General features: G+C 36.4%; 46 protein-coding genes, 1 other RNA gene and 2 pseudogenes (2 of these 49 running past the window's edge). 48 read left to right on the top strand and 1 reads right to left on the bottom strand.

The window, feature by feature from the left end:
• The 42 genes and pseudogenes from eno to G7058_RS01610 all read left to right on the top strand — a co-directional run.
• On the top strand, positions 1-249 hold the 3' end of the coding sequence (eno, locus tag G7058_RS01810) for a phosphopyruvate hydratase (protein WP_166061933.1). The gene continues 1,050 nt to the left of window position 1, outside the view; the window shows 249 of its 1,299 coding nt (coding positions 1,051-1,299); its start codon lies beyond the left edge, outside the window; it ends in the stop codon at positions 247-249.
• Positions 250-695: 446 nt separating this feature from the next.
• Positions 696-1,783: pseudogene (gene serC / locus G7058_RS01805) on the top strand (3-phosphoserine/phosphohydroxythreonine transaminase).
• The gene (locus G7058_RS01800) at positions 1,780-2,958 is read left to right on the top strand and encodes a phosphoglycerate dehydrogenase (RefSeq protein ID WP_166061932.1); all 1,179 of its coding nucleotides are present in this window, start codon (positions 1,780-1,782) and stop codon (positions 2,956-2,958) included. The pseudogene serC and the gene G7058_RS01800 overlap by 4 nt, the downstream one beginning before the upstream one ends.
• Positions 2,959-2,960: 2 nt before the next feature.
• Positions 2,961-4,214, top strand: a complete 1,254-nt coding sequence (locus G7058_RS01795) for a DUF1015 domain-containing protein (RefSeq protein WP_166061931.1) — start codon at positions 2,961-2,963, stop codon at positions 4,212-4,214.
• A gap of 50 nt (positions 4,215-4,264) precedes the next feature.
• Positions 4,265-4,498, top strand: coding sequence for a preprotein translocase subunit SecG (gene secG, locus G7058_RS01790; RefSeq protein ID WP_166061930.1), 234 nt, complete (start codon positions 4,265-4,267; stop codon positions 4,496-4,498).
• 114 nt (positions 4,499-4,612) lie between these two features.
• Positions 4,613-5,374: an alpha/beta hydrolase gene (locus G7058_RS01785; protein WP_166061929.1), complete on the top strand. Its 762-nt coding sequence runs from the start codon at positions 4,613-4,615 to the stop codon at positions 5,372-5,374.
• Positions 5,375-5,377: 3 nt separating this feature from the next.
• Positions 5,378-7,717 carry a ribonuclease R gene (gene rnr, locus G7058_RS01780; RefSeq protein WP_166061928.1) on the top strand — a complete coding sequence of 780 codons (2,340 nt, stop codon included), beginning with the start codon at positions 5,378-5,380 and terminating at the stop codon, positions 7,715-7,717.
• Between the two features lie 17 nt (positions 7,718-7,734).
• Positions 7,735-8,193: an SsrA-binding protein SmpB gene (gene smpB, locus G7058_RS01775; protein ID WP_166061927.1), complete on the top strand. Its 459-nt coding sequence runs from the start codon at positions 7,735-7,737 to the stop codon at positions 8,191-8,193.
• Positions 8,194-8,551: 358 nt separating this feature from the next.
• A complete protein-coding gene (locus tag G7058_RS01770; RefSeq protein WP_227004473.1) occupies positions 8,552-10,534 on the top strand; it encodes a fructose-1,6-bisphosphatase in 1,983 nt (660 codons plus the stop codon).
• Positions 10,535-10,553: 19 nt separating this feature from the next.
• Positions 10,554-11,321: a histidine phosphatase family protein gene (locus G7058_RS01765; RefSeq protein WP_166061926.1), complete on the top strand. Its 768-nt coding sequence runs from the start codon at positions 10,554-10,556 to the stop codon at positions 11,319-11,321.
• A 70-nt stretch (positions 11,322-11,391) separates the two neighbouring features.
• Positions 11,392-11,758, top strand: a transfer-messenger RNA (tmRNA) gene (gene ssrA / locus G7058_RS01760).
• A 164-nt stretch (positions 11,759-11,922) separates the two neighbouring features.
• Positions 11,923-12,024: pseudogene (locus G7058_RS01755) on the top strand (serine hydrolase domain-containing protein); the annotation flags it as partial.
• A gap of 118 nt (positions 12,025-12,142) precedes the next feature.
• Entirely contained in the window at positions 12,143-12,379 is a 237-nt protein-coding gene (locus tag G7058_RS01750; protein WP_166061925.1) for a TIGR04540 family protein, read from the top strand.
• A 78-nt stretch (positions 12,380-12,457) separates the two neighbouring features.
• Positions 12,458-14,014, top strand: coding sequence for a competence protein CoiA family protein (locus G7058_RS01745; RefSeq protein WP_166061924.1), 1,557 nt, complete (start codon positions 12,458-12,460; stop codon positions 14,012-14,014).
• A gap of 4 nt (positions 14,015-14,018) precedes the next feature.
• Positions 14,019-16,103, top strand: coding sequence for a coiled-coil domain-containing protein (locus G7058_RS01740; protein ID WP_166061923.1), 2,085 nt, complete (start codon positions 14,019-14,021; stop codon positions 16,101-16,103).
• Between the two features lie 9 nt (positions 16,104-16,112).
• Positions 16,113-17,120 (top strand): hypothetical protein, encoded by a 1,008-nt coding sequence (locus tag G7058_RS01735; RefSeq protein ID WP_166061922.1) that lies wholly within the window; start codon positions 16,113-16,115, stop codon positions 17,118-17,120.
• 1 nt (position 17,121) lies between these two features.
• A complete protein-coding gene (locus tag G7058_RS01730) occupies positions 17,122-22,392 on the top strand; it encodes a DEAD/DEAH box helicase (RefSeq protein ID WP_166061921.1) in 5,271 nt (1,756 codons plus the stop codon).
• A 187-nt stretch (positions 22,393-22,579) separates the two neighbouring features.
• Positions 22,580-24,298: an N-6 DNA methylase gene (locus G7058_RS01725; RefSeq protein WP_166061920.1), complete on the top strand. Its 1,719-nt coding sequence runs from the start codon at positions 22,580-22,582 to the stop codon at positions 24,296-24,298.
• Complete coding sequence (locus G7058_RS01720; RefSeq protein ID WP_166061919.1) at positions 24,298-24,831, top strand: hypothetical protein; 534 nt, start codon at positions 24,298-24,300, stop codon at positions 24,829-24,831. Before G7058_RS01725 ends, G7058_RS01720 begins: the two co-directional genes overlap by 1 nt.
• 281 nt (positions 24,832-25,112) lie before the next feature.
• A complete protein-coding gene (locus tag G7058_RS01715; protein ID WP_166061918.1) occupies positions 25,113-27,686 on the top strand; it encodes a type I restriction-modification system subunit M in 2,574 nt (857 codons plus the stop codon).
• Positions 27,679-28,920, top strand: coding sequence for a restriction endonuclease subunit S (locus tag G7058_RS01710; RefSeq protein ID WP_166061917.1), 1,242 nt, complete (start codon positions 27,679-27,681; stop codon positions 28,918-28,920). Before G7058_RS01715 ends, G7058_RS01710 begins: the two co-directional genes overlap by 8 nt.
• 15 nt (positions 28,921-28,935) lie before the next feature.
• A complete protein-coding gene (locus G7058_RS01705; protein WP_166061916.1) occupies positions 28,936-31,992 on the top strand; it encodes a type I restriction endonuclease subunit R in 3,057 nt (1,018 codons plus the stop codon).
• A 95-nt stretch (positions 31,993-32,087) separates the two neighbouring features.
• On the top strand, positions 32,088-33,014 hold the full coding sequence (locus G7058_RS01700; protein ID WP_227004472.1) for a restriction endonuclease: 927 nt from the start codon (positions 32,088-32,090) through the stop codon (positions 33,012-33,014).
• Positions 33,015-33,062: 48 nt separating this feature from the next.
• Positions 33,063-34,343 carry a hypothetical protein gene (locus tag G7058_RS01695; RefSeq protein ID WP_166061915.1) on the top strand — a complete coding sequence of 427 codons (1,281 nt, stop codon included), beginning with the start codon at positions 33,063-33,065 and terminating at the stop codon, positions 34,341-34,343.
• Between the two features lie 92 nt (positions 34,344-34,435).
• Positions 34,436-36,388, top strand: coding sequence for an ATP-dependent nuclease (locus tag G7058_RS01690; RefSeq protein ID WP_166061914.1), 1,953 nt, complete (start codon positions 34,436-34,438; stop codon positions 36,386-36,388).
• On the top strand, positions 36,370-37,002 hold the full coding sequence (locus G7058_RS11850) for a UvrD-helicase domain-containing protein (protein WP_227004471.1): 633 nt from the start codon (positions 36,370-36,372) through the stop codon (positions 37,000-37,002). The genes G7058_RS01690 and G7058_RS11850 overlap by 19 nt, the downstream gene beginning before the upstream one ends.
• Positions 37,003-37,006: 4 nt before the next feature.
• Positions 37,007-38,314, top strand: a complete 1,308-nt coding sequence (locus G7058_RS01685; RefSeq protein ID WP_227004470.1) for an ATP-binding domain-containing protein — start codon at positions 37,007-37,009, stop codon at positions 38,312-38,314.
• A 299-nt stretch (positions 38,315-38,613) separates the two neighbouring features.
• Positions 38,614-39,270, top strand: coding sequence for an ABC transporter ATP-binding protein (locus G7058_RS01680; protein ID WP_166061913.1), 657 nt, complete (start codon positions 38,614-38,616; stop codon positions 39,268-39,270).
• Positions 39,263-40,027 (top strand): ABC transporter permease, encoded by a 765-nt coding sequence (locus G7058_RS01675; protein WP_166061912.1) that lies wholly within the window; start codon positions 39,263-39,265, stop codon positions 40,025-40,027. The genes G7058_RS01680 and G7058_RS01675 overlap by 8 nt, the downstream gene beginning before the upstream one ends.
• A gap of 443 nt (positions 40,028-40,470) precedes the next feature.
• Complete coding sequence (locus tag G7058_RS01670) at positions 40,471-41,382, top strand: metallophosphoesterase family protein (RefSeq protein ID WP_166061911.1); 912 nt, start codon at positions 40,471-40,473, stop codon at positions 41,380-41,382.
• Positions 41,383-41,432: 50 nt separating this feature from the next.
• The gene (locus G7058_RS01665; protein WP_166061910.1) at positions 41,433-41,879 is read left to right on the top strand and encodes a hypothetical protein; all 447 of its coding nucleotides are present in this window, start codon (positions 41,433-41,435) and stop codon (positions 41,877-41,879) included.
• An 11-nt stretch (positions 41,880-41,890) separates the two neighbouring features.
• A complete protein-coding gene (locus G7058_RS01660) occupies positions 41,891-42,409 on the top strand; it encodes a DUF2179 domain-containing protein (RefSeq protein ID WP_166061909.1) in 519 nt (172 codons plus the stop codon).
• A gap of 680 nt (positions 42,410-43,089) precedes the next feature.
• Complete coding sequence (locus G7058_RS01655; RefSeq protein WP_264372324.1) at positions 43,090-44,070, top strand: branched-chain amino acid aminotransferase; 981 nt, start codon at positions 43,090-43,092, stop codon at positions 44,068-44,070.
• 69 nt (positions 44,071-44,139) lie between these two features.
• The gene (locus tag G7058_RS01650) at positions 44,140-45,141 is read left to right on the top strand and encodes a YihY/virulence factor BrkB family protein (RefSeq protein WP_166061907.1); all 1,002 of its coding nucleotides are present in this window, start codon (positions 44,140-44,142) and stop codon (positions 45,139-45,141) included.
• 149 nt (positions 45,142-45,290) lie between these two features.
• A complete protein-coding gene (locus G7058_RS01645) occupies positions 45,291-46,493 on the top strand; it encodes an FtsW/RodA/SpoVE family cell cycle protein (RefSeq protein ID WP_166061906.1) in 1,203 nt (400 codons plus the stop codon).
• A gap of 95 nt (positions 46,494-46,588) precedes the next feature.
• Positions 46,589-47,335, top strand: a complete 747-nt coding sequence (locus G7058_RS01640) for an SDR family NAD(P)-dependent oxidoreductase (protein ID WP_166061905.1) — start codon at positions 46,589-46,591, stop codon at positions 47,333-47,335.
• A 267-nt stretch (positions 47,336-47,602) separates the two neighbouring features.
• Positions 47,603-49,063 (top strand): gluconokinase, encoded by a 1,461-nt coding sequence (locus tag G7058_RS01635; protein WP_166061904.1) that lies wholly within the window; start codon positions 47,603-47,605, stop codon positions 49,061-49,063.
• A 91-nt stretch (positions 49,064-49,154) separates the two neighbouring features.
• Positions 49,155-49,508: a Spx/MgsR family RNA polymerase-binding regulatory protein gene (locus G7058_RS01630; protein WP_166061903.1), complete on the top strand. Its 354-nt coding sequence runs from the start codon at positions 49,155-49,157 to the stop codon at positions 49,506-49,508.
• Positions 49,509-49,515: 7 nt separating this feature from the next.
• Positions 49,516-49,872: a glycine cleavage system protein H gene (locus G7058_RS01625; protein WP_166061901.1), complete on the top strand. Its 357-nt coding sequence runs from the start codon at positions 49,516-49,518 to the stop codon at positions 49,870-49,872.
• 149 nt (positions 49,873-50,021) lie between these two features.
• Entirely contained in the window at positions 50,022-50,573 is a 552-nt protein-coding gene (locus G7058_RS01620) for a DUF6241 domain-containing protein (RefSeq protein WP_166061900.1), read from the top strand.
• A gap of 112 nt (positions 50,574-50,685) precedes the next feature.
• Positions 50,686-51,360 (top strand): SatD family protein, encoded by a 675-nt coding sequence (locus tag G7058_RS01615; protein ID WP_166061899.1) that lies wholly within the window; start codon positions 50,686-50,688, stop codon positions 51,358-51,360.
• A gap of 14 nt (positions 51,361-51,374) precedes the next feature.
• Positions 51,375-51,989 carry a Maf family protein gene (locus tag G7058_RS01610; RefSeq protein WP_166061898.1) on the top strand — a complete coding sequence of 205 codons (615 nt, stop codon included), beginning with the start codon at positions 51,375-51,377 and terminating at the stop codon, positions 51,987-51,989.
• Between the two features lie 50 nt (positions 51,990-52,039).
• Here the strand turns inward: G7058_RS01610 and G7058_RS01605 are convergent, their stop codons facing one another.
• Complete coding sequence (locus G7058_RS01605) at positions 52,040-52,783, bottom strand: gamma-glutamyl-gamma-aminobutyrate hydrolase family protein (protein ID WP_166061897.1); 744 nt, start codon at positions 52,781-52,783, stop codon at positions 52,040-52,042.
• 344 nt (positions 52,784-53,127) lie between these two features.
• Between G7058_RS01605 and G7058_RS01600 the strand changes: the two genes are divergently transcribed.
• From G7058_RS01600 to sufD, 6 genes are all read left to right on the top strand, one after another.
• Positions 53,128-54,081 (top strand): ABC transporter permease, encoded by a 954-nt coding sequence (locus G7058_RS01600; RefSeq protein ID WP_166061896.1) that lies wholly within the window; start codon positions 53,128-53,130, stop codon positions 54,079-54,081.
• On the top strand, positions 54,078-55,031 hold the full coding sequence (locus tag G7058_RS01595) for an iron chelate uptake ABC transporter family permease subunit (RefSeq protein WP_166061895.1): 954 nt from the start codon (positions 54,078-54,080) through the stop codon (positions 55,029-55,031). The genes G7058_RS01600 and G7058_RS01595 overlap by 4 nt, the downstream gene beginning before the upstream one ends.
• A complete protein-coding gene (locus G7058_RS01590; RefSeq protein WP_166061894.1) occupies positions 55,028-55,786 on the top strand; it encodes an iron ABC transporter ATP-binding protein in 759 nt (252 codons plus the stop codon). Before G7058_RS01595 ends, G7058_RS01590 begins: the two co-directional genes overlap by 4 nt.
• Before the next feature lie 17 nt (positions 55,787-55,803).
• Positions 55,804-56,733: a siderophore ABC transporter substrate-binding protein gene (locus tag G7058_RS01585; RefSeq protein ID WP_166061893.1), complete on the top strand. Its 930-nt coding sequence runs from the start codon at positions 55,804-55,806 to the stop codon at positions 56,731-56,733.
• Positions 56,734-56,796: 63 nt separating this feature from the next.
• Complete coding sequence (gene sufC / locus G7058_RS01580; protein ID WP_166061892.1) at positions 56,797-57,570, top strand: Fe-S cluster assembly ATPase SufC; 774 nt, start codon at positions 56,797-56,799, stop codon at positions 57,568-57,570.
• Between the two features lie 11 nt (positions 57,571-57,581).
• Positions 57,582-57,671, top strand: the beginning of a protein-coding gene (gene sufD, locus G7058_RS01575) for a Fe-S cluster assembly protein SufD (protein ID WP_166061891.1). Its footprint extends 1,185 nt past the window's final position; 90 of the gene's 1,275 nt are visible here — the first part of the coding sequence; its start codon is at positions 57,582-57,584; the stop codon falls past the right edge of the window.

Here is a 57,671-nt window from a genome sequence, read left to right as displayed (position 1 = left end):
TTTGAAGCAATCGAAATGGCTAAAAAAGCTGGTTACACTGCTGTTATCTCTCACCGTTCAGGTGAAACAGAAGACGCAACAATCGCTGATATCGCTGTTGCAACAAACGCTGGACAAATCAAAACAGGTTCATTGAGCCGTACTGACCGTATTGCTAAATACAACCAATTGCTACGTATCGAAGACCAATTGGGTGAATTAGCTGTTTACGAAGGTCTAGAAGCATTCTACAACCTAGAAAACAAATAATTTTAACTGAGAAAAACCTATCCGCGTGCGGATAGGTTTTTTTGTAGTATACATTATATATAACGTTAACGACGACTCAAATGGCTTTTCCGTTCTGAGTCAGCGTTTTACGACCAAAACGACGGCTCAAACGGTTTTTCTGTTTTGAGTCAGCGTTTTACAGCCAAAACGACGGCTCAAACGCCTATTTCAATTTGAGCCAGCGTTTTAGGACCAAAACGACGGCTCAAACGCCTATTTCAATTTGAGTCAGCGTTTTACGACCAAAACGACGGCTCAAACGCCTATTTCAATTTGAGTTAGCGTTTTACGACCAAAACGACGATTCAAACAACTTTTCCGTCTGAGTCAGCAGTGAATTCCAAATAAACCTTTCATATTTGATTCATTTTGTTATAATGACTTAAACATTAAAATAATATGAGAATTAGATTGGAGTGTCACTTATGACTTGTTGGAATTTCTCGGCAGGACCTGCAGTACTGCCTACAGCTGTATTAAAAAAAGTGCAAGACGAGTTGTTATCTTATCAAGGTAGCGGAATGTCTGCGATGGAGCTGAGTCATCGGTCCTCCTTGTTTCAGCATATAATAACTGACGCAGAAAATGCTTTGAGAACGTTAATGAACATACCGGATAACTATCATGTTCTATTCTTGCAAGGCGGCGCCAGCACACAATTCGCTTCTATACCGATGAATCTCTTAAAGGATAAGAAGGCGGGATATGTTATTTCGGGAATGTGGGGGAAAAAGGCGTTTGAAGAAGCTAACAAACTATTCCCTGATCGCGCAGTCGTCATCGCCGATTCAACTCCTAATAATCATACGGAGATTCCGGAAATACACATTGAAAACGAAACGGAATTTGACTACATTCATATCACAACAAATAACACTATTGAAGGAACCGCTTATCACACGATACCGAAATTTAAGCAGACATTGTTGGTAGCCGATATGTCCTCGAATATTTTGTCAGCTGATTATGACATCAGCGATTTTGGCTTAATTTATGCGGGCGCTCAAAAGAATATCGGACCAGCTGGCCTAACAATTGTGATTGTCCGTGAAGATTTAATCGGTAAAAATTCAGAACACATCCCGACCATGTTGGATTATCAGACCTATGTGAAAAGTAAATCACTATACAACACACCGTCAACTTTTCCGATTTATGTTTCAAAATTGGTCTTTGACTGGCTACTTGAATTAGGTGGGGTACCAAAAATGCTTGAAATGAATCAAGAAAAGGCGACCTTACTTTACAGCACGATTTCAGAATCTAACCTTTACACTTCACCCGTCCATCCTGATTTCCGCTCACTGACTAATATTCCTTTTGTAACGGGCGACACAGAATTAGACAAGAAGTTTGTTACTGAAGCTGAAAAAGCAGGATTTGTGAATCTAAAAGGGCACCGTTCTGTTGGGGCATGCGCGCGAGCCTGTATAACGCATTTCCTTTAGAAGGCGTCCAAGCACTGGTTACATTTATGAAAGAATTCGAACAAAGAGAGGGACTGGCAAAATGAAAGACATCCATACATTCAATCGAATCGCACCAGAAGGCTTACAGTTACTGAATAATGAGGAGTTTGTATTAAACGAAGGATACGATCCGGATGCGATTATTCTAAGAAGTAAAGACCTGCACACTATGGCTTTTAACGACTCTTTACTTGCGATTGCCCGTGCGGGGGCAGGGGTCAATAATATTCCAGTCGAAGCCTGTTCAGAAAATGGAATTGTTGTGTTCAATACACCTGGAGCAAATGCAAATGCTGTAAAAGAGCTGGTTCTTGCTGCACTGGTTATGTCTGCGCGTCCAATTTACCAAGGTCTGCGGTGGGTAGAGCATATGGAAGGCGATAACCTCCCAGAAATTGTCGAAGCCAATAAAAAACAATTCGCCGGAACAGAACTTGCAGGAAAACGATTGGCCGTCATCGGTCTGGGTGCCATCGGTTCTTTAGTCGCTAACGATGCTTATCATTTGAATATGGACGTAATTGGCTATGACCCTTATGTTTCAGTAGAGACAGCTTGGAATATGAGCAGCCGCGTTAAAAAAGCGAATTCCTTACAGGAAGTATTACGGGATGCAGATTACGTGACGGTCCATGTGCCAGTCAACAACCATACAGAAGGCTTAGTAAATGCTGATTTTTTACATCAAATGAAGCCCGGAGCAGTGCTGCTTAACTTTTCACGTGATGGCATTATTGTCAGAGATGATATTTTGACAGCTTTAAATAATGGCAGGCTGGATAAATATGTTGCCGATTTTGCGGATGAAGCGTTTGTCCGTCATCCGAAAGCACTGATCTTTCCGCATTTGGGAGCTTCAACAGACGAAGCAGAAGTTAATTGTGCGATAATGGCCGTAAAAACGTTAAAATACTTTTTGGAAACAGGAAATATTTTACGTTCAGTCAATTTCCCGACGATAGATATCCCGCAACAATCACCTTTAAGAATTACAATCGTCAATAGGAATGTACCCAATATGGTGGGGCAAATCTCAGCCATATTAGCCAAGCACTTTGTGAATATTGATAACATTTTGAATCGTAGCCGTGGAAATTATGCCTACACAATTATTGATATTCCGCTTTTAGAAGATTCACTCCTTCAAGAGATACTTGAAGATATGAGCAAAATTGAAGGTGTACTGAAAGCAAGAGTGATAAACAGGAGGGAAATGTAATTATGGTAAGTATTAAACCATTTCGAGCAGTACGACCCAATTCTTATGACGTCGACCAGATTGCGAGTCTACCGTATGATGTGGTGAGTAAGAGCGAAGTGTTAAAGTTAGTAGAAGACAATCCTAAATCATTCTTGAATATAGACCGTACCGATGTCAGATTTGAAACAGAAGATGCGGATGAAGTCTATGAGTTAGCGAAAGATAAATTAGCAGATTTTATGGACAAAGGCTGGCTTATTAAAGAAGAGGAACCTGCATTATATATTTATCGTCTACTGCAAGGCGACCGTCTACAATATGGATTAGTGACAACCATTGCAGTGGCTGATTATGCAGATGGACACATTAAGCGTCATGAGTTCACCCGTCCGGACAAAGAGAAAGACCGCATTCGCCATAATGACTGTTCAGATGCGAATACGAGTCCGATATTCCTGACTATGCGTAAAAATAGCAAACTGAAGCTGCTTTTGAAAAAGGAAAGAGAAGCCCGTTTGCCGCTTTATACGTTTGATAGCTTTAACGATACGAACCATTGCATCTGGAGAATTACAGACCCGGCGACTATCGAAAATATCCAGAGCATTTTTGCGGAAGAAATTACTAATCTTTATATTGCTGATGGGCATCATCGCATGGAGTCTGCGTATAAAGTGTCTAAAATGCGTCAAGAAGCTTATCCGGATGCACCGGAAGAAGCAAGTTTTAATTACTTTCTTGGTGTGATATTTTCAGAAGAAGAATTGACCATTCTTCCTTATAACCGCATCGTAGAAGGGGATCTCACCCCACAAACGGTCAAAATAATTTCCCAAGCATTCGATTTTGAAAAAGTAGAAGCAGAAACATTTACACCCAAAGAAGCGGGGACCATCGGCATGTTCGCTAATGGTGACTGGTACAAGTTGACGATTAAAAAAGACAAGATACCTGCCGATCCTGTTGCGGCCTTGGATGCGTCTTTACTCCAGAATTATGTCCTTTCACCCGTGTTTGGGATTGAAAACCCTCGTACGGATCAACGGATTGAATTTGTTGGGGGCATTCACCCGATAGAAGAATTAATGGCACGTGCGGGTTTTGGGAAAATTGCGTTCTCCATGTATCAAACGACCATGGAGCAACTTTTGAACGTTGCGGACCATGGTGAAGTCATGCCGCCTAAATCAACTTGGTTTGAACCGAAACTTCTGAGCGGTTTGTTCGTACATCCATTTGAATCCGAAAAATACCTGAAGTCGGGTGTAGAATAAATTCCTTGTTTATGCTATAGTTAATCGTAGTATTTAAAGGAGGTCCACCATTGTACGACGTCTTATTAATCGCACTCATCATCGTATCAGTCTTGTTGATTATTGCTGTTTTGATGTTACCATCTAAAACAAACGCAGCAAGTGCCTTGAGCGGTGGAGCAGAAGCATTATTCGGTAAACAAAAAGCAAGAGGGTTTGAAGCAGGGTTAAGAAGAACAACTGCTGGATTAGGAACAATTTTTATTGTTCTTTCAGTAGTACTCGCATACCTATCTTCCAACTAATTATGAGTATAATGAATGAAATTGAAGCTGGGACTCGAGTCTCAGCTCCTTTTTTTGGTTTTTTTCAGGTCTTAAAGTACAATAGAAGTAGCAATAAATGATGAGGTGACGTACATGTCGAAAATTAAATTACCACAACCGTTTTTATTTGAAGCAGGACCAAGGGCTGTCCTTCTTCTTCATGCCTATACAGGAAGCGCGAATGATGTGCGGATGTTAGGAAGACATTTACAGCGTGAAGGCTATACCGTGTATGCGCCGAATTTTTCAGGTCATGCTTCCGAACGCTTTGAAGATATATTAGATTTAGGCGGAACGGATAAGTGGCTAGAAGATGCTAAGGAAGCAACGCAATTTTTACGAAACAAAGGGTACGATCAAATTGCTGTTCTCGGCCTATCATTGGGCGGTATTGTGGCAACACGTGCGCTTGAACGAGGTGATTATATAGGAGGAGGATCGTTTAACTCCCCGATTATGAATATCGGTGAAAGTCGTGTTCCTGCAGCTTTTGTGAATTATTACCGTAACTTCAACAAACGTTTGGGTATGCCGGCCGAAGAAATTGAAGCAGCGATGCCCCGTATTAAAGAAAAAATGACACAACAAATGGAAACAATTACGCAGTTTTCAAAAGAAGTTATTGACGAACTTAATAAAATTAAAGTTCCATATTACATCGCTTCATCCGGAAAAGACGAGCTAATTGACTCGATAAATGGTGCCGTATTACGCGACGCTTTACTACCATTTACGACCGTTGACTATCAAGCATTCCCGGATATGTCACATGTGATAACCGTTGGTGCCAATAGAGATTCTTTCGAAGAGTCCGTAACAACATTCCTGGAAAAATTAAACTGGAAAGAAGGATGATTTATGAGCAACATTGAAAAGATTCGTTCAGAAATCGTAGATTTCTTAAAACAAAAAGAACCAACAAGCTATTCAGTCCGTCAACTCAGCGAAGCGTTGCACTATGAAGAAGCATCAAAATTTAGAGAATTAATTAAAGCCATTGCCTTAGCAGAACGTGAAGAATTAATTGTTTTGAACAAAGAAGGAAAATTCCGTTTGAAACGTGCATCAGGTACGATCATTGGGAAATTCCGTGCCAATGAACGCGGTTTCGGCTTTGTGGATTACGATCCGAACGAAGACGATATTTACGTAGCGAAGGAATATACCGGCAGTGCCATGGAAGGCGACACCGTTGAAGTTAAAATCACGGGCAAACCAGAACCATGGAACAGCAAAGGCCCGGAAGGTCGCGTTGTTCAAGTAATCGAGCGGAACACTAACCGTATTGTAGGCGAATTTTTCCCCTATGATTCAGAACGTAGAGAAGAAACAGGTTTCTTGGGCTATATCGTACCCCAAGATAATAAATTGAACCATATGGTGGTTTATGTGCTGCCAGATGGTTTGCAGGCGGTAGAAGGCAGTATTGTTTTAGCGGAAATTAAAGAGTTCCCGACAGCGGAAAATCCCGTAGGTATGACAGGGTTTATTACAAAAGAAATCGGCCATAAAAATGCACCGGGTGTTGATATTCTTTCAATTTTATACAAACTGGGGATTCCGACAGAGTTCCCGCAAGATGCGTTGAACCAAGCAGAAGCAATCCCCTTTGAAATTCCTCAAGAAGAGTTGGAGAATCGCGTTGATTTACGTCATGAAACAGTCATCACCATCGACGGTGCAGACGCTAAAGACTTGGATGACGCGATTTCATTTAAGAAACTCACTAACGGAAACTTTCAATTAGGTGTGCATATTGCTGATGTTTCGTACTATGTTACTGAAAATTCATCTATTGACCGCGAAGCATACGAACGCGGAACCAGTGTGTATTTAACGGACCGGGTTGTCCCAATGTTACCAACGAAGCTTTCGAACGGTGTCTGTTCGCTATTGCCACACGAAGACCGTTTGGCAATGACCTGTATGATGGAAATGGATGGTACTGGGAAAGTAGTCAATTATGATATCTATCCAAGTATTATCAATTCCAAACAGCGCTTTACGTATACAGCTGTTAATGAAATTTTAGAAGAAGGTAATCCTGAAATACGCCGTGAATATACGGATTATGTCACGATGTTGGAAGGGATGCGTGATTTACACCACATCCTTGAACGCATGCGCCGTAAACGCGGCTCGATTGACTTCGATACAAGCGAATCGAAAATTATCGTTGATGAGGCGGGCCACCCGCTTGATATTCAAGTTGTGGTTCGTGGAGTGGGCGAACGTTTAATTGAATCCTTCATGTTAGCAGCGAATGAAACGATTGCTGCTCACTATAATAAGAAGAAGTTCCCGTTCATCTACCGGATTCACGAACAGCCCGATCCAGCTAAAATGTTGCGCTTCATGGAATTCGTAACAACATTCGGTATCGTGGTTACAGGATCTAACGAAAATATCAAACCAAAACAACTTCAGAACATCTTAATCGAAACAGATGGTGAGCCCTACGATGCGGTTGTCTCCACATTCCTGCTGCGTTCTATGAAGCAAGCGAAGTACGATATGACACCAATGGGCCACTATGGCTTGGCGACACGCGACTACACGCACTTTACTTCACCAATCCGTCGTTACCCGGATTTAATTGTTCACCGTTTAATCCGTGAGTACGAGAGCGGTAATATCTCTGCTAAGAAAGCGAAATGGGAAGGGAAACTGGAAGAAATCGCGACTATGACCTCTGTGGCAGAAAGACGTGCCGTGGATGCAGAACGCGAGACAGATTCCTTGAAGAAAACAGAATTTATGGTCGACAAGGTCGGCATGCAATTCGAAGGTGTCATCAGCTCCGTGACGAAGTTCGGTATCTTTATCGAATTACCGAATACAGTTGAAGGTTTAGTCCATATTTCGAAAATGGATCAGGATTATTTCAACTTTATCGAGAGTCATATGGTATTATTAGGAGAGCGGACCGGCATTGTGTACAGAATCGGTCAAAAAGTAAAAATCGAAGTAACCAAGGCAGACGTGGAAACACGTGAAATTGATTTTGCGCTGATCGAAGATGAAGATTTGAAAGTTTACGATAATGAAATGAATCGTGAACAGAAGAAAAAATCTAAAAAGCGTAACAAAAAATCGTCGGATAAACCCCAAGATTTTAGAAAGAAATCAAAACGCCAAGGACCGAAAAACACAAACCGACCAGGTAAAAAGAAAGCGGTCAAAAAGAAAGATAGATAGAAATTGAGGTTAAGCTTATGCCAAAAGGGACAGGGAAAGTTTTAGCACAGAATCGTCAAGCGCATTTTGAATATACGATTTTGGATACATTTGAGGCGGGTATTGTGTTAAAAGGTACCGAAATTAAATCCATCCGAAATGGTAAACTAAACTTGCGTGATGGTTATGTTTCCATTCACGGGGGAGAAGCCATTCTTCAGAATGTACATATCAGTCCCTTTGAACAAGGGAACATCTTTAACCACGATCCTTTGCGTACACGCAAATTACTCTTGCACAAGAAACAAATAAACTATTTAGCCAATGAATTAAAAACGCAGGGTGTCACTATTATTCCCTTGAAAGTTTATTTGAAAGATGGCTTTGCAAAAGTGTTAATTGGGATTGCCCAAGGTAAGAAAAAATACGATAAACGCGAATCTCTGAAACAAAAAGATATGAAGCGTGAAATCGATCGTGCAATGAAAAATCGCTAAAATGTAAAAGAGGCCCGTCATGCTGACGAGCCTCTTTTTGCTGAGCAGAATAGTTACACAGATGCGACATAGACGCTCGAAAATAAATTTATATGTCGTACTCTGATAAGTCTCAAGTAGAAATCGAAATTATCTATTCTACTTGAGAGTCTGGCTAATTAGATTTCCTATCTGAGTAGAGAGAAAGCATTAAGAGGTGTCAGATTATAAAAGACAGCACGTTCAATTTGCACTATACTTGCTTCTGTTACGACTATATTGTCGGACAATGACAATTTTTTGCTTTGGTCTATTAATTTCTTCATTAAAAAGCTATGATAGAGTCATAAGAACAGAATATGAAAATGGGGTGGGCCTTGTGGTTGTAGATAAGGATAAGTACTTAAAGCTGTTATCAAAGCAATATTCGACTATAGCGGACACAGTAACTGAAATTATCAACCTCGAAGCAATCATGAATTTGCCGAAAGCAACAGAGCATTTCATCAGTGATTTGCATGGGGAATATGATGCTGTTCAGCACGTGTTGCGTAACGGTTCCGGTAACATCAAAGAGAAGATTAGAGAGATTTTCCAGGGTCGTTTGAGTACGCGCGAGATGAATCAATTGGCGACCATTGTCTATTATCCAGAAGAAAAGGTTGATTTAATTGTATCGGAATTGACATCGCGAGAAGAAATAGAAGAATTCTACACACTGACGGTGACACGCATTACCGAACTGTGTGCTTTTGTCGTTTCCAAATATACGCGTTCAAAGGTGAGAAAAGCCTTGCCGCCGGACTATGCGTATATCATTGAAGAACTTCTATTCAAAGACACCATTATGTCCAATAAAGAGCATTATTACGATAAAATTATCAATACCGTTATCTCACTAAATCGTGGGAAACAGCTGATTGCCGCTTTTGCGCATGTAATCCAACGTCTGGTAGTCGATCATATTCACGTTGTAGGCGATATTTACGACCGGGGCCCGTATCCGGATAAAATTATTGATACGCTGATGGATGGCCACGAATTGGATATCCAGTGGGGGAATCATGACGTTTTATGGATGGGTGCTGCCAGTGGATCTGCTGCCTGTATGGCAAACGTGATTCGTATCAGTGCGCGTTACGACAACTTGGAGATTATCGAGGATGCGTACGGTATTTCACTTCGCCCACTGATGACGTTTTCGGAAATGGTATATCCGGAAGACCGCTATGAACCTTTTTTACCGAAAGTAAATCCTGATTCAGATGATGAAATCTATCAAGAAGAAATCCGCCAAATTGCGAAAATGAACCAAGCAATTTCGATTATCCAGTTTAAATTGGAAGGTGCGATTATCAAACGCCATCCTGAATTTGAGATGGAAGCAAGTCTGCTATTAGATAAAATTAATCATGATGAAGGTACCGTTACAATCGACGGAAAAGTTTATCCGCTTCGTTGTGATTATTTCCCGACTATCGATCCAAATGACCCGTACGCTCTGACGGAAGAAGAGAAATTGGTTGTGAACCGTCTGATGGAAGGCTTCTTAAATAGTGAGCGTCTCCATAAACATGTGCAATTCCTTTACAGTAAAGGCTCCTTGTATTTGAAATATAATGACAATCTCCTTTTCCATGGTTGTGTGCCGATAAACGATGATTTAACATTCATGGAAATGACCATTCATAATAAGAAGTACAAAGGTAAAGCGCTGCTGGACGAATACGAAGATATTCTCCGGAAAGGGTATTTGAATCGTGAGGCGGGCTCTGACAACAACCGCTACCTCGATTACGTTTGGTATCAGTGGGAAGGAAAAGCCTCCTCATTATTTGGCAAGGATAAGATGACCACGTTCGAACGTCTGTACGTCGAGGATAAAGCGACGCATTTTGAACACAAAAATGCTTATTACAAACAACGTCATAATATTGAATTATGTAATATGATTCTGACCGAATTTGGATTAGACTCCTGTAAAGGCCATATCATTAACGGCCATACACCGGTAAAAGAAAATCGAGGCGAAAACCCGCTGAAAGCAAACGGGAAGTTGATTGTAATCGATGGCGGATTCTCAAAAGCTTATCAGGCAACAACCGGTCTAGCTGGCTACACGTTGCTTTATAATTCATTTGGCATGCAGTTAGTTTCGCACCAACCGTTTACTTCGGTTAAAGATGCCTTAGTAAACGAAAGCGACATCGTTTCGACCCGTCGGATTGTTGACAAAGAGCTCGAGCGTAAGACTGTACGCGAAACAGATGTGGGTCAACGATTAACTGAACAGGTAAATGACCTTCAAGCCTTGCTTGCAGCTTATTATGATGGTAGATTAGTAGAGAAAGTTAGTAAATAAATAAGCTACGAGGTGGACTATGTCAAAAGGTGTTACATTTTATTTTATGCGCCACGGTGAGACCTACTTAAATAAGTATCATCGTATGCAAGGGTGGTCCGATACACCACTTACCAACCGCGGGAAAAGAGACGTTGCGCGTAGTGGTGCTGGGTTAGCAGATGTAAAATTCGATGCTGTTTACTGCAGTGACTTAAGAAGAACATTTGAAACGGCTCAAATAATAGTAAACGAGAATCAACATAAAGAAGAGATGCCTCCAGTAGTAGCCATGCCTGAATTCAGAGAAATATTCTTTGGTTCATTTGAAGGGATGGATGCAACGGAGACATGGGAAAATCTATGGAAGTTCCTTGGTTATGAAGAGGGCATGGATTATCGCAACGATAAATCTGTTATTGAAGAATTAAACGGTATGAAAGCCATGGATCCGTATCACGAAGCAGAAGATTACCTGACATTCTGGACACGCGTGGAAAGAGGATTAATCAAATTAATCAACGAACACCGCGAAACAGGCCGCAATATTTTGGTGGTGTGTCATGGTATGACTATTCGCAATATGATTCATGCGTTAATACCGGAGTTCCAAATTGATCGTCATCTGGACAATGCCAGCATTTCGGTTGTCAGCTATTATGATGGTTTTTATCATTTGGAAAAATTCAATAGCGTAGAGCACTTCGCACCTGATAATATCAATAACAACGAACAAGAGCCTGAAGTTCACAAGATTCTGCCAACAGACGTGGATAAGGATGACGAACTGCCGTTACAAGAGCAGTAAACTTGAAAATAACATAGAAACGTGTATAATAAAGGGTACTCAGTAAGAGTACCCTTTATTATTTTATAGAGGGGATGTTACGGATTCGACAGGCATAGGTCGAGCTTTTGACGCGCTCCGTAGGTTACGGCTACGCAAAAACGTTCCAGTTAAATATAACTGACAAAACAAACAATAACACTTTAGCTTTCGCTGCTTAATAACAGCTAGCTAAGATCCTCTTGGCATCGTCCATGTGCTCAAGCAAGGGTCCCATAATCAGTGGACTACACCGTGACTTTCCACCTGGAGGAATCGGGAGAGATTAATCAGGTTAGCGTTTTGTAACGCCTGCCAGACGGCTAACAAAATGCGAATCCTAAATAGTATGGCTATGAGCGTAGACTTGGAAGTGCCGATATGTTTGGACGCGGGTTCGACTCCCGCCATCTCCATAAGAGATAAACGAAAAGAAGCTTAGAAACGTTGATTTGACAGTAGTCAGATTAATAATCTAAGCTTCTTTTTTTAATTATTCTATTATCAAATCCTAAAAATAAAAAAGATATTGCATTCAATTTTTAATGCCTTCATTCTTAGGAGAGAATGCGAGGGGAAATCTATGAATAAACAAGAATTGCATGCTTACATTAGTTCAGAGCAACTCAATATTTGTCAAATCGTTGCTTATAAGGATGGACAGGAAGTGTATGCGGATGAGTATAAAGAAATGAGATGAAAGTTAATAAAGGACTAGAGTATTTCTTATTAAAGAGTGATGGCTAAAGATATATATCTAAAGTATAATAAAAGTAAGAATCTAATAAAACAGGGGTGATTCTGTGGAAGTGAAAAAGTTTTATCGCACTCAACGCGAAGTTGCAGCTGTAATTAATGAAATAGTTGATGAATATTGGGTAGATAATCTCACTGATGAAGAATTAGAAGAGAATATAATGATAATATATAAAAATAATCAAGATAAAATTATTAAGAACAATGAATATACAACGATAATAAGACAACAATGCGGTAAAAATCGTTTAGCAGTTGTTTCAAAAATAACAAAACGCAACTAAAAAAGAGATAGTAAGACTCCTAGAAATGAGAGCGTTTTATTTACGGGTGGTAGTTTTTAGAGTTGGAGGTGAAAGATAGTGGATACAGCAATTTCTTTAGAAATAGCTGGCAAACAAAAAGAGGTAGTGGCTGAAGAGTTAACGAAACGGAAAAAATATAAGAGAGGCACATTTATTTGTCCTGAATGTGGTGAAGATGTTTTTTTAAGGTTTAGTGATAAGCAGAAGAGTTACTTTGCACATTATATGAGAAGCGAAATCTATAAAGATTGTGATTTAAGAGTAGATGGAAATTCGAACTTAACTATTTATGAACGTTTAGGGGTGCCGTTATATCTGACCAAATCTAAAATAAATGGCTACGAGTTAAATATTGGATTAAAAGCTATAAGTAATGAAAGTTTGATGATCGCTGAGAGCCAGAAGGCATATCTAGAGGTAATTTACGGTAAAAGCAGTAAGCGAATAAATATTGATCGCTTTAATTTTCCAATAGGAGAATTAAGTTTATTTAAGATTGATCAGTATCCAGCATTTAAAAAACCTTTTCTTATTCAATATAAAAACGTCCCTTCATCAATTAATAAATGGGCAAATTTTATTGATCCGGTCTTAGAAGCAGGGGTTTTATTTTCTGTAAATTCAAATGTAGGTAAAAGTATCCGACATGGCGATACTATATATTCAGATGAAGAGTATCTTTGGTTATCACCTAGAAAATTATGTAAAAATAATCTTTTAGAAAAGAATATAGAGTTGGAAGGAGAAATTCTCTTAAAAAATAAACCTCATTATATTTATAAAGTGGTCTTTATAAAAGATGAGAAGGATTATTCTAACTTTAAACGGTTATCTCAAGTCTTACATGAGAAATTAAAAGTTATATTACTAGAAAGTAAGAATAAAATAAACTTTCTTTGGCCACCGAGTATTAAAACAGAGGAAGGGTATTTTATATCTGCTAAAGGTAGGGTGCATAATGTTGTTCACTCAGTAAATAGTACTCCCAATATTTATATGTATCAAGATGATGGATATAAGCATCCGCAACAATTGAAGACAACGTATTATAAAGGTATAAACTATTTAAATTATAATCTTTCTGAAAGTGAAACACAATTGAATATGGATCGAAAGATTACTTCAACTGGTATAAATATAAAGCTTAAACATCATGAATATAAAGGAAAAGATATTCAACTAAACAATAAAAAAACTATGAATGAATTGAAACAAGTGGGATATAGTGAGGATTTAAATCTTGAATTAGTAACCAATGTAAAACTAACTAGTCTTATCATAGATTCAAATAAAAGGATAGATACTAGAAAATTCAAAATGAACCTCATTAAATGGAGAGAACTCAGCTATGGGGATATGATTTACCTTTTAAATAATGATAATTTGATATCAACAATAAACATTGAAAAGTTAAAAAGCAACTTTGGTTTTTCGGTAAGTGAGCTTAACTTATTGTCACAGATTCCTCAAAAAAAAGTGGTTCTTACAGCGAGTAATCGAGAAAAAATCTATCATATTATAAATGAAAATCAAATTTTTTTTCATGCATTTAAAAATATATTACATTCTAATACTATTCCATATACAATTCATGAATTATTAAAGGAGATCTAGAAGAATGAATAAAGAATTTAATTATTCACTGTGTCTGGCATTGCCTAACTTACAAGGTTCGAACTCTTTATATAGAATTGCTGATTATGACCCACAATATCGAGAGTTCACTCAAGCTAAATATGATTATACAAGTGAAACTCCTGTTCAAATCTATTCATCTAAAGTAGAAGGCATCGCCGAAGAGGTTGAAATAAGAAAATGGATTCCATTAGATGAGTTGAAACAGATGTCATTTTATCAAGAGCTACGTTTTGGCTATATTTATGAAGTATTGTTTTCAGAGGAATTAATCCACCAACCATTAAGTGATAAGCAATTAAGACAAGTATTATATAACGGGATAAGTTTACCTGAAGGAATAGCAAGATATTTTTTACTAGTCTTAGATGTAACATCAGAATCTTATCGAGTCTTACTTTGTGATAAAAAAGCTTTTAAATATGAAGAAGGAAAATACCATATTGAAAAGCAAATAAGAGATCTGAAGAATACAGTTACTGAATTTGACCTTATATATATTTATAATGACCAGTTAATATCAACAGAAACACTCCGGAATAAGTTAAAATGGTATAATCCGGATAAACTACGATATTTTTATAATTCAGTGATTCTACCAGAAAGCACGAAAAAGTTTCAATTGCGAGATCCCGAAGATTATACAATTGGTTTCTTTTCAAATTATTTAAAAAATACAGAGATGCGTAACAAGTACTCTAAACAAATAAGAGCAAATCTTATGACAGAGTTAGAATATATTGAAGACAACTATACGATAGTTGAACGCTTCTTCACTATTGAAGGTGAAAAACTTTCGGTAGCAAGCGATATTTTTATAGAGAATATAACTAATATAATAGACTTTATTAAGCGATCTGAAATTACTGAAATGGAATTTCTATTAGAAATTCTTGAAAAGAGCCCTTTGATTTCAAATGAGCTTGAAGAAAAAATTGAAGCTAAATGGATGTTACGAGCTAATGAAAATTTATTAAAAAAAGAAAATGAATTACAGACAGTAGAAGCTCAATACGATGAAAAAAAGAAAGAATTAAACAGGATAACTACTGAATTGACCGATATTGAAGTCGAATCTAAAGCCATTACTAATGAGTTAAAAGAATTAATGGAAAAGAAAGCAACTATTGAAACACAGATAAAACAAGAATTAACTAGTTTTCAAAAAAATATCGTTGAACAGTTTAAGCTATCTGCTTTTGCAGGAGCTAGTCAAGGAAATAGCGGCAACAACTCTGGAGTTATTGAACATATACCAGAAAATTTTGAGAATGTTGATTTACAGACGAGTGACAGTATTGTTGATATTTTTGAAGGAATAAAATATAATCTCGAAAATTTTATGGATACTTCGAATGCCCAAAGATACACTACTATATTAATTGCACTATTAAATACGCATAAGTTCATTATACTTCCTGAATTTCATTCTGAAGATATTGCGAATGCTTTATCATTAATTGTGACAGGCAAGCCAGTTAAAACAATAAGTATATTAAATGAATGTTATGATTTAAATTGGCTGATCGAACAAATTCATCATAATGAAGATAGATATGTTCTTATAAAAGGTCACTTAGATATGTTCAATGAATCAGCTGTAAATACATTAATTAATCAAAGTAAAAATAAAAATATTATATTTACGATTAATGATGAAAAATCATTAAGCTTATTTTCTGATAATCTTTGGAATTATTGTGGTTATTTAAATCCTATAGATCATTTCGATTTAGCCCTGGAAAAGCATTGGAAAAAATCCAACGAAATAAATATTGACGTATCAAAAGCCGATATTAGTACAGAAAAGCTGTCTTCAAATTTTTATAGTAGAATGACAGAAGAGTGTTTGTTTACTCGATACGTCCAAGAGGAATTTTTATATATAATGGAAGTATATACGGCCTTATATAAAGAGATAATAGATAAACATTTTGAAATGACTACGATGAAGAACATGCCTTTGAATCATCAAATATTAACAATGAATAGAGAACGGATCTCAGAACTAGAATCTTACTTAAATCGTCTTGGTATTGAGGAAGATTTACTGAAGTATTACAAGTAGGTGTTTAATTTGTATCAACAATTAATTGAAGATATATCTTACGATTTAAATATTAGAAAATATTCTACAGAATCGCCTGAAGAGTTTCATTCAAGAATAGTATATTCAGCCGTCTCAGTATGGATGAAATATATATTGCTGGACCATATGATTCATGAAAATGAGGCTGAAATAAAGTCCAAGAATTATCATTATCGAAGAACTTCTGAAATTTTAGATGAATATATCAATCTGTTTCCAAGTGTATCATATTGGATGTATCCAGATAAGAATATTGATCCGATACATATAATAAGGAATCGTCTTATTGCAGCTAGTGAAATAAATGAAGTTGATTTAGATGGGAATATTACACTGGCTAGGAAAAAAATAATTCCATTAGATAAAAATGTTAGTCGACTAATTGAAATATCTACTCCGAACACTGAGTTTAAATATGTGGGTCTTACAAAAATTATTAAAGCAATAAACAAATCTCAGTCAACTTTACAAATAGAAAACTCTTTAGAATTAGTTAATGAGTTTAAGAAGCCATCTTATTATACTAAAATACTAAAGTTAGATTTTAAATATGAAGTATTTAATGTACACAAAAACAACAAATATGAAAAAAACTGGATTTCAAATGGCCGTTTGGATTCCGAGATTCATTTACTAAGAAAAGAAACAAAACAGGTGAATTATTGGGACTATTTATTACTTTTAAAACGAGCAGATAATTTCTATCAATATCCAATACACGAAGAGTTAATTAAACAAGGTTTTCACTATAGACTGATTTCAGGTTTAAGACAGCTTAATGAGAACCCACTAGCAGCTGAATATAAAATAGTTCATGATATTGTTGAACTAAACTTGGAATATAATTTACCAAGGTATGAAGAGTCATTTCTCACGACATACGCATGGCCAAAAAATCATATATTAGATAGTTGGTCTTTTATCGTTCCGTTGGAATTATGGGATATAGTAGCGAGAACAATTCAAATGTTAGGTTATAAATTGGAGGAAACTTAGTATGAATCAATATACAATTCAGAATACACATACAAGACTGAAAGAACGTTTATTTAAATACATTGAAACAGAATATTTAGGAAGAAATGACGCACTAAGAAATGAAATAAAAAAAGATTTAGAAGAACAAGAAGTACTATGGCAAGAACCTTTTATAGAAGCAAATCCATCTTACCTTATCCATGAAAATGGGTTAACACAAAATGAGAATATACCTCAGAATGTAAAAGATATACTTGGTAAACTTATCGATAACCAATTAGGCGTATATAATACTCCGTATAAACACCAAGTAGACGCTGTCGAGAATTTCTATAATGGAAAAGATTTACTTGTGGCGACAGGAACAGGTTCAGGTAAAACAGAATGTTTTACTTGGCCAATGGTTACAAAATTGATTAATGAAGCTCAATCCTCACCAAAATCTTGGCGTAAACGTGGTATTCGTGCAATTATGCTCTATCCAATGAACGCGTTAGTAGCTGATCAAATGAGTCGATTAAGAAATATGATTGGTGATGAAGACGGTGTGTTTTACGATTTATTTAATAAAATAACAGATGGTGAAAGAATTCCGCAATTTGGGATGTATACAGGTAGAACGCCGTATCCAGGAAAAAGTGATAAAATTAAAAATACCAATTTAGCCAATACTTTGAGAAAAGATTTATTAGGTAAAGATGAAGAGGTTAAGAAACAATTAATTGAAATGGGGAAATATCCAGCCAAATATAATCTTGAAGCTTTCATAGAGAATATCGAAGATGGCAAACATATTACGGATGAACGTGATGCCGAGATGGTCACACGTTTAGAGATGCAAGAAAATACACCAGATATTCTTATCACAAACTATTCAATGCTAGAGTATATGTTGATGCGTATAGAAGAGAGTAGCTTCTGGGACAATACTAAAATGTGGCTAGAAGAAGAATCAGAAAACAAATTACTTTTTATTATAGATGAAGCTCATATGTATAAGGGTGCACCTGGAGGAGAAGTTGCTCTTTTAATTAGACGTTTAATGCACCGTTTAAATCTAGATAGTGACAAGATACAATTTATTTTAACTAGTGCTAGTATTCCAGATAATCAAGAAGCTGTTAATCAATTTGCTTGCGACTTAACGGCTAGAAATACAGAAGATGAAACATTTAAAATTATTACTGGGGATGTCCGAAAGTTCAATAATAACGGGAAGATTACTGCGGATGCTGAAACACTTGCTAGTTTTTCTATTGATAGATTTCAAGGAGATGAGCAAGAAACGGCTGAAGCTATTGAAGAATTCGGTCATGTTATAGGATTAGATGTACAAAAATGTGACTTTTCGTCTCAAGAGTCAATACAAAATTGGCTTTATGATGAACTTCATGAGTTTGATCCACTGTTAAAAATTATCAACCATATTCAAGGTAATGCGCTGAAATTTACTAAATTAGCGCAAAAGATATTTCCGAATGTTAAAGTAGATACAGCAGAGAAAGCTACGAATGTTATCTTAGCGATAGCTCCTTTAGCGAAAAGTAAAGAAGGGCAAGTTTTATTTCCAACGAGACTGCACATGATGTTTAGAGGTTTACAAGGTATATTTGCTTGTGCTAATCCAAACTGTAGTCTAAAAGAAAAAGAAAGTAATTTACCTTTTGGTAAAGTTTATCTAAATAGACAAGATACTATTTGTGAATGTGGTGGAAAAATTTATGAATTAGTTAATCATCGTCGTTGTGGAGCAATTTATTTCAAGGCCTATATTAATAAACATAGTTTAGTCCATGATTTCTTCTGGAGTACAAAAGGAAGCTTATCAGAGGAAGAGTATCAAGATATTTATTTATATATTCCTTCGAATGGAATATTTAGACAAGGCAATAAGGACGATGAAAGTATATGGTTGAATATCATCACAGGAAAAGTTGAACGAAATGATATTTATACTAATAATCCAAATTATATTCGAGTTTTTTATAATCCACAAGGTGTTTACGGTGAAGAAAAAAATTGTCCAAATTGTAATGTACGAAGTAATTTAACTGATTTTAGTACGAAAGGAAATCAATCTTTCTACAATTTAGTATCAGAGCAATTAAAATTACAACCACAAACAATTTTTGAAAAAGAACAGCTAGAGCATAATCCAAATGGTGGAAGAAAAGTATTATTATTCTCAGATAGTAGACAAAGAGCCGCATCTTTAGCTAAAGAATTAACAAAAGCAGCAGATGAAGAAGCCCTACGAAAAGCTGTTGTTAAAGCTGCAGCTTTAGTTCAAGAATCAAAAGAAGATTATCAATCGATGGATTACTTATACATTAAATTCTTGGAAGTTGCTGCAGATAGTGAACTCCAATTTTTTTATGGAGATGAAGAAATCCAATTAAAAAATGAAATTGAGAAGTACAAAAATGAAATCAGTAAAATGGAGGAACCAGCAAATGAACGAAGAACTAGAAGAAGACGTTCGAGTAGGAGAGAAAATCATTCAAAAGATGAAAATTTAAAAAGAAGTTTCGATACGGAATCTCAAATGTTTTCCAAATATGTTTTAAGTTTCTTATCTAACCAATTTCGATCTTTAACGGATTTAGGTTTAGGATGGATCGAACCTTTTGAAGATAGGGATTTTTATAGACCTATCGATAAATACGAAGAAGACACTGGCAAAACAACTATTTTAGGAGAAGATATCTCTAAGGAATTATACTCAGCTTGGGCAAATCAGAAGATTGTAGATAATCTAGCATATAATCATGCCATAAGTAATGATGTCCATTCTTCATTGGAAAGAAGATTCAGTCGTCAAACAGGAATTACCGAAGATACTATTTTCAATAGAAATTTTACGAAGTTATTAAAAAATCTTCAGCTAACTAATGAAGAAATCGAGATACTGAAAGAAGCATTCATGACCACACTAGATACGAATAACAATCGTAGTGATAGTCATTTATTCATCAGGCCTGATATGGTATCACTCACTTATGAACCCGATCATGAATGGTATAAGTGTAGCGTATGTAATAAAGTGTTTCCTTTTTCAATTGAAGAGACTTGTTTACAGTGTTTTGCTGAAGACTCAACATTTATCATGAAAAAATCAGAGTACGAAGGGATTTCGTTCTATAGAGATCCAATTATTGAAGCGATTGAAAAAGATGATAAGACGGCTATGAGAAGAATTAATACAGAAGAACATACGGCACAATTATCCCACAAAGATCAAATGGATAATATGTGGTCTACAACAGAAGAGTATGAATTACTCTTTCAAGATGTACCAATTGAAGGAAAAGCGCCAGTAGATATTTTAAGCTGTACAACTACTATGGAAGTTGGAATTGATATAGGGTCCTTGACAGCTGTTGGTCTGAGAAATATCCCACCTATGAGAGAAAACTATCAGCAAAGAGCTGGACGAGCAGGTCGAAGAAGTAGCGCGATTTCAACAATTGTTACTTTTATAAATAATGGTCCGCATGACAATTATTACTTCTATAATCCAGAAAGAATCATTTCAGGTGAACCGAGAACTCCAGATATTGACGTAAATAATATCAAATTAATTCGAAGACATTTAAATGTAGTTCTTTTATCTAGTTATTTGAGAAGAGATTACATAGATGTGAATGCTGTTCGATTAGATACTTTCTTTAATGAATACTTTAATAATTTTACTAATTACTTATCTAAATTAAACTTAAGTGACTTAGACTATCACCGATTAATTCCTTATAAAGTTGAAATAAATTTTGAAGAAGTAAAAACGGAATTAGAAAATTGTTTGTTAAAAATTAAAGAAGACTTTGATAAAAACGAAATTAATTATATAAATGAAAGAGGTACGACCAAATCTTTATTAGATGTCATGTTAGAAGAAGCCTTATTCCCTAATTATTCATTTGCAAGAAATGTCATTGGGTTCACAGTAGAAAATTCTAAAGGTGAGAAAGTCGATCAAAGACCAGATAGGCCGATTGATGTGGCCATAAGTGAGTACGCACCCGGAAGAAAAATAGTTATAGATAAAAAGACATATGTTTCTGGAGGCGTTTATAACCACTACTCTAAAAGAAGAAATAGTAATTCTAAAACTCCAGCAAAAGATTATTTCGAAAATGCAAGCCACTTGAAAACTATTTACGTATGTTCCAATAGATATTGTAATTGGAATAGCAGTAAAGAGGAGTCAACTGAAATCTGTCCATTTTGTAAGACAGGAAATATTCAAGAGCAGTCGCTCCTTATACCATGGGGCTTTGCACCTAGAAATGGTAAAAATGAAAATGAGTTAAAAGTTACTGAGCAATATTCATATGCGAATACCCCTAGTTATTCAGCAGCTATTCGATCAGAAGATATGAATAATGAATCTTCGACTAAGTATTTAAGATATGGTCGATTAATCGATCAAAAATTAAATGTTATCAATATGGGACCAAGTAACGAAGGCTTTAGTATTTGTCGAAACTGTGGAGCAGCAGCACCATATGATGATAATGATGAGAATAATTCATACCTCAAACGTCCATACAGAGGCGAACATCAAAGCTGTAAACACTCTTACGAGCATGTGGTGATTGGTGCAGAATTCAATACGGATATGATTCTGTTAGAGATAGAACTAGATAACAGAAAAATTAATACCAATTTAAATGGTATGTGGTTAAGAAGCGCAGCTCAAACTCTAACAGAGGCAATGCAACTGGCAGCGACAGATATACTGGATACTGATTTTAATGATATCAATGGAGGATATAGGGTAAGGATTTCGAGAAATAAAACTTTTATTGATATTTATCTGTTTGATAGTCTATCATCGGGAGCTGGATATTGTTCAATGTTAGAGGACAAGATTAGTCAACTCATTAGAGCGACTTCTAATGTATTGAAATGCCCAAGTAATTGTGACACATCCTGTCACGATTGTTTAAATCATTTCGGAAATCAAAGAGTTCAGCAATTTTTAGACCGGAATCTTGGAAAACAGTTATTGGATTGGTGTCGAGAAGGTAAGTTAGCGACTGAATTATCTAGAAAAGAACAATCAAGATTATTATTACCTTTACAAGAATTATCAGAAAGTACTGATGCATTTACTATAAATGGAAATCAAGTAACTCATAAAGGCAAATCTCACAAAGTAATTGTTCAACCGGTTATGTGGAATGAAGGAATGAATACTTCAAATGATTCTATCATTTTATCGGATAAATTACTGACTGAAGCTTTACCTAAAGCATATGATAAAATTAAAAATGAGTTATATGTCTAATGATGATGATTAATTTCAAGAGCATTCAGATTAAATGAAGTATTAAAAGAACTGAAGGATAATTAACTTTCAGTTCTTTTTTTTACAATCTTTTAAAGTGATTATAAATAACCATTTACAAATATATGGTTCTGTTGTATGATTACCTCAAGTTAAATGATTATGAATAACCACAGGAGGTAATGACGTGAATTGCACAACATATAAAGAACTGAAAAACGTTAGCTACGAGAAGGAAGCTTTTGATATACTGAATCGTATAAGAGGGAACATTCAAGAAGAAACCTCTATCTTTCTACTCATACAGCTTAGTTATTTGGCATTAAATTATAAACCATTATCATCAAAAGAAGAGTTAATAGAATCTGTAGCTTCAGATTTTAATGACGAGTATACATTAAACCAACTCAAACGAGTGATTAAAAAAGTACCTTTTGAGATTATAGAACAGGTCTCAGATAACTATGATGAGAACACTTTAAAAGCAATTATTTTATTCAGCGAAGACAATGATATAAGAAGTAATTTATCTGGAACCCCTTTAGGTGTGACGAAACTAGTGAATGAATTATTAGAGGTTCAGTCGGATGATACAGTTTTAGATTTAGGATCGGGTATTGGTTCTTATTTACTGGAAACTAAAATGGAGACAGGAGCTGAGAAGGTTTGTGGAGTGGAAATTAATATTCAAATGAATATTATTTCAACCATTCGAGCAAAAGTAGCTCAATTCCCAATTCAATTAAAGTTAGGAAATATATTAAGTCAAGATTATAGATCTTTTAAAGCAACAAAAGTTTTTTCGAATCCTCCAGTAGGCGTTCGAGAACCTGGAATTGATGATACAATAAAAGATAATAATGCATTGACGGAATTGATTGATATTGAGGAGTATAATATATCAGCTGACTGGGCTTTCATTCTCAGTTCGTATGCGAATCAAAAGCCAGGGGGGAAAACAGCTGTACTCATGTATAATCAAGTCTTGTTTAGAGAGCAAGATCATGATATTCGTGAAAAAATTATTTCAGAAGGCTGGCTAGAAGCCATCATAGCTCTGCCGGAAAAACTATTTCCTTCTACCGCTATACCTTTTACGCTATTAATATTTAGTGAAAATAATGAAACGGTAAGAATGGTTGACGCGAGTGAGATTAGTACGAGAGATCAAAAGAAAAACATCTTAACGAATAAGAATATTCAAGAAATAGTGGCAGCATATAAACAAGAAAACGAAATAAGTAAGCATCTCACTTATGAAGACTTCGAAAAACAAGAATTCATCTTAACACCTATTCGTTATTTTGGTTTTATTCCAGATGCTAGTAAAATGACACCAATTGATGATCTAACTCGAAGCATTAACCGAGGCGCGATGATTAGTCGTAAAGAACTTGACACAATGACTACAACCAAAGAAACAGGTATAAAGTATTTAAAAATCCAAGATATTGAGAATGCTTCAATTAATAAAAATTTACCTAATTTAAAAAATGTAGACGAAAAATATCACAATTACTTTTTAGAAGAGGGAAATCTTGTGATATCCAAGTCTAGCCCGTATAAAATTGCGAGGGTCGAAAATTCTAAGAACACTAAGATTTTAGCAACAGGTAATTTATATTATATTGAGATAGATGAGGATAAAGTCAATCCAACATTTATTGAGATGTATTTAAAGAGTGACGAGGGTCAAGCGCAATTAGAACGATTATCTACTGGTTCAGTCATTGAGACAATCAGTATTAAAAATTTAAAAACCATCTTAATTCCAAATCTCTCAAGAGAAGAACAAGATACTTTAGTAAAGGAGTATCTAGAATACGAAGAACAACTTGATTTATTAGACAGACAAAAAGAAATCATCTCTCAAAGAAGAAAAGAATTAATTGAGAAGGTATTATAATGAAAATATCACATAATGAATTTTATGAGGTACTAACACAAGCTGCTTTTCAACTGCAACGAAACTTAAAAGATGCTTATGACAATGACTATCTTGAAGGGTATCTAAGTGAAATTGGAATGTCTGATTTACTCCCGGCGAAAGAAGAATCATTTTATGAAACATTTCCTGATGGGAAGATAGTTATTATTGGGGATTCTTCGGTTAAAACCAATGATATCTATGGAATTTTCAAAAGCTATGGGCTTTCAATAGATCGAGTGGAATTGGTATTGGATTATAATGAGGCTGAAAAATATCAGTATAAAAAGATGCATTATAATCCGAACTATCGACTAGTCTTATTTGGACCAGTCCCTCATTCGACAAAGGGAAATTGTGGTGCGAGTAGTATTTTATCGAAAATGGAAAATGAAGAAGGTTATCCAAAAGTCGTTCGTTTAACCAATAGTCACAATAAATTAAAAATTACGAAAACGAATTTGAAAATGGCTTTACAAAAAGAAATTGCTCAAGAATATATAGAAATTTAAAAATTGAAAGAGGTTATGATTTTGCAAACTGTTGACCGTTTTGATCAAACAAATATTAATGTCCAAGAAAATTCTAATTTAATTTGGAATATTGCTGACAACATACTTCTGACTAGAGATAATGTTTTAGAAAGATGATCTACGAAAATAATGTAGATAAGATAATTAAAAACAATGAATATACAACGATAATAAGACAACAATGTGGAAAAAAATCGGTTGGCAGTTGTTTCAAAAATAACTAAAAATAGATAGTTACTATATACGAGGAGAAATTAATAATGATAACTTCAGAAGAAATTAAAAGTCGTTTATGGGATGGCGCAAATGAATTACGTGGTTCAATGGATGCGAGTCGCTATAAAGACTATATGCTTGGATTAATGTTTTACAAATTTTTAAGTGATAAAACTCTTAATACGTTTAAAGAAAGTTCACAGTTAGGCAACGATATAAGCGAAAGAGAATTGGTTAAGGCCTATAAAGAAGCTCATGATGCTTATGGTGATGCATTAAATAATACGATTCAAAGTTTACTTGGTTATTATGTATTACCAGAATACTTATATCAAACTTGGTTAATGGATATAAATAATGGAGAATTTGAAGTACAGAAGGTAACAGACAGTCTACATAACTTTGAGCGTACTATTGTTATAGAAGAAGGCGCAGATGATTTTAAAGGCTTATTTTCTAGCTCAACAATCGATTTGACCGATACAGCTTTAGGAAGTAATTTAAATGAACGTAGTCGAAATATTCAGAGTTTAATTCTACTATTTGCGGACTTAAACATGGTTGCCTTACAAAAAGGCGATATCTTAGGTGATGCTTATGAATATCTAATTGGACAGTTTGCGATGGAATCTGGTGCGAAAGCTGGAGAATTCTATACGCCAAAGCAAGTAAGTGAGGTAATGGCTCGAATCGTTGCTAAATCTTCAGATGTTCGCTCGATTTATGATCCAACAGTTGGTTCTGGATCCTTACTTTTAACAGTTGCTAAACATTTAGATACACATGAACAGAGAAATCTTTCCTACTATGGACAGGAAAAAAATACCGCAACTTATAACTTAACACGAATGAACTTACTGCTTCATGGAGTTCGTCCTGAAAAAATGATGATTAAAAATGGGGATACCTTGGCTGAGGATTGGCCAGAAGATCCAGAACGACCAAATGAGGGAGTTCAATTCGACGCAGTAGTCATGAATCCACCATATTCTGTAAAAGGGTGGAATCGTTTTGACTTAACAGTGAGTGATCCGCGTTTTGAAGTTGCTGGAGTACTTCCACCACCAAGTCGAGGAGATTTCGCTTTCTTACTTCATGGACTTTTCCACTTAGGGCAAGAAGGAACGATGGCGATTGTTTTACCACATGGTGTATTATTCCGTGGAGGTGCAGAAGGAGCAATCCGTCAGCGCCTATTAGAGAAAAATTACATTGATACGATTATTGGCATGCCATCAAGCTTGTTTACCAATACAGGTATTCCAGTAACCGTTATGATCTTAAAGAAAAATCGAGCACTAGATGAACCTGTTTTAATGATTGATGCATCAAAAAACTTTATTAAAGTAGGAAAACAAAATGTCTTAGAAGAAAAAGACATCGCAAAGATTGTAGATACGTACACTTCAAGGGAAACAATAGATGGATATAGTTATAATGTCTCAAGAGAAGAAATCCTTGAGAATGAGTACAATCTAAATATCCCACGCTATGTAGTGCAACCAGATGAAGAAATACCGCATGATGTGGATGCACATTTATACGGTGGAATTCCAAAAGAAAACATAGTAAACCTTCATGTACTAAACGAAATTGCACCGACTATTTTAAGAAATGCTTTAGAAGAGATTCGACCAAATTACTATGAGTTAAATCAAGAAATAGATGAACTAACTGAAAGTGTTTTAAATAGTAAAGAAATGAAAGAAAAAGCAACGGAAATGACTGAGCGAATTAATGCTTATATCAACCATTACTGGCCAATCATAAGGCAAGTAGATGACCCAGCAGAGGTTCGTCCATTAATGGACGAAATGTTAGCAGAAATTAAAGAGATACTTACCAACTTTAAGCATTTAAATGTTTATGATGGTTATCAGTTAGTCGCTGAACTATGGGAAAATTATCTGACAGAAGATGTAGAAAAAATATCAGCAGGTGACTTCTATGAACTAGGTCGCTCAAGAGAACCAAATATCGTGACTAAAGGAACGGGTAAAAACAAACGTGAAGAACAAGAAGGTTGGGTTGGAACGCTAGTACCAACTGAATTAATTCGCAACAAACTCTATGCAGAAGAGGCGAAACTGATTGAAGAAATTGAAGCAGAAATTGGTGAAGTTGAATCAGCACTTGATGAGCTAGTTGAATCAGCCCAAGTGGAAGATTCTGTTGAGAATGAAATTCTTGGTGAATCATTAAACGAAAGCAAGAATTCATTTACTGTTGGAAACATTCGCAAAGAAATTAAGAACTATGAAGAAAATACTGAGGAATATCAATTAGTTCAAAGAGTACTAGACCTCTTATCTAAACGTACAGAAATTACTCGAACTAGACGAGAGAAAACACAAGCACTCGATGAGAAACTGCAAAACCGTATTTTGGACCTAACGGATCAAGAGATTGATCAACTAGTGTATAAAAAATGGTTTGGTGACTTAGTAGAAAATATGACTCGTTTAATTGAGGTGCCGTTGAAAGAAGAGTTAGATACCTTAAAAGAACTCAATGAAAGATATAAAGATACTTTAGATGACTTAGAAGTTGAATACAAAGACCTTGAAGCCAGCTTTAAAGAAATGGCCGATCAATTGGTGGTGACAGCTAATGAATAAAGAAAAATTGATACCGAGATTAAGATTTAAAAGTTTTTTAAAAAACTTAGATTGGAAATATACAAAATTAGGGGAAGTTGCTGATATTGTAGGGGGTGGAACTCCTAGTACTCAAGTTGAAAAATACTGGAACGGGGATATAAACTGGTTTTCACCAACAGAAATTGGTGAGACATCATACTTAAATAGTAGTGAAAGAAAAATTACAAAGTTAGGACTTAAAAAAAGTTCAGCTAAAATATTACCGATAGGAACTGTTTTATTTACTTCTCGTGCTGGAATAGGAAAAACAGCTATTCTAGAAAAAGAAAGTACTACTAATCAAGGGTTTCAATCAATCGTCCCTAAGAAGAATATATTGAATTCATATTTTATATATTCCAGAAGTGAAGAAATAAAAAACTATGCTGAAATAGTTGGAGCTGGATCAACATTTGTTGAAGTTTCAGGGAAACAATTGGAAAAAATGATGCTACTAATTCCTGAATTAAAAGAACAACAAAAAATAGGAAGTTTCTTTGAAAAAATCGATAAAATGATTCAATTGCAACAATCGAAAGTAAACAAAGTAAAAAATATCAAAGCTGCTTATCTTTCGGAGATGTTTCCAAAAGAAGGAGAAAAATATCCGAAAAGACGGTTTGAAGGATTTCAAGGAGTTTGGAGAAAAATAAGATTAGAACAAGTACTTAATCAAAGTGGATCTGGTGGAACTCCAAGAACAACAAGAGAAGATTATTATGGTGGAGATATTCCATTTTTAGGTATTTCTGATATTACAAATTCAAATGGATATATATTTAATACAGAAAAAACAATTACTGTTAATGGGCTAAATAATTCAGCAGCTTGGATTGTACCAAAAGAATCCATTTCGTTGGCTATGTATGCATCAGTTGGGAAAGTAGCAATATTAAAAATAAAAAGTGCGACATCACAAGCTTTTTATAACATGGTTATAAAAACTCAACCAACAAGGGATTATATATTTCAATATTTAGTGAAAATGGAAGAAGAAAATATGTGGGATAGAATAATATCAACTGGAACACAAGCTAATTTAAATGCTGAAAAAGTCAGAAATTTAATCATACCAATACCGATAGATATTGATGAACAAGAAAAAATTGGTAGTTTTTTTAAAAACTTAGACAATCAAATCTACATCGAAGAAGAGAAACTAACTAAGTTAGAGAAGTTAAAACAAGCTTACTTAAATGATATGTTTGTTTAGAAAGGAGGAAATTGTATGCAACAAAAAACGTCATCTGAACAAGTTTTTCAAGATCGCTTTATTCGTGAATTAGAAAAATATAAATGGAGAGCACCGGATCATTTAGATGGAAATAAACAACGTGTAACGGTCAATCATTTAATTGAAAATTGGCGTCATGAACTGAATCGAATGAATGCCGATCAATTAGAAGGAGTTCCTTTAAGTGATGCTGAGTTTGAACAAGTACTGGCAAAGGTAAAACAAATTGATAATAGTTTTGAAGCAGCCAAACTCTTAGCGATGGAAGGCTCAACTGGAAAAATTGATGGAATTTACAGAGATGATCATCCAGGTATTACTCGCCAACAAATTACGTTAACGATTTTTAAAAAGTCTCAAGTCCGCGGGGGTGACTCAAGCTACCAAATTGCTCGCGAAGTGGAAAGTGAGAACGGGAATCGCTTTGACGTTGTCTTGTTAATTAATGGTTTACCGTTAATTAACATTGAACAAAAGCGAACAGATAAATCTTTAGATGAAGCTTTTGGACAATTTAAACGCTACTATCGAGATGGAGAATTTGTCAATAATTTCATGGCGTTTTCTCAAATGATGGTTATTATGTCTGAGGTAGCCACACGATACTTTGCGACTCCAAAATCAATTAATGACTTTAATAAAAGTTTTGTTTTTCAGTGGGCAGATGCTGACAATAATCCAATCAATGATTGGCAGAAAGTGATTGAACGCTTTTTAATGATTCCAATGGCTCATCAGTTAGTTGGAGATTATTTAATTATTGATGAAGCAGAAGATGAAGAGAATCGTAGACACATGATAATGCGTCCCTATCAAGTATATGCTTTACAAGCAGTTGAACGCGCTGCCTTAGGATGGGGTGAAGACGGAATTCGCCATGGAGGATATGTTTGGCATACAACAGGTTCCGGAAAAACGATTACAAGTTTTAAAACAGCTTTATTCTTATCTACTCGTGGTGGCTTTGATAAAGTAGTTTTCTTAGTCGACCGTCGTTCACTAGATGCAGCTACAAGTGCAAACTTTAAAGCGTATGCTGCTTATGAATCTGTAACGGTTGATGACACTACGCATACATATCATCTAAGAAAGAAATTGCTTTCTAAACAACGTGGAATTATTGTGACGACAACTTTTAAACTGGATTCTTTAGTGAAAGATTTAAAAGAGAATGAGAATTATAGTCTAGCCGATAAAAAGATTGTATTTATCATTGATGAGGCACATCGAACCACCATGGGTAAAATGATGGTGAATATTAAGAGTTACTTTAAGAAAAATGGACTTTTCTATGGTTTCACTGGAACGCCATTATTTGATGAGAATAAATCAACTGGAATGATTAATGTACATAGTGAGGTCATTGACACTACTGAAAAACTTTTCGGTCCAGAATTGCATAGTTATACGATTGACCAAGCCATTCGGGATGGGAATGTTTTAGGTTTTCATGTGGATTACATTAATACAGGAGAGTTCGAAGATTATTCTAGTTTAAGAGAAGATTTAGCGGATAAAATTTTAAATAATAAACCCGAACTTGGAGAAAGAGCAATTGAGCGAGAGTTACTTAGCAAATCAAATGCAGAAATTGAGCAAATGGCTATAAAAGAACAATTATTATCTTACCATGATGAAACACATATTCCGCGAGTAGTGGAAGAAATTCTTTCTAATTGGGAATCCCAATCGCAAGAAAAATTCTTTAATGCCATTTTGACTGTTGCTTATAAGGATCGAGTTATTGCTTACCATAATGAATTTAAAAAAGCATTAGCTAAGATGGGCTACGATTTAAATGTTGCGATGACTTTTAGCTTTGGAAATGAAAATGACCCTGACGGTATTTCACCTGATGTGATCAGTGAAATGTTTAAAGACTATGGTAAATTTACCGGTATTGAGTTTCGCGTAGAAGATGGCGATAGTTATTTCAAAGATTTAGTGGTCCGATCGACTCGTGGAGGTAGTGGTCGCAATCCGCGAAATATTGATTTAATTATTGTAGCAGATCAATTACTAACAGGCTATGATTCAAGGTATGTGAATACTTTATATGTAGATCGATCACTAGAGCTTCAAGGTTTAATTCAAGCTTATTCAAGAACCAATCGAGTACAAGGTCCTATGAAAGAGTTTGGAACGATAATTAATTACAAATATCCTGCTATAACAGAAGAGCAAGTCAATAGTGCACTTACACTGTATGGTTCTGGTGGAACGAGTAGTCTAGCAATTGTTGAACATTATGAGGTTGCTGTTCATAAATTTAAAGAGGCCGTTGAATGGATGGAAGAAGTACTTCCTGATCCAACAAATTGGGCAGATTTAGAAACAAATAAAGAACATTTGGATAATTTCATTGAATCATTCACGCATGCAAATCAACAGTTAAATACTGTTCAACAGTATTACGAATATGAATGGAATGATACAGAATTTGGTATAAATGAGCATCAGTGGATGAAATATATTGGTGCTTATAAAAACTTAAAGCCCGAAGAAGATGACACTGTAATCTTACCAGTTCAGCCCTTAGTTGGTCGAGCTAAATTGTCAGGTACACAAGTCATTGATGCAGATCATATTTTAGGTTTGATTGGGGACCGAGTGAGCCATCAAGATGGAATCCAGACAGTCGATACCGAAACTTTGCGCATTATCCACCAGCAAATCCAAGAATTAAGTGATATGGGTGAAGATGATCAGGCAAAATTATTAAAAGAATTTGTGGATACTGAATTAGTAACTGGAAATTTATCTAGTAATTCACGTTTTGACGATTTGTTTGAGGAATGGAAAGAGAATAAAGCTCAGCGAGAAATTAATGAATTTGCGAAAGATTGGGGACTAGATGCAGACTTACTAGCTGAATCTGTTAAAGAATATTCGTTAAATAAAAAAGAAGTTATTCCTTATATTGAGGACTTACAGCGAAGTATAAACTACATAGAAGCACGAGAACCAGAAGGTAGTCCATTGATACACACTATGGAGCTTATACAGACATTGCCAGAATATATGGTAGAGATAAAGAAAAAATATGAATAGACGATAAATTATTAAGTATAAGATACTCGATTAACTAAACCCCATATCCACGCTGAAGGATATGGGGTTTTCTAAAAAGGAGAGTTACTATAGTTATGAAACCAAAAATTATGGACGAATATACAAATAATGAACGAGAAAACTTAATTATGAAAGCGGTTATAAAATCATTGACTGACTTAGGAGGAATTGAGAAGCGTAAAGAAGTAAAACGTAATATATATGATAACTCTACACTTATTCCTGAAGATTATATTGATTATACTAGAAAGTCAAAACAAACTGGGAATGAGTATAAACCATTTGATTATCAATTTAATTTTGCAATTAAACATCTAATGTTAGCTGATTTTGTAAGGTATCCAAAAAGAGGTGAAGTTGAACTAACAGAAAAAGGTAGGAAAGTAGATTTAGACACCTTCGATCCTGTAAATGAGGTACGTGTTTTATCTGAACCAGCAATGAAAGAAGAGTCCGAGAAAAGGAAAGCGAAGAAAGAAATAACTGAAACCACAGAAATAGAACCAGAAGAAGAAATGTTAGATTCTGAAGGTATAGAAGAAGTTTGGCGAGCTCAACTTAATGAAGCACTCAAGAAGATGTCTCCTGATAAGTTTGAGATGTTTGCAAGAGGTTTAATGAAACGAATGGGGATAGAGTTAGATAAGGAAATTGGAATCCAAACGACAGCTGATGGAGGTCTTGATGGATTTGGGTACATAACTGCCGATGATTTTAGAACAACTCGAGTTGCACTACAAGCTAAACGTTGGGAAGGCAAAGTAAGCTCTCCCGAAATCGATAAATTCCGTGGAGCAATGGATAAGTATAATGCAGAATATGGTATCTTCATAACGACATCGGATTATACTAGATCTGCGATTGAAGCATCAAGAATTGGAACACGTGTCATTACGTTAATTAATGGTGATGATATATGCGACTTAGTAGCTAAGTATGAATTTTATGTAACTCCAGTGACTACGTATGAGTTAAATAATTTTTATTTTGAGGAAGAGTAAGTTAGTACAGCTTAAATATGATTCTTTAAAATTTTAAGGGGTAATAAAATGGTTAAACACATTCATGAGATAGAAAATGAACATTATAATTCATTCAGAGATAAACTCTTTCGATTTTTAGATTTATATAAGGAATGTGAAAATAAGTCACTGTTATTTAGTGCTTTAATAAATATTAATTTAGGGGTACAAGATTTAAATCAACTGATTGAAAAAATAAATCAAAATGATGTCTATGATAGTAGTTGGTATTACGAATTAATAGTGAAAGGATATCAAGTCCTAAACGCCTTTGACGAAATTCAAAATGTATTTAAAGTTGTAAAAAGTGGATATAATGATTTGTATGGTCAACCAGATAATAAAGATGCTAAAAACCGAGAAAAAGAACGTCAAAAAATAGATTTTTTTAGGGCGTTAAGAAGTTTAACAACTGCACATACTTTAAGAACAACAGATAAAGCATTCAAAAAATTTGGAATATCTAAGGGGGTCTATCTAGAAGATGTTCATTTTAAAAAAAAATCATCATTTAGGATAATAGATGGAGATATTGAACTAGAACTTCGTATAGAAGATGAAATCTCAGAAGATGGTTTAGGAGAAGTGAAATATAAAGGTATATGGATAGAAAGTGATATTATTGAACCTATAAGAATAATTATTTCTAAACTTGAATTAGTGACTGTAAAACTTGTTAAACTGATTCAGGATAAAGAAAAATATTTACAAAATGAAAAAATAAACTTCCCAGAGAAAGTAGATAAACTATATTTAAAAGAACTAAAGGCTGCTGTAATGGAACGATATCCTAGAGAAATAATAAATGAAACTTATGCAAATGGAGAAACTATAGAATATTGGACAATACAAGAGATTTTTTATTTTGTAAATTGGGATATGGAGTTTGGTGATGAGAGAGATTTAGAGCTGAGATCCTTGCAAAATTTAAAAGAAAATATTATTTGTCAATATGCCTATGAGGTTCAAACAATGCATTTAAACCATAATGAGAGGTATTTTCTTCCATACGGTATAAGCACTGAGGGAATCGATCATTATGCTAATCAAAAGATTCAAGAATACTTAAGTGAAAGTGAAGGCTACCCATTTCTTGATGAAATCGCCCTCTATACTAATAACTTAAAAGAGGCAAGTAATATAAACAGAGTATCTAATGAAACTTGGGCATGTCTACTATTATTAAAACTTCAACCGGAATTAAATAAGTACTTTAAGATAGAATGGGAAAACAAGACATTGCAAGAGATATATTGGCAATATTTAATAGCACTATTTGTACGTCAAAGATATATGGATAAACTATAAAATCTTATACATTACTATGGACTTGATCATGATTTTGGAAAAATTTATTTAGTTCATATTTAATAAACTAATATAAGGTAGAGGTGCTTCTTATGTATTTAGAAAAAATGAGGGTTCAGAACTTTCGTATGTTAGAAAATGTTGAGATACCTTTTCTTGAAAAAGAAGATGATGAATTATCTTTAATTGTAGGTAAAAATAATACAGGAAAGACTTCAATATTAAAAATTTTAGAACGAATATTACCTGGTACTTCAAGTGATGCTTTTGAATGGGATGACTTCACTATGAAATATCAAAAGCAAATATACTCAGAGCTAGGTACTTCGGATAGAAGCAAGACTTATGAAATAAGATTAGTACTTTATATTAAATATACTGATAATGATTCTTACGATTTATTGAGACCCTTTATGATGGACTTAGATGAAAATAATCAAACAATAATACTTGAGTGTCTGTATAGAATTAAAGAAGAGCAGATCTTAAAGTTAGAACAAGATATAGAAAAATTACTTATTGAAGAATTTGATGAATTTACTTCTTATATGCGTCGAAATTTAAAAAAATATTTTAAATTTGATTATTTTGCAGTATCCGCATGCGGAAAATATAAAGAAGAAGCTACTAGTAATGAGATTAAAAGACTTATAAGATTGCGGAGAATTAAGGCTAATCGAGACATATCTAATAAATCTAGTGACCATTCATTATCAAATATATCTGACCGGCTTTATAGATTGGTAGAAGATACTGATGACGAGAGCTTTGTAGAATTTCAAAAAGCTATAAAAAAAACTGATTCAGAATTGACAGAAACTTATTCAAATGTCTTTAGTGAAGTAATAGGCGTGTCAAGAGAATTTGGTGCTCTTGATGATATGGAAATTGAAATACTGTCGACGATCCAAGAAAAAGATTTACTAAGAGACAACACTACATTATTTTATAACAAGGATGATGTATATTTACCTGAAAGTTATAATGGGCTAGGTTATCTAAATTTGATAGGTATGATTTTTGAAATTGAAGCGATCGCAACAGAATTTGAGAAGAAAAATTTAGATTGTCAAGGGTTAAATTTACTATTTATAGAAGAACCAGAAGCCCATACCCACCCTCAGTTACAATATGTTTTCATAAAAAACATAAAAAATCTTCTCGAAAAACATGGATCTAAAAATATTCAAACTATAATGACGACTCATTCATCGCATATTGTATCTGATAGCGAATTTGAAGATGTAATATATCTGACACGAATCAACGGTTATACAGAAGCTAGAGCATTTAGAGACTTGAATGATGAATATTCGGATAATAAAGAAGCATTTGATTTTATAAAAAAACATTTACATCTTACCAGAGCAGAGCTATTCTTTGCAGATAAGACAATTTTAATAGAGGGAGATACGGAAAGAATACTATTGCAAGCAATGATGAAGAAGGTTGATGAAAATATAGAGTCTGATGATAATATTATACCATTGTCTTCACAAAATGTTTCTGTAGTAGAAGTTGGAGCACATGCACATATTTTTAAGCATTTGATGAACTTTCTAAATGTTAAAACATTAGTAATAACTGATCTTGATTATGGAGAAAGGAATATCGAAACTAAAAGAATTAAAAAATGTGATTATATAGAGGCAGATCATGTTGATAATACAACAATTACAAACTTTTTAGAGAAGCAGAATAAAGATTTAGATGAGATTATTAATCTCTCTTTTGAACAGAAAGTAAAAGGAAACCATAGAATTGCATACCAAACGAAAGAGGATGGTATTACCAAAGAATATCCAGGGAGAAGCTTCGAAGAGGCCTTTATTAATATCAATTTTGAATTCATTGAAAAATATAAAGATGTGTTTATATCTTTAAAGAATGTTAAAGATTTTACAAAAGAAAAATCACCCTATGAATTAGCTAATAATTGCATTGATAAAAAAACAACTTTCGCAACAGATTTACTTTACTATGATAATGGATGGGAAGTTCCAAATTATATTGAAGAGGGGCTAATATGGTTAAGGAAATATTAATAGAGCCTGAAGTTAAACAGGCTCTAGAATACATTAAGAATGGTGACAATTTTATATTAACAGGTGGAGCTGGTAGTGGAAAAACTTATTCTTTAATATCCCTTATCCATCAAGTTAAGATTAAATATAGTAATATGCCAATAGTTTGTATCACATATACAAATAATGCTGTATATGAAATTGAGGACCGTATAAGTAATGAAAGATTATATGTTTCAACTATTCATGAATTCTTATGGGATATTTTAAAAAGATTTCAAGGTGAAATAAAAAGTACACTAGTTGAGCTCATTAACGATGATGATGAAAAGATATTTAGATTACCAAAAGGCATTAATGAAATTGATAATACCTATTTTGGGAATTTTAAAATCAATTATGATGAGTATTACAATATAGTAACTGGTCAAGATAGTACTGTTACACATGATCATGTTTTGATATTAGCAGAAAAAATGTTCGAAAAATATAAAAAATTATGCGATGTTTTGAAAGATACAGCTCAATTAATTCTAATTGATGAATACCAAGATACAGCTCCACAAGTTGTTCGAATACTATTAAAACATATTAAAAAAAGCAAAAAAAAAATGTGTAGTTGGATTTTTTGGTGATTCGATGCAATCTATTTATGACAATGGCGTAGGAGATATAGAGGTTAAAGGTTTAAAAAAAGTTTACAAAAAGCAAAATCGCCGCAATCCCTCTAAAGTTATTAAGTTAAGTAATCAGTTGAGAAATGATGGTTTAATACAAAAAGCTTCCGATGATTTAAATGCTCCAAATATGAAACATGACAAAATAAGGGAAGGAAGAGTCACTTTTTTATATTCAAATTCATTGACAGATAAAAGTGAGCCTTTTAAATGCTTAGATAAGGCAAAAGAAAATGCTGAAATATTTTCTTCTTGGAATTTTAACGATAAGGAGACAAAAGAACTTTGGTTGACTCACTCAATTAATGCTGAAAAGTCAGGGTTCAGTACTTTTTACAACTTATATTACAAAGATCCTATTAAAGAATTGGTAAATAAAATTAAAAATCTTGATGAAATAGAGCTTGATGATGAAAAGACTTTTAAACAATTAGCAGTAGAAAATAATAATATTTTTGAAAATAGGAATCGTGGTAATTTATATGAAGTTGCACAATCTGAGCATATAAATAAATTGAATATTATTCTCGACTTACCGTGGGGCAAAGTTAAAAAACAAATTGTGAATCAAGATTCATTATTAAGTTATAAATACGATGGTCTAACTAATACACATAAAGCATCAACATCAAGAGATCCAATTCTAAGACAGTTAGATGATTTATATGAAATAATAGAACTTTATATAAATAACAATATTAATGGTTTTTTGAGAAAATGTACATACCAAATTAAATCAATAAAAGATAAACAAATGCTCACTGCTATTATGAATAAATTAATAAATTCTATTTCAGAAATGAAATCTATCGAAGAAATACTTAAATATGCCTTAGAGAATGATTTAGTACATAAAAAAGACGGATTTAATAGCTTTATTAATGGGAGGGGTTACTACTTGTGGGAGAGAGTTAAGTCTATTTCCTTCCAAGAGTATAATAAATCAATTGAGTATCAGAAAGATTATTTACCATTTGCCACCCAACATAGTGTTAAAGGTAGTGAATATAATAATGTATTAGTTGTACTTGACAATGGAGGTTGGAATAAATATAATTTTCATAAGTATTTTCTAGGCACTGCTAAAGAAAGCATCAAGGAAAGAACAGAAAAGTTGCTCTATGTTTGTGTAACAAGAGCAAAAAGAGAATTAGTAGTATATATGGAGCTAGATATTCTCTCTAAGGAAATAGTGTTAAAAAAAATGAGAGAACTTTTTGGGGAAGATAACGTTCTAAGTATAGACGAGATAATAAATGTTGATAATTAACGAGGTTAAAATTATATTAATATAATTTGTAGTTTTATCCGTAAAACATAGGCGTATGCGTGAAAATTTAGTCTGAACCATTACCAAAACCATTACTATATAGCTATAAACGTTGAGGTGAAGGGGATAAGGTGATCCCCCTCATCTCCATAAGAGATAAATAGAAGAAGCTTAGAAACGTTGATTTGACAGTAGTCAGATTCGTTTCTGGGCTTTTTTATATTCGTAAGCATATCCCTCTAGATTATAATAATTATAATGTATAATAGTAAGCAGAGCATATGAAAGTAGGGGGTTGCATGAACAGCATTTTAGAAGTAAAGCATTTATCTTTTTCAGTGGGTGAGAAGGAGATATTAAAGGATATTTCGTTTAAGATTCAAAAGGGTGATTTTTTAACTATTAAAGGACCTTCAGGCAGCGGGAAGAGCACGTTGTTGAAACTATTGGCGGCGATTATGAATCCTTCAGCAGGGGAAATCATCTACAAAGGAAAGCCACTTTCGGAGTATGAAATCACCGACTATCGGAAAGAGGTTTCGTATAGTTTTCAGAATGCGGCCTTATTTGGAACAACGGTTGCGGATAATTTGATGTTTCCGTACGAAATTAGAAACGAACCGTTTGATCGGGAAAGAGCGATTGCGTTATTAGACAAAGTGATGTTGTCAAAGCAGTATTTGGATCAAAAAATAACAGAACTTTCGGGTGGGGAAAAACAACGTGTAGCGTTAATTCGTAATGTTCTGTTTACTCCGGAGGTCTTGTTGTTGGATGAAGTGACGAGTGCCTTGGATGCAGAAAATCGCAAGGTCATCAGCGAAGCGATTCTGCGGTTGAATCGAGAAAATAAGATTACTGTGCTTTGGGTTACGCATAATACGGATGAAATTAATGACGCTGCCAAAACAATTGAAATGAAGGAAGGACGATTGGAGGACGTGAGTCATGACTGATTTATCTATTTCTAATTTATCTCTGGCAATGACCGGATTTTTAATTGTCATCGCACTTATTATTGATTACAAAGAAAAGCTTGAACTCGGGAAAGACATTTTGATTGCCGCAGTTCGCGCGGTTATACAGCTATTTATTATTGGATACGTGTTAGGTTATATTTTTGAACTGGATAATATTATTATTACATCAACGATGGTATTATTTATCATTACGAATGCAGCTTATCATGCTTCGCTTCGTGCCAATAAAATTAAACATGCATTTAAAATATCACTGGCAGCGATTGGCGTAGGTACGTTGGTTTCACTCCTCGTCCTTTTACTTTCCGGTGCTTTGAAATGGACACCGTCGCAGGTTGTGCCGATTACGGGGATGCTTGCGAGTAGTGCTATGACAGCGATTGGCGTCGGGTATCGTACGATGCATTCTAAATATACAGATCAGCGTCAGCAAGTATTGGAACGGTTGGCCTTGGGGGCAACTGCTAACCAAGCTTCTAAAACCATTATCCGTGAAAGTATCAAGTCAGCTTTGGCGCCATCCATCGATAGTACAAAAACGGTCGGTCTCGTCAGTTTGCCGGGAATGATGTCAGGGTTGATGTTTGCGGGCGTTAATCCGACTGAAGCGATTCGTTACCAAATTGTGGTCATGTTTATGATGATAGCGACGACCGCATTTTCGACAATGATTTCAAGTTATTTAGCTTACCGCAGTTATTTTAATGATCAAACACAACTTATTAGCCATTAAAGGGTAAAAGAGTGGTCGGGGAAATTTCCTGATTACTCTTTTCTTAATAGTAGAGGATTTTATAAGTTTCTGGGAGCACGTCATTCAGTGTAGACGTGCAAAGGTCAGTTAAATAGTGAAGACTTTTGCACTAAAAACTTCAAAAAGGTGCAAAGGTCAGTTAAAAAATGCCAACTCTTGCACTCTTTATCGCAAAAGCGTGCAAAAGTCAGCCTAAATCAATTAACCTTTGCACGCCGCCGCGCCCCTCGAACACATACCCTCCACTTACGCTGTCTGTGGGCATTACTTACCTGATGTATAAACCGAGCCTGTTAGATAAATAAAAAAGTCTTTGTATTGCTTTCCGAGCCTCAAATCCTGCTGGATAAACGGAAATTTTTGGGAATTTTGACTGTTTGAAGTATACTATTACTAACAAGGAAACATATAGGAGTGAGAATATGTTTACTAAACGAAGGTTAACCGGCGCTTATGAAGGTGCCACAGTCAAAGAGTTTAATGAAGAAACAAAATACGTTTTTATCAGTGATCATCATCGCGGAGATGGCAGTTTATCAGATGAATTTACGCGAAACAGGAATATTTTTCAGTATGCCCTTGATTACTACTATCAAAACGATTTTGTCTATGTAGAAGCGGGAGACGGAGACGAGCTTTGGGAATATCAAGATTTTAAGCATATCAAAAATGCACATCCCGGTGTGTTTTCGACCATCAAAAAGTTTTACGATGACGATCGATTGATTATGATGTGGGGAAATCACAATATTTATTTGAAAAACCCTGCCTATGTCGAAAAACATTACTATACCAACTATGATGAATACCATGATACGTTCTTTGATTTCTTGCCCGATTTAAAGCCCATTGAAGCATTGGTGCTAAAAAATGAAAAAACGGGGCAAGAGATTCTGACGGTTCATGGTCACCAAGGGGATGCGCCCAATGATCAATTTTGGCGTTTAACGATGTTGTCGCTTAAATATTTCTGGCGTTTTCTACATGCCTTCGGGATTCGGAACCCATCCAGTCCGGTAAAAAATATTAACCGACGTCATAAAATCGAGAAAAATTATTCGAAGTGGATTGCGGAGAATAAAAAAATGTTGATTTGTGGGCATACACACCGGTTTAAATTTCCTAAAAAGGATGCCCTGCCTTATTTTAATATCGGCTGTTGTGTTTATCCGACCATTATTACGGCTTTAGAATTAGTCGGTGAAGAGATTCAACTCGTTCGTTGGCATGTTCAAAGCGATAAAGATGGAAACTTACGGATTATGCGTCAAATTATGCGTGGTCCCGTAAATGTTTCGGAATTCGACTTAAGAGAATTTACAGAAACAAATTAAAGAACTTGGTGTATAATGAAAATAAAATCTTTGGAAGGTAGGACCTATAAATGCATATGATGAAAAAAGGATCCATTTTATTAATGACAACATTTTTATTGGCTGCTTGTGGCGGCACTTTGGAGCAAGGAGCAGAAACAGATTCTGTTGTTGAAAGCCAATCTGAAATCGTTGAATCGGTTGAATCAAGTGAAGAGGTTGTCAGTTCTGAAGTAGAAACATCAGAAGTTGAATCCAACACGCAAATGAATGAAGATGAAGCGGCTTTAATTGAGCGCGCCTTAACAACCATTGCAAGTGTGACGGGTTATACTGAAGAAGAAGGCTATATGTATATCATCGAACCTGTAGAAGGTGATGTCGTGACTGTAAATATCCGGGAAGACAACGAAGAAGTTGCGAACATGGTTGGGATGTTCAAGTACGATGATGCAACAGAAAACGTTCAAGAAATGGATATGCTTACGGGCGAGTACGTTGATTTCCCGGCTGAATAAGGAGTGTTAATTTGAATATCGGTTTAATTTTACAAATTTTCTTGATTAGTTTTGTTTACGTTACGTTAAGTACTATCCGCTTGATGCTGACGATGAAGGGCTACCGTGTATTGGCGCCACTTATCAGTATGGTCGAAATTGTTATTTACGTAACGGGACTAAGTATTGTAATGAGTAGCTTGGATAACCCGCTTAATTTAGCTTCGTATGCGATTGGATACGGGGTTGGTATCGCGCTCGGAATCAAAATTGAAGACTGGTTAGCACTTGGTTATACGATGGTGACGGTCATGACTTCAGATTCAGACAACCGTATGGCTGAAAGGCTGTGGGAAGAAGGTTACGGCGTTACTATTATTCAGGCAAAAGGCCGCCAAGGCAATCGTGTGGTCTTAAATGTTTTGGCCACTCGTAAGAAAGAGCGTCATTTAGTGAGTCAGATTTTAGAAATAGACGAAAAGGCTTTCGTATTTTCATCTGATCCGAAATATGTTCACGGTGGCTTCTGGTCAAAACGCGTCCAAAAATAAAAGCTATTATTGAAAGACGGATAAGGTCGTATAGAGACTTTTATCCGTCTTTTTTCATGCGGCTATGATAACGTTCGCAAAAAAGTTTAAGTTAAAATAACGCTATTAATATTAAAGTAACGTTATAAAATGATTGACTTATTCTCATTTAATCGTTAGAATAACAACGTAATCTTAAATCAAAGCTGACAAGAGGGGAAGTGAAAATGATGAAAAAAGCGACTAAGGCAATGATAAATACACGATATGTTTACCCATCATTTTCACCATCTTCTTCAGTCATCATTTTAGTCGAGCCTTAGGATTCTAATTTGCTAACCAGCAAAATAAGAATCCTATTCGTCATTCATGGGTGCTCTTTAGACGATTGAGCCTATCTAACGGAGATGGCTCTTTTTTTATTCGTTTTTTTTGAAAAGAAAATGGAATAGAGAGTGATGGATGGGCTTCTGTTCATTGGTTGCTTCATTGTTTATAATCAACAATAACGGCTATGTTTATTTCTTATGTGGTGCCGTTCTACCCGTTTTAATCACATTAGGTGTAAATAAAATTCTTTATGCGAAAAAGAAAATTTCTTTTGGTGATAGGGCACTTTCTGTCCGATAGAAAAAGTGGAGGCGATACATGTGAAAAAGACACTACAAAATTTAGATTGGTCTAATTTGGGCTTTACTTATATGGATACAGATTACCGTTTTATTAGTTACTGGAAAGATGGCCAGTGGGACACAGGAAGTCTTGATTCAGGCAATACGGTGACGATTAATCAAGGCTCAACGGCTCTTCACTATGGGCAGCAAGTTTTTGAAGGCATGAAGGCTTATCGGACAAAAGAGGGAGACATTCAATTATTCCGTCCCGAGGAAAATGCGAAGCGGATGGCCAAAAGTTGCCAACGCTTAATGATGCCAGATTATCCAGTCGACCAATTTGTCGAAGCGGTTAAGGCGGTTGTAAAAGCGAATGAATCGTGGGTTCCGCCTTATGAATCAGGTTCAACTTTATATATTCGCCCGTATATGATTGGTGTCGGCGAGAACATAGGTGTGAAGCCGGCAGCGGAATATATTTTTTCAATCTTTGTTATGCCGGTAGGACCGTATTTTAAAGGAGGACTGACACCGACGAATTTCATTGTGTCGGACTATGACCGTGCGGCGCCGCATGGAACAGGTGCTGCCAAAGTAGGCGGAAACTATGCATCCAGTTTAATGCCGGGTCATTTAGCGCATCAACGTCAGTTTAGTGATTGTATTTACTTAGACCCTGCGACGCATACGAAAATAGAAGAGGTAGGTTCTGCCAACTTTTTCGCAATCACACATGATGACGTATTCGTTACGCCGTATTCACCATCCATCTTACCGAGTATTACCAAGTACTCATTGCTTTATTTAGCTGAACATCATCTGGGTATGAAAGTTTCTGAAGGCGATGTCTATCTGGATCAGTTGGGAATGTTCAAGGAAGCGGGTGCCTGTGGAACAGCGGCAGTTATTTCACCAATCGGGGGCATCCAAAACGGAGAGGACTTCCATGTTTTCTATTCAGAAACAGAAGTGGGACCTGTGACGTATGAATTGTACCGAACATTGACCGCGATTCAGTTCGGTGATTTGGAAGCGCCTGAAGGTTGGATTGTAAAAATAAAGGACTAATCGTTTTACTTTTTTACAGCTTCCTACTTTGATATGATGGGGGTAGAAAAGTAGGAAGAGGTGGTACCTTTGAAAGAAAAGAATTTTTCTGAAACCATCAAGATTGTCCAGAAACATATTAAACGAGCCGAAATCGGCAGACAGTCGGCGGAACTCGCATACTATATTCTTTTAGCATTGTTCCCGGTTCTATTGGCGCTTGCAAATATCATTCCACTCTTGCCATTACCAACCAATCAAATTTTGGAATATGTTGAATTGGCAGTTCCAAGCGAGGTCGGAACCGTTATTCTGCCTATCTTGGAAGGTTACTTGAGTGGCGGAAGCGGCGGTGCAATCTCGTTTGGGGTTATTTTCTCATTATGGCCGGCATCAAAAGCGTTCTCTGTTTTTCAAAATGTACTGAATCAAGTGTATGATACAAAACCGCGAAAAAACTTTATTATTACCCGGATTTTTTCATTTCTTACGGCCGTTTTACTCGTCTTTTTGATGGGGATTGTGGCATTTATCTTTGTATTTGGACGCGAAATTCTAGGTTTGGTTCAATCGTTACTGCCCGTTGATATCTTGGGAATTATTACAACGTTCGAACAGGTTCGTTGGATTATCGCCTTTGCAGTCTTGATAATGATTTTGGCTTTCGTTTACTTCTTTGTTCCAAATGTGAAATGGAAGCTCAAATATGCACTTCCAGGTGCTGTCGTAGCGACCATTGGCTTCTTGTTGATTTCACAACTGTTTTCTTTATATATCAGTTTAGCAGGAGGCGCTTCGCTAGGAACTGGCACGATTGGAGTATTTATTGTACTCATGGTTTGGTTGTATTTACTCGGAGCTGTTTTTATTCTCGGAGGGGTTGTGAATGTCATTTACTACGACTACACGCACGAGGATGAATTAGTGATGGATGAAGACTTCCCTTATGTTTCGCATGTTTTCTCCAAACGTGGTAAACAACTGATGTTGAAAAAACAACCGATGAAACGCACGTTAACGAAAGAAAACATTAAAATTAAAATGAATTATTTGCCAGGACAAACGGATCCAAGTGATTGGATTGGCGAATAACAAAAAAATTAGCAACTGCTAACAGAGGGTTGCTATTTTTTTGTGCTTGGAAACTAAGCAAATCTTAAGTGGTGAGCCCTTTTTTTATTTTCTGTTTTTATATATAATGAATAAATGAAGATGGCTTTAATGTGGGAAAGGAAATAACCATGAGAAATCAAAAGAAACAACCTGATTCCGATGTGTCGAAAATTGACTACGGTATTATCTTGTCAGTCATGTTGCTGGCACTTATCAGTCTTATCACAATTTATTCAACAACGTATATGATGAGTACGACCCCATCCTTGAGACCAACAATTATGCAAGTGTTATGGTATATCATTGGAGCTGTCGCGGTCATCGTTTTAATGCAGTTCGACTCAGAACAACTATGGAAGCTCGCTCCCATTGCGTATGGTCTCGGTGTCCTGCTCCTTATATTGGTCCTGATTTTCTATGACCGAAGAAGTTATAACCTGCAAGGTGCGAAAAGCTGGTTCGTGTTCGGACCTGTTTCATTTCAACCGTCGGAAGTGGTGAAAATATCCTTAATTATGATGTTGGGGAGAGTAATCACCAAACACAATATGGAAACTTCAGAACGCTCGCTAAGCACCGACTGGAAACTGTTGTTGCAGATTGGACTTTGGTCACTGCCGCTACTTGTACTTGTTATGGCGCAATATGACTTGGGTACCGTATTGGTATACCTGGCAATCATTATTGGAATGACCTTGATGTCAGGTGTAAGTTGGAAAATTTTACTGCCAGTTTTTGGTGTCATCGGCTTAATTGGTGGTGTGTTGATTTATTTGGTTATTTATAACCGGGACATTTTATTAAAAGTCGGCTTCATGCCGTATCAATTCTCGCGAATCGATTCGTGGCTAAATCCTTTTGAGGACAGCCGAGGCGATGCGTTTCAGTTGGCACAAAGTATGAAAGCAATTGGCTCCGGTCGCTTGTTCGGTAAGGGGTTGGGGATGTCAGAAGTCTACGTTCCTGTTCGTGAATCCGATATGATATTTTCAACGATTGGGGAAAACTTCGGATTTATTGGTGGCTGTATTCTGATTTTCGTTTACTTCCTACTGATTTATCAGATGGTCCGCATTTGCTTTGATACAAAAAATGAATTTTACGCGTACATGAGTACCGGTGTAATTATGATGATTCTCTTCCACGTTTTAGAGAATGTTGGAATGACAATCGGATTGTTGCCAATTACGGGTATCCCGTTACCGTTTATTTCACAAGGTGGTTCCGCACTGTTGGGGAATATGATGGCAATCGGGCTAGTTATGTCGATGCGTTACCACTATAAGAGTTACATGTTTTCCGAGGAAGAAGAACACTACGGAATGCATTAAAAAGAAGAATCGCTGCGGCGGTTCTTTTTATTGTGGTTAAAATCACAATACTTCGGTATACTCAAACTATCAAATAGGGAAGTAGGAGAATATAAATGTTATTAAATGACAAGGTAGCAATTATTACGGGTGCGGGCAGTGGGTTTGGCCGTGCAACTGCTGAACTATATGCCAAGGAAGGCGCAAAAGTTGTAGTCGTAGATTACAATGAAGAAACGGCGCAAGAAACGGTATCACGTATCGAAGAAAAAGGCGGATCTGCGGTAGCGGTCAAGGCCGATGTTAGTAAGGAAGAAGATGTGAAGAACTTTATCCAAAAAGCAATGGATAACTTTGGGAAAATTGATATTCTATTTAACAATGCGGGGATTTATGCACCAGGTACAGTAGAAGAAACAACAATGGATGATTGGAACCGTTCAATCAATGTGAACGTAACGGCATTATTCTTGGCAAGTAAATATGCAATTCCTTACTTGAAAGAAACGAAAGGGAATATCATCAACACTGCATCTGCAGGTGGAATCATTGGATTCCCAGGCGCGATTTCCTATGCGACAACAAAAGGGGCGGTTATTTCGTTCACGCGCGCGATGGCGGTTGATTATGCGGAAGCGGGCGTACGGGTTAATGCCATTAGCCCGGGGACCGGCGTAACGGGCATGACAAAGGATTTACTTGATAATGAAGATATTTATAATGCCTTCATTTCACCAATCCCAATGAAGCGTCTGGGCGAGGCGAATGATGTTGCGCATGCAGCACTATTTTTAGGAAGCGACCAGGCTTCTTACATTACCGGCCATGCCTTGCCGGTAGATGGCGGTTGGACAATGTCTTAAGAACAAGGAACCCATCCGCGGACTCGGATGGGTTTTTAGTTTGCACAAGCAAGAAGTTCTAACTCAAATCCGTGAGTAAGCACATTTCGGCATGTCGTCATAAAGAAATCGCACATATATTTGAAGCCATTGAATATGGTATGATGCAAGCAATTGGAGAAGGTGCGCTTCTCTTCAACCGATCAAGATAAATATGGGGAAAAAGTGATTGCTTCTTTAAGAAATGAATTTGGAGGGCACGCAATTCCCGTTAGAAAGGGCGATTAAATGCACTATAGAATTGGTGTCGACATTGGAACGACCAGTACAAAAGCTGTTTTATTCGATGATAAGAATAGAATTCAGGCGATTGCGAATGAAGGCTACCCTACTTTACGCCCGGCGCCAGATAAGTCAGAGCAAAACCCGAGACAAATTTTAGAAGCTGTAAAGAAAGCTATTAAGCAGCTAACGGCGCAACTCCCAAAAGGCGATTATGTTTCCTTTCTGTCTTTTTCCAGTGCGATGCATGCTTTGATGGCGGTCGATGAAACAGGAGAACCGCTTACAAATATGTGGCTGTGGTCTGATAACCGCGCGCATAAAAAAATTGATAGTCTGAAGAAAGAAGAGAATTGGCTAAGCTATTATCTGAAAACCGGAACACCGGTACACGCGATGAGTCCCTTTGCGAAGTTATTGTGGATGAAAGAAGAAACGAATTTGCTTGAAATCGCCCATAAATTGATTGGGATTAAAGAGTATCTTTTTTACAATTTTACCGGTCACTATGCTATAGATTATTCTATTGCGTCGGCAACAGGTCTCTTTAATATTCATAATTTGACGTGGGATACAGAAATTTTGGCGCAATTAAAATTAAATCCGTGCAAATTGTCCGAACCTGTAGATGTTACGACGTCTTTTTCATTCAAAAGTGAACAACTTTCGGAAGAACTGGGACTATCTTCCGATACGAAACTTATAATTGGTGCGAGCGATGGCTGCTTGGCGAATCTAGGTACAGGAGCGAATGCGATTGGCGAGGTAGCACTCACGATTGGTACAAGCGGCGCCCTCCGAATGACACTCGAAAAACCTTATCTGGATCCAGAAGGGCGTACTTTTTGCTATTATTTAGCTCCGGGAAAATGGGTCGTGGGTGGCGCAGTCAATAACGGCGGGAATGTCGTCGAGTGGCTGAATACACTCTTGTTCGAACAAGAAAAGCGCGTATACGAAGAACTTCCAACCGCTCTTTGTAAAACAGAAATCGGTGCGGCAGGATTGTTATTTATTCCTTATATAAATGGCGAACGCGCACCGATTTGGGATGGATCAGCACGCGGTACCTTTTATGGTTTGAGTGCTTTCCACACCAAACACCATCTCATGCGAGCAGCTTTAGAAGGTATTCTGTACAATTTGAAAGAAGTACTTAGTATATTAGAAGGAATTGGCGGTAAGACGCGTGCAGTGAAAGCATCAGGTGGCTTTTTGGCATCAGAAGATTGGGCACAGTTAACGGCTGACATTCTAGGTTATCCGCTGATGATTTCGGATTCGCCTGAAAGTTCCAGTTTAGGAGCAGTCTTGTTGGTAGAAGCAAGTGCCTTAGAGGTAGAAACGGGCAGCGTTATAGAGTCGAATCTGGTAAATCATGAAAATTACCTAACTGTATATAAAAAGTATCTTCATTTCCGTGATGCATTGCATTTGTTAGAACATCAATATAAAGCACTGGCTTAAGAACCATAACCGCTCATTTTTGCAAATCGCTCTGGTCCTCCTACTACTGCTTATGCTATATTTAAGTAAGGAAGAATGAGGAGGTAAAACGATGATTCAGTTTTATGGACATCCAACCTGTACGACTTGTAAAATAGCTGAGAAATGGTTGGAACAAGAAGGTATTGCCTATGAATGGACGAACATTAAAGAAACGACACCCCCACGTGAGGTGTTACGTGATGTTTTAGAAAATGAGAAACTGACAGTAAAACGCTTGTTCAATACCAGTGGAAATCTTTACAAAGAATTAGAGTTGAAAGACAAGCTTGAGTCCCTTTCGCTAGATGAGCAATTAGATTTATTAATGAGTGATGGCATGTTGATTCGTCGTCCGTTCTTATATGATGAAAATAACGTATCAGTGGGTTATAATGAAGATACGTTTAACGAATTATGGAAGTAGGGATATAATGACTGTCATTAAATACAGTGAAGAAGGATTCTGGCTTGAAAAAACAGACAACACCGTGACAATTGGACTTTCTGACAAAGGACAGGACGATTTAGGCGAAGTAAGTTTTGTAGACGTGCCATCTGAAGGTGCTGTTAAAATAGACGACGTACTTATTGGTGTCGAAGCAGCGAAAGCTGTTACGGAATTAACTCTTCCTGTTTCGGGAACAATTATTGCAGTGAACGAAGCATTAGAAGATGAACCTAGTTTGCTTAACAGTACAAAACGTGAAGAGACGTGGATTGCGAAACTGACGGATGTTTCTTCAACTGAATTTGAAGCTTTGTTGAATGAATCAGGCTTTGAAGGCTAATTCAAAAAAGACGAAATAAATCCCTGAAAGTTAGAGTAAAAACTCTGATTTCAGGGCCTTTTTTGTTAGTAATCCAAATCAATTGCTTCTATTCATTCTGAAAGCTATGGTTAAGGTAGCGAATCGCTAGTAAGAAGGAGGTGTGTTATTTGAAATCCAAAAAATTAAAAAGCTTGATATTCTTATTTTTAGTGGTCATTGTCTTTTTAGTAGGAGCAAACTATTTATTCGGCGACAGTCAAGGCTCTGAAACAAGCAAGCCTGAAACAGAATCGATTGGAGTAGCGAATCAAACAAACGAGTCCGCGACATTTGAATCGAGTTCTAGTAAAGAAGAAGCGGCTGAAAATTTGCAAGTACGAGAAGATATTTTTGGCAGCCGAACTGTGCCCAGGGAAGAAGCATTTATGGATGCTCTTCATAAAATGACCCATCAGAAAGTACATGCTACACCGAAATGGGGTACTTTGGAAATCACAGAAGAACGCTTGCTTGAGATGCAGAGTGTGCTAAATACAACGCAATATGATCATGCAGTGTTCTATCAGAATGCTTTGGAACAATGGTTACGAGGAGACTTTACCAATTCTGTAGACGTACATAATTATATTTGGAACTTACAGGGCGGAACAGTTGGAGAAGCGAAGCGGCTCTTGACACCAGAAGAAGAAGTGAACTATATCGACCAATATTTCAGATAACGATACGCCTATTTAAAGGCGTTAATATAAAAACCTACTAAATAATAGGGTGTAATACACCCCTTTATTTAGTAGGTTTTATATGTTACCCTATTATAAAGGAGTTGAGATAATGTACCTTGCCATGATAGGAAACATTAAAAACGCGAAAGCTATCAACCAACACGAACGTCAAAAAGCACATAGCTTACTGAGCAATTCACTTCGATATATCAATAAAAAATACCCGAATCGAATCGTCGCACAATTTACACTGACGATTGGAGATGAATTCCAAGGGCTCTTAAAGAGTGGCACGAATCTCTTTGAAATAATGGATACAATCTCTTTAACAATGAAAACGATTGGCGTCGACCTTTATTTTGGGATAGGAGTGGGGACAATTATCACGCCTATAAATCCCAGATTCAGTGCCGGGATAGATGGCCCCGCTTACTGGAACGCCCGTACCGCATTGGAAGAACTCAAAACAAACGACGATTATGGAATGAACGCTGTTCGATTCAATTACAAACAACACCCAGATGAAGCACTCATCAATGAGACCATCGCTTTGGGAGAATATATGAAATTCAAATGGACTCAGAGTCAGTTAGACTTGTTGGCTGGGACAATTGAAATGGGAGCCTACCATGATTCATTTCGACAGGTTGATTTGGCGGAAACGATGCATCTCCAACCGAAAGCTTTACATAAGCGCGTTTCACTCAGCGGTATAAAGCTCTATTTGCGGAGTCGGATTGAAATCGAACGAAAAATGACAGCTTTAATGGGCAATTCACTCTAAAGGGGAAATGAAGAATGAAGCAAAAACTAATTTTAGCCAGTCAATCACCACGTCGGAAAGATTTGCTACGTCTTATCACGCCAGATTTTGATATCCAAGTAGCAGATGTTGATGAGAAAGAAGTGACGGACAATATCCTTCAAAAAAATGCAGATCAGCCCTTTATTCAAGTGGCCACGTTATTAGTGGAGCAACTTGCAAAGCAGAAAGCTAAAAAGATTTTTATTGCCAACCCGGACGCTACCATCATTGGTGCAGATACAGTGGTTCTTTTTAAAGACCGTGTCTTAGGGAAACCGACTGATGAAGCAGAAGCCTTTGCCATGTTACGTTCTTATTTTGGTCAAACACACAGTGTTATTACCGGTGTCCATATCATGAATACGACACACCAAAAAAACTTTTCTGTTAAAACAGAAGTCACGTTCTGGGAGTGGTCGGATACCATTGAGGAACAAGTGTTGAAGTACATTCGTTCCGGGAGCCCGATGGATAAAGCAGGGGCATATGGCATTCAAGAAATGCCAAGTATCTGGGTTAAAGAAGTAAAAGGAGATTATACCAGTGTTATTGGTTTGCCTATAAGCCATGTCAATCAAGCTTTAATGACGTTATATCCACACACATAAGAAAAAGACCATTCCGGAGCGCGCACTCGGGGATGGTCTTTTTCTATTCATTAACTTAATTTTAGTTTTGCTTTCGCAGCACGCGCAACCAAGTCTTCAAAGAGACGGTTGTTTGCTGTATCTGTAGTTGCCATAATTTCTGGATGCCATTGCAAGGCAATCATATCAATGTTTGGATCAGCAGATTCAATTGCCTCGACAATACCATCTACACTATGTGCAACAGCCTTTAAATCATTGCCCAACTGCTTGATAGCTTGGTGATGGAAGGTATTGACTCTTGTATGTGCGCCGACTGCCTCGTATAAACGACTCTCAGTTTGAACAGAGATGCTGTGCATCGGAATATCAAAAGGTGCTTTTTGAACATGTAATAATAGTTCATCACCGTATTGTGATGGTAAATCTTGGTATAAAGACCCACCATGATACACGTTAATGATTTGTAATCCGCGGCACACACCCAAAACAGGGATGCCCTTTTCAATTGCAGCAGCATATAGAGCGAAGTCAAACGCATCTCTTTTTGGGAAAATACCAGTCAAGTTACGATGAGGTTCTTCTCCATACAATGCTGGGTTCACGTCATGCCCACCTGTAAGGATTAATGCATCAATAAGTGCAACCATGTTTTTTGCGTCTTCAGCAGTTCCAACTGGTAACATAATAGGAGTCGCTCCTACGCCTTGGACTGTGTCGATATAGTTTTGCGGTGTATAAGCCACCAACGTTCCTTCAAATCCTCTTGCCGGGTTCAATAGTTGCGTCCCGGATACGCCAATAATTGGTTTCATATCGAAAGCCTCCTCCTAAAAATTATCTTATCTAGTATGACATAAATATCTATATTTTGAAACAGCAATACTCTTACAAAACAATGAGAGAGGAAGCATGTTCGATATTGAACAAATAATCATAATTTTCATTGACGATTTCAAATCTTCATGATACCTTTTAAGGGTATTCATTACTATTAGTAATGGTTATGTCTCTTAAAACTTAGAAGAATAGTGTTTCAATTTTTTATGTTTTTATCCTCACATAGTTTCAAAGTAAAGGGAACCAAATCCCTTATTATTTTTAATTTCAATTGAGAATGATTCTCAATTGAAAATATAGATAGAAATGAGTCATGCTTATGCTCAAAAAGCTGATACGAATAATACCGCTCATTCTCATAGTCCTTCTTTCGTTAATTGTCGGGACAGCCGATATTTCAGTGGGAAGTATTGTGACTGGGGATATGGACGCATTATTTATTTTTGGATCATCCCGCATCCCCCGAACTGTTAGTGTGTTCTTGGCCGGATCAGGATTGGCTTTATCCGGAATGGTGATGCAGACGATTACGCAAAATCGCTTTGCTGCGCCCGATACAATCGGAACAGTAGAGTCCGCTAAATTAGGAATGGTTCTCGCAATGATTGTCTTACCTAATATGACCCAAATGTGGGAAATGCTCTTTACATTTGCGTTTGCCACGATAGGAACAGTGTTCTTTTTATTTCTAACCAGTCGCTTCCCTATGAAGAAACAACTCCTCATTCCTTTATTGGGACTGATGTTTGGAAATATAGTCGGAGGATTTAGTAATTTTTTAGCGTTTCGTTACGATTTGAATCAAAATATTGCCGCATGGTTACAAGGGAACTTTTCTCTGATTATCCAAGGGCAATACGAACTGATTTACTTTGCTTTAATACTCGTTATTGGTTTATATTTCTTCGCTGATTACTTAACGGTCGTTAGAATGGGAGAAGACGCTGCCCAATCATTAGGTATTTCATTCAAATGGGTTGTCGGTTCGGCCAGTCTCCTCGTTTCTGTGACTGTTGCAGTTATCTTGATTACAGCAGGCAGTCTACCATTTTTGGGAGTGATTATTCCGAATATTATTGCCATGAAATACGGTGATAACATAAAGAAAACGCATCAAAAAGTTGCTTTAACAGGTGGATTTTTTCTCCTCATATGCGATATTATCTCGCGTTCCCTCATTGCTCCCTATGAAGTGCCGGTGCAATTAATACTGGGAATTATTGCTGGGGCTATCTTCTTGTATTTGTTGTTTAAGGAGGTGCGCCGCGTATGAAAAAGAGTCAGTTTCCATTTAAATCACTCCTCATTATTACGGTCGTCACATTTTTACTCTATCTCTTTTGGGGAAATACTTTTGCATACCCGTTAATTATACAATTACGAGCAAAAAAGGTGCTTATCTTCCTATTAGTGGGGGTGAGCAGTTCCATTTCAACGCTAGCCTTTCAATGCATCGTCAATAGTCGCTTTCTAACACCGGGTATTTTAGGAATGGAGTCCTTTTACCGTTTGATTCAAACGCTGTTGTATTTCTTTGGTTTTCGTTTCATTCAAACCACGTTGTTGCCAGCCACGCAATTTTTGTTGGTCGTTGCGATTATGGTTCTCAGCTTTTGGGCCCTCAGCCGCTTCTCATGGCAAAACATCAGCTATGACCTACATAGTGTTCTATTAATTGGAATGGTTATTGGAATGCTTTTCAGCAGCATTTCTACCTTTTTTCAAGTACTCATGGACCCCAACGAGTACGATCGTTTGCAAATGAAACTCTTTCCAACGTTTCAAAATGTGAACACACTTGTCCTTATCCTGGCCATTTTGTTGGTTGTTCCGATTATTATTTCCTTGTGGAACAATCGCAAAACCTTGGAAGTTCTGAGAATGGGAACCGAACAGGCTGTTAACCTTGGAATTGATACCAATAAGCAAATTAAGAAAGTCCTGCTCCAAATCGTTATTCTATCAGCTGTTTCTGCCGCTTTAGTGGGACCCATGATGTTCCTTGGCTTTACGACAGCTAACTTGGCCTATCTGCTCTTTCGAACGTACCGCATGGATGTCTTGTTTCTGGCAACCAGCTTACTGGGTTTTATAGCACTCTTAATGGGCCAATTCATGGTTGAACAAGTTTTCCAATTTCAAACGAATGCCAGCATCATTATTGAATGGTTTGGTGGAATTCTATTCTTTGTCTTACTCTGGAAGGAGCGGAAAAAAGCATGAAGGTAAATAATCTTTGTAAAAATATATGCGAGACCTGCATTTTAAAAGATATTAACTTAGAACTCGAACAAGGAACCGTTACTGCATTCATTGGGCCAAACGGAGCAGGGAAGAGCACGTTGCTATCAACAATGTGCCGTCTGTTAAGTAAAGACAGTGGGCATGTCTTAATTAAAGGAAAAGAAATTACGAAATGGCGGACTGACGAACTTGCGAAGGAAATCGCCATTTTGAAACAACAAAATACATACCAAGTAAAAATGACCGTGCGTGAACTGTTGTCCTTTGGCCGTTTTCCCTACTCCAAAGGGCGCTTGACGACGGAAGATTACGAAGTCATCGATAAGGTGTTGGGGTATTTAGATTTAGAAAGCTACGGTGATCGGTATTTAGATACCTTATCCGGCGGGCAGCTTCAGCGCGCAGCCCTGGCGATGATACTGGTCCAAGATACAGACTATATCCTGCTGGACGAACCGCTCAATAACTTAGATATGAAGCAAAGCATTGTCGTGATGCAGACGATTCGGAATATGGCGGACGAATTGGGCAAGACCATTTTAGTTGTTCTACATGATATCAACTTTGCTGCTGCTTATTCAGATAATATTATCGCAATGAAGGACGGCAAGATTTGTCATTCAGGTACGGTCGATGAAGTGATTTGTTCCGAGCATTTAAAAGAAGTGTTTGATGTCGACATGGAAGTTGAAATAATTAAAGGTAAAAAATATTGCTTATACCATATGAGCTAGACAAAGGTGGAACCTATATGACAAAGAAACTCCTTACACTTTTAGTAGCACTTCTATTTTTAGGAGCATGCCAAGCACCAACATCCGAAACAGTCGCTAAAGAAACCGTCACCGTCACCGTCACGGATGTAATCGGTGAACAGGAAATACCATACCAACCGGAACGTGTCGTCGTTTATGACTTCGGTATGTTGGATACAATGAATGCTTTGGGATTATCCGAGAATATCATTGGTGCAGCGACTAATAATGTACCTGGTTACTTAAAAGATACTGTTTCTGAAATGGAAAATGTCGGAACTTTGAAAGAACCGGACATGGAAAAGCTGATTACACTTGCGCCAGATTTGATTATCATTTCTGGACGTTTAGCTGATTTCTCTGAACAATTGCAAGAAATTGCACCGGTTTTACAGCTTTCTGTTGATCAAACAGATTACTGGGGCTCTGTTCAACACAACATTCAAGTGATTGCAGATGTTTTTGGAGTAGATGCAGAACCGAAAGTGACGGAATTGGAAACAGAGATTGCAGACTTGAAAGAAAAAACGACAGCATTCAAAGAAGAGGAAGCTCTTTTATTATTAGTAAACGATGGTGCTATTTCCGCTTTTAGTTCGGGCTCACGTTTTGGACAAATTTTCGATGTCTTTGGATTCACGCCTGTAAATGCTGAGATTGAAACATCTACACACGGACAAACAATTGGTTACGAGGGCATTTTAGAAATCAATCCGGATATTCTGTTTGTCATCGACCGCTCACAAGCTATTCAAGTAGATACAGCTGAAAATTTACAGTTATTAGATAATGCCTTTATTACTAAAACAAACGCTGCACAAAATGAACGTATAATTGTCTTATCTCCTGATTTGTGGTATCTATCCGGAGGCGGTTTGGAATCCACACACTTAATGATTGAAGAAATTAATGCCGCATTCAACTGATTTTAAAAGCTTTTCTAATTGAAAAAGGGTAAGATAGATTTAATAATTTTGGGAGGTAAAACGATGGCCATTTTAGAAGTTAAGAATTTACATGTTGCAATCGAAGATAAACAAATCTTAAAAGGTGTTAACCTAACTATAAAATCAGGCGAAATTCATGCCATCATGGGACCAAACGGAACCGGTAAATCAACGCTATCTCAAGCAATTATGGGACACCCGAGCTACACGGTAACAGAAGGGGAAGTATTGTTGGATGGTGAAAATGTCCTAGAAATGGAAGTAGATGAGCGTGCACGTGCTGGACTATTCTTGGCTATGCAATACCCAAGCGAAATTACTGGTGTTACCAATGCACAATTTATGCGCGCAGCAATTAACGCCCGTCGCGCCGAGGACGATAAGATGTCCGTAATGGATTTTATTAAGAAACTAGACGAACACATGGCGACTCTCGACATGCCGGAAGAAATGGCCGAACGTTACTTAAATGAAGGCTTCTCAGGCGGGGAAAAGAAACGCAATGAAATCTTGCAATTAATGATGATTGAGCCAACATTTGCTTTGTTGGATGAGATTGACTCCGGATTGGATATCGATGCTTTGAAGGTTGTATCAAAAGGGATTAATCAAATGTTGAGTGGTGAATTTGGTGTTTTAATTATTACGCACTACCAACGTTTACTCAATTACATCGAGCCGACGTTTGTGCATATTATGATGGACGGAAAAATTGTGAAATCAGGCGATGCCAGCTTGGCGAAACGCTTAGAAGCGGAAGGCTATCGTGGGATCCGCGACGAATTAGGCTTAGACATCGAACTAGACGAAGATTAGGAGGAGCCAAGATGAGTGAAATTGAAGTACGCATGCTATCAGCTTTCAAAGAAGAACCCACTTGGATGAATAATCTCCGTCTCGCTAATTTGAGTACATAT

Source organism: Jeotgalibaca porci (genome assembly GCF_011299095.1).
Taxonomy (GTDB): domain Bacteria; phylum Bacillota; class Bacilli; order Lactobacillales; family Aerococcaceae; genus Jeotgalibaca; species Jeotgalibaca porci.
This window is presented reverse-complemented; position numbering and strand designations above follow the sequence as displayed.

What these genes read in the sequence shown, in the direction of transcription:
- G7058_RS01705 (WP_166061916.1), top strand. Translation starts at nt 28,936, where the DNA reads ATGCAACAAAAAACGTCATCTGAACAAGTTTTTCAAGATCGCTTTATT.
- G7058_RS11850 (WP_227004471.1), top strand. Translation starts at nt 36,370, where the DNA reads ATGGTTAAGGAAATATTAATAGAGCCTGAAGTTAAACAGGCTCTAGAA.
- G7058_RS01715 (WP_166061918.1), top strand. Translation starts at nt 25,113, where the DNA reads ATGATAACTTCAGAAGAAATTAAAAGTCGTTTATGGGATGGCGCAAAT.
- G7058_RS01695 (WP_166061915.1), top strand. Translation starts at nt 33,063, where the DNA reads ATGGTTAAACACATTCATGAGATAGAAAATGAACATTATAATTCATTC.
- G7058_RS01635 (WP_166061904.1), top strand. Translation starts at nt 47,603, where the DNA reads ATGCACTATAGAATTGGTGTCGACATTGGAACGACCAGTACAAAAGCT.
- G7058_RS01665 (WP_166061910.1), top strand. Translation starts at nt 41,433, where the DNA reads ATGCATATGATGAAAAAAGGATCCATTTTATTAATGACAACATTTTTA.
- sufC (WP_166061892.1), top strand. Translation starts at nt 56,797, where the DNA reads ATGGCCATTTTAGAAGTTAAGAATTTACATGTTGCAATCGAAGATAAA.
- G7058_RS01640 (WP_166061905.1), top strand. Translation starts at nt 46,589, where the DNA reads ATGTTATTAAATGACAAGGTAGCAATTATTACGGGTGCGGGCAGTGGG.
- G7058_RS01610 (WP_166061898.1), top strand. Translation starts at nt 51,375, where the DNA reads ATGAAGCAAAAACTAATTTTAGCCAGTCAATCACCACGTCGGAAAGAT.
- G7058_RS01765 (WP_166061926.1), top strand. Translation starts at nt 10,554, where the DNA reads ATGTCAAAAGGTGTTACATTTTATTTTATGCGCCACGGTGAGACCTAC.
- G7058_RS01720 (WP_166061919.1), top strand. Translation starts at nt 24,298, where the DNA reads ATGAAAATATCACATAATGAATTTTATGAGGTACTAACACAAGCTGCT.
- G7058_RS01675 (WP_166061912.1), top strand. Translation starts at nt 39,263, where the DNA reads ATGACTGATTTATCTATTTCTAATTTATCTCTGGCAATGACCGGATTT.
- smpB (WP_166061927.1), top strand. Translation starts at nt 7,735, where the DNA reads ATGCCAAAAGGGACAGGGAAAGTTTTAGCACAGAATCGTCAAGCGCAT.
- G7058_RS01700 (WP_227004472.1), top strand. Translation starts at nt 32,088, where the DNA reads ATGAAACCAAAAATTATGGACGAATATACAAATAATGAACGAGAAAAC.
- G7058_RS01795 (WP_166061931.1), top strand. Translation starts at nt 2,961, where the DNA reads ATGGTAAGTATTAAACCATTTCGAGCAGTACGACCCAATTCTTATGAC.
- G7058_RS01740 (WP_166061923.1), top strand. Translation starts at nt 14,019, where the DNA reads ATGAATAAAGAATTTAATTATTCACTGTGTCTGGCATTGCCTAACTTA.
- G7058_RS01595 (WP_166061895.1), top strand. Translation starts at nt 54,078, where the DNA reads ATGAAAAAGAGTCAGTTTCCATTTAAATCACTCCTCATTATTACGGTC.
- G7058_RS01800 (WP_166061932.1), top strand. Translation starts at nt 1,780, where the DNA reads ATGAAAGACATCCATACATTCAATCGAATCGCACCAGAAGGCTTACAG.
- G7058_RS01605 (WP_166061897.1), bottom strand. Translation starts at nt 52,783, where the DNA reads ATGAAACCAATTATTGGCGTATCCGGGACGCAACTATTGAACCCGGCA.
- G7058_RS01600 (WP_166061896.1), top strand. Translation starts at nt 53,128, where the DNA reads ATGCTCAAAAAGCTGATACGAATAATACCGCTCATTCTCATAGTCCTT.
- G7058_RS01785 (WP_166061929.1), top strand. Translation starts at nt 4,613, where the DNA reads ATGTCGAAAATTAAATTACCACAACCGTTTTTATTTGAAGCAGGACCA.
- G7058_RS01670 (WP_166061911.1), top strand. Translation starts at nt 40,471, where the DNA reads ATGTTTACTAAACGAAGGTTAACCGGCGCTTATGAAGGTGCCACAGTC.
- G7058_RS01690 (WP_166061914.1), top strand. Translation starts at nt 34,436, where the DNA reads ATGTATTTAGAAAAAATGAGGGTTCAGAACTTTCGTATGTTAGAAAAT.
- G7058_RS01585 (WP_166061893.1), top strand. Translation starts at nt 55,804, where the DNA reads ATGACAAAGAAACTCCTTACACTTTTAGTAGCACTTCTATTTTTAGGA.
- G7058_RS01645 (WP_166061906.1), top strand. Translation starts at nt 45,291, where the DNA reads ATGAGAAATCAAAAGAAACAACCTGATTCCGATGTGTCGAAAATTGAC.
- G7058_RS01625 (WP_166061901.1), top strand. Translation starts at nt 49,516, where the DNA reads ATGACTGTCATTAAATACAGTGAAGAAGGATTCTGGCTTGAAAAAACA.
- G7058_RS01590 (WP_166061894.1), top strand. Translation starts at nt 55,028, where the DNA reads ATGAAGGTAAATAATCTTTGTAAAAATATATGCGAGACCTGCATTTTA.
- G7058_RS01730 (WP_166061921.1), top strand. Translation starts at nt 17,122, where the DNA reads ATGAATCAATATACAATTCAGAATACACATACAAGACTGAAAGAACGT.
- G7058_RS01615 (WP_166061899.1), top strand. Translation starts at nt 50,686, where the DNA reads ATGTACCTTGCCATGATAGGAAACATTAAAAACGCGAAAGCTATCAAC.
- rnr (WP_166061928.1), top strand. Translation starts at nt 5,378, where the DNA reads ATGAGCAACATTGAAAAGATTCGTTCAGAAATCGTAGATTTCTTAAAA.
- G7058_RS01630 (WP_166061903.1), top strand. Translation starts at nt 49,155, where the DNA reads ATGATTCAGTTTTATGGACATCCAACCTGTACGACTTGTAAAATAGCT.
- G7058_RS01655 (WP_264372324.1), top strand. Translation starts at nt 43,090, where the DNA reads ATGGATACAGATTACCGTTTTATTAGTTACTGGAAAGATGGCCAGTGG.
- G7058_RS01680 (WP_166061913.1), top strand. Translation starts at nt 38,614, where the DNA reads ATGAACAGCATTTTAGAAGTAAAGCATTTATCTTTTTCAGTGGGTGAG.
- G7058_RS01710 (WP_166061917.1), top strand. Translation starts at nt 27,679, where the DNA reads ATGAATAAAGAAAAATTGATACCGAGATTAAGATTTAAAAGTTTTTTA.
- G7058_RS01685 (WP_227004470.1), top strand. Translation starts at nt 37,007, where the DNA reads ATGCAATCTATTTATGACAATGGCGTAGGAGATATAGAGGTTAAAGGT.